The following is a 48,426-nucleotide window of genomic DNA, read 5'->3' on the forward strand; positions in this document are numbered from 1 at the left end:
ACGGGGATTTGAGAAGCCCACACTGACCCGTTAGGGCAGTGTGTGGTAGTTCACTGGTTTTGAGGAGCAGTCTGAACTAGCCCCTTGAAAGACCGACACGTCAAATACTTAATATATCCTGCCGAAACTGACGAAATCTTCTTGACGCTCTCCATCAACCGGAAACGATATAAATCTTAAGTAGGGTGCGTTACGGCTTTGCTATAACGTACCATGTTATGTAACGGTGAGGAAGATGGGATCAAGGTTTCCAACCAGCTAGCAGATTTGGGTAAGCAACTGGCGTTGGAAAAATTTTCTGGAAACTAGATTGACGTTGTTGTGGTGTTTCACCAGTCATATTCCAAAGAGTTTCGTAAAAAAAGAAAGAGACTCCCGCAAAGTTGCGTTCTCGTACTTTCTGTACTTGTGTCTGTATTTGTTGCATAGGTATAGATTTGCCTTTTAATCCAGCCATAATTCCTATACTTACTGGTATATGACTCCGTGCTGCTTTCACTTCTGGAAACTCTAGTTCTTTGACGAAGACATTTAAGTCATCTCGGTATAACTGTATAATAAGTTCTTCAACAAATCCGTTTCGTTCCCATGTTTGCCAGTCTGCTAAGAAGGATTCATAGGAAAAGCGTTGAGGATTAGGTGATACCGAGACAAGACAATTTTTTTTCGTCGCTTTAATTGTCTGGAATACCCGTTTCATGTAGTCAGTTATTTTATTAGCTCTCCAGCGTAGCCATTCTGGGTTTTGAGGATTTGTTGAAGGAGCTCGACCACGATGTTCTTTTTTGTATAAAGCTACTGTGTATGCGTCGTATCCCAATTCAGAAGGCAAGCCAAAATGGTCATCAAATTGAATACCGTCAATATCGTAGTTTTTAACGATTTCAACAATTAAATTTTGTATAAATTGTTGAACTTCTGGGTGAAAGGGATTCAGCCAAACCCGGTTATGGGTACCTTCTTTCCAAATTTTACTACCATCACGACGGCTGGTGAGCCATTGCGGATGATTTTTGGCTAATTGTGAGTCAGCAGGTGCCATAAAGCCAAACTCGAACCAGGGAATGACTGTTAAACCTTTTTGATGCCCAACTGTGATGATTTCTTTGAGTATATCTCGCCCTTGTAGTCCAGGGGCTGGGTCAAGCGATCGCCCAGTCACTTTTTGTGCAACTTTGCTAGGGTACAGTGTCCAGCCCCAGTTCCAAACAGTAGGATATACAGTGTTAAAGTTTAGATTTTTCAGGCTTTGCAAAGAACCTTGGAGACGATTACGCTCAAACAGCACATCGCTGTCTATATTAGTTAGCCACACCCCTCGTAACTCAGAGATTGGCGATCGCAAAGGAGTATTTTTAGCGTATGAAGGAAACGAGAGCAGCACTGTACCTACAATGCTTAAAGCGACTACAAGTGCGAAAAACGCCTGTCTCTTAATTGCTAGAACTTTTACAGATAGAAGTTTATTGCACCATCTCACCAATTTTTTCATCATCTACTTGTTAAAAAAGTTTCATTGTTCATAAGAAAACTATCAAAAATGACTCAGAGCAATGAGCAGAGGTTGCTCTTTTGCCTGTACATTGCATATCACTTAGTGATAGTAATAACATATATTCTAAGTTTTTTTATGTCAAAATCACCCAATCAGGTGATTCATTTGGGTGAAGTATGTTTACAGAGCTTAAATTTACGATAAAGACTAGGGAACAATAGATAATAATTGTAGCGTTTTTTTTGACATCTGCTTCAAAATAAAGACGTTTTAATTATCCTAAATTCTTCTTATCATTAAGAACAATCAATTCTTTTGTTTTGCAGGGAGTTGGTTATCTTTACTGTTAGTTTATTGACTAACATATAGACGTTGAACTTACTACCTCTAGTATGGCTAACTTTATTACATTATCATGAACAACCTTCTCAAGAATTATTGTACTACTAAACAAACTCAAATTATCACAGCTTTTGTTTTATCTGGAATTTTGTCTATTGGTGGCAGTTTAACAGCGATAGAAAGTGCTACAGCTGTTTCGGCAAACTATTTTGCCGAAACAGCTAGCCAAGTTTTAAAAGAAAACATAAAAACAAACAGCTTACCGCGTTCAGTGACTTCTGCAATACTACAAGATTTATCTAACAGAGAACAAATCTCCAACAGAAAACTAGAAATTATTGACTATAGTCAACGGACTTGGCGTGACGGATGCATGAATTTACCTAATCCGGATGAACTTTGCACTCAAGCATTAATTCCTGGTTGGCGAGTTGTCCTCTCGAATGGTGCTCAGACATGGATTTATCATACTAATAACAATGGGCATTCCATTCGTTTGGCAAATCCCTATATTCTGACAAAAAATCTGCCACAAAACTTTCCAAGTTATATTGAGAGTGCGGTCTTGCAAGCTGCATACCAACGCTTGAATATGCCTACATCTGGGCTAACTATTATTCAAGCTCAACAGAAGACTTGGAGCAACGGCTGTTTGAACTTACCAAAATCAGGTGAAAACTGTACCGAAGCTTTAGAAAGCGGTTGGCGAGTTGTTGTCAAAGCAGATGATCAAACATTGGTTTATCACACCAATACAACAGCTTCCAAAATCAGGTTTAATAGAAAAGAAAGCGAATTTAGTGAAAGCAGGTTACCTGGAAGAGTTAGAGATTCTGTGTTGCGTCGGGCAAGCGAAGAGTCGGGTTTACCTGAAAAGTCGCTGAGTGTTGTTGCATCTAAACCGGCTCGATGGAATGGGTGCGAAAATCAGACTTCCAATTATCCTTGTGACTCTGCTGTTTCTGGTTGGCAAGTTATAGTAGGTGCTGGACTAGAACGTTGGGTATTTCTGAGTGATGAGCGTGGTTATCGAATTCAGCTTTCAAAGCAGTATAGTGAAACACCCAATGTCAACTTACCCAAGGATATTGCTGAGAGAGTTTTGGTACGAGCCTCTAAGCGTTTAGGAACAGCTATTTCGGAATTACGAATCACTCAAGTAGAACGAAGAGAATGGCCCGATAGCTGTTTAGGTATAGCAGATCCGCTGACTTCATGTGCAGCTGTTATTGTACCAGGTTGGAAGGTGAGTGTGAGCGATGGACAACAACGCTTAGTTTATCGTGTTGGCGAATCAGGTACTGTCATTCTTGATGAAAAAGCGAGCGCAATTGCTGATCATAATAGATTGCTCACGCCAATTTCCATTCCTAGAAGTGAGTTACCACAACCTTTAGATAGCGGCGTCATTTTTCGGCAAATCTCCAGTGGTGGTTTTGCTGGAAGAACATACGAAACTATTTTGCTCGACGATGGACGCTTGATTCGTGTTCGGATGGGCGTGAGTAATGATTCTGAACATAGCGATCGCCGCATTCCTCTCGAACAAGTGCAAAGATTTCAGCAACTGCTGGAACAGGAGAGTGATGAATTCAATAATATGAGTTATCCTGCACCCCAAGGCGCTGCTGATTACATCACGTATACTCTTACCAGCCGCAATGGTACTGTTAAATACAACGATATTTCTCAAAATAGCTTACCTGAAAATTTGCGGCTCATACTCAACAGTTGGAAGCGGATAAGCAGTAGCTCTTAACTTGTCGCCTTATATCCCCGCGCTAAGTGGTACTCCACTTAGCGCGGGGATATAAGGCGGGAGGCGACGAATCGCCTCTAAACGCCAACAACCTCCGGTTGTTCAGTGCAAGGGGTTGAACGTATCACCCACCAATTCCCAAACGCCCAGCTAAACCAGGAGTGAGTGGAAGCAGAGTCACAACCATCAAGAACAAAGCCAAAAGACCTAAAGCAGCGCGTGCATCATCGGGTTCGCTAATTTCATTTAAGCTGGGACGTTCTAAATCTCGTTGTAAAAACAAAATCACAATTGCCCAGTACATTGCTAAAGGAGTACCGAGAGACACTAACGCCAGTACAATTAAAGTAGCTACTGTTGCTCGTCCTGCAGTTTTTCGTCCATAAATCGCTTGGACAATACGACCACCATCCAGTTGACCTGCTGGCATCAAGTTTAAAGCAGTCACGACTAACCCCAACCAACCAATGATGACAAGTGGATGTATATCCACCAAAGGTGACTGTAAAGCAGAACCGAGTATAACCCGTGCCAAAGTTCCTACCAGGATAGAACCAGAGAAAAACTGATTTGGCAATTGAAACAGACTCCCTTTGTGAGAAAGAAGCAATCCAGCCACCAACATTAATAAGGATACAATTCCCCCAGCCGCTGGTCCTGCTAAAGAAATATCGAATAGTACCTTGCGGTTAGGTAATAATGATTCAAAACGGGTAATCGCACCGAAAGAACCAATTTGTACAGCGGGAAGAAAGTAAGGCAAACTGAGGCGAATCTGATGACGGCGGGCGAGTAACCAATGACCGATTTCATGAACTATCAAAACAGTTAAAATCCCAGCAGCAATCGGAATAACTTCTTGGAAGCGTTCTGGGTTGTTAAAGAAATCAAAATTCAGCAGTAACCCCCCAGTTTCTAAGCTTGTAGCAATTGTTCCCACCAGCAAGACTACAGCAAAAACTTTCTGCGGTAATGTCATCGGACGCGGATCATTGCGACTCGGAAGCACTATGAAGACTGGTCGCTCATCTGTATTTTCAACTAAAAACAGACGATATTTATCACCTAGACGTTCTTGTAAACTCTCAGTGAGACGGTTGTGAACTGCTTCTGGTTCTCCTCTGAGATTTCCTTTAAAGATTGCTCCTTCTTGGTAGGCAATAGTTTCTGTGGTAAAAAAGGTATCAATGCCGAAAATACCTTTAATGATGTTCAAGTCTTCTTCAGGAATCGGTATGACTTCAAGTTTTAACTGTTCAGTTCCTTCAGGAAGATTGGAATTTTTTGTAGGACTCGCTTTTTCGGAAGCCTCAGCTTCAATCCTTTGAGTTGCCCGTTGCCTGAGTATGGCATCCTGTCCAGCTGCTCGCAACTGTCTTCCTAAAAAAATGTACACCCCAGCGGATGCCACCAACAAGAACAAAATTCCTACTATATTGATGTAAATCCCTGCTGCAAACAAACCAAAAAACAGCAACCAAGGAGTCATCAATACCACCGACTGTAACCAGGCTAAGATTCCCAGCTTGCCATAAGGTCTGGCGCGATAAAAGCCCCAACCTAAAATTCCGAAAACGACCAGCACAAGAGTGGCAACAATAGGCGTTTCTGAAGAAGTTAACATCTTTTAACCTTTTTAAACTTTCGCTTCTCAAACCAAGCTTGAGTAAATCAGTGGTTCATGGATATTAATAATTTATAACGAGGTTGTCACAGAATTATAGCGATTCTTGTTTGAATCAAATACACACCTGATGTGTAGAGAGCATCGATTCTTACTTGGTGACTTCTGACTTGGCTTATTCAATAGCAGGACTTACGAAAACAAACCCGGTTTCTATCAAAAATCGTCTGTTTTGCAACCAAATACGAACGAAGAAAGCGGGTTTCTAGCAGATGGTGCGTAAGTCCTAAATAGTAAAAAAACAGAGGTAGATAACTCTACCTCTATGATTAGGGGATAAATAAATGATTTACAGTTGTCTGACAACTAATTCCAACTTATGAGCTTTAGTATCTGCTGCTATTGGGCTTGTGAACAATAAAGCTAAGAACTTGGCATTGCTTGATGTTGTCAAAACCCACCACGCGGATAAAGTTATTGCCGTACTGAGAACGGCAAGCTTGAACTTCGTTTAGTACTTCTTGAGTAGATTTAGCACCAAACAGAGGCAGTTTCCACAGAGTCCAGTAATATACTGTCGGCTCCGAATTCTCGTTAAACTCAATAGCCGGAATGTAACCTTGATTGAGAATGTACTGAATTTGCTTCGCAATCTGAGCATCAGAGAGGGGAGGCAAATAGGAAAGGGTTTCGTAGCGACGCTCTTTTGGTAAGGTTTGCATAAGTAATGATAATGAGTTGCGGTTGATATGAGTTATCAGTTATCAGCTATCAGTTGTTAACTGTTCACTGTTTACTGTTCACTGTTCATTGTTTGGATCTGATGTTGGTTGGGTTTCTGCTTCAGGACTGGGAACTGATGTATCTATTTGCGTGATTCGCTCAAGATGCTGGCGACGGTGTTTCATATTGGCTTGCTGAATGCCGGTGCGAACCATTTCGGGTAAGTATTCAGTAACTTGTTCCGCTATGTGTTCTCTAACAGTCATGATCCGCAAAGCCAAGTCGGGCTTTTCTTGAAACAGTTCCTTAATATATGCTTCTCCATCCTGAATTTTGTCAGCGGAAAAGCGTTGTAGCCACAGTGCTAAGGGAGGATTTGTTTCGTTGATTTGAGCCAACACCGTTCTCAGTGCCTGATAAGTCAGGTAACTTTGCAGCGTCTTGGCTGTGTCTTTCGCAATTTGCTTGATATCCATGCTTGACCCCAGCCCTAGAATAAGTAAAAAGTCAAAAGTCAAAAGTCAAAAGAAAAAAATTATTTTCTTTTACTTTTTAACTTTTCACTCTTGCATCAGACGGTATCGACTGCTTCAAACTCGAACTTAATTTCCTTCCACAGTTCGCAAGCAGCAGCCAGTTCAGGAGACCACTTAGCAGCTTCGCGGATAATGTCGTTACCTTCACGAGCCAAGTTGCGACCTTCGTTACGAGCTTGGATACAAGCTTCTAGAGCGACGCGGTTAGCGGTAGCACCAGGAGCGTTACCCCAGGGGTGACCAAGTGTACCACCACCAAATTGCAGCACGGAGTCATCACCGAAGATTTCTACCAATGCTGGCATATGCCAAATGTGGATACCACCGGAAGCTACAGCCATTACACCTGGCATAGAAGCCCAGTCTTGGGTGAAGTAGATACCGCGAGATCTGTCTTGCTCAACGTAGTTTTCACGCAGTAGATCAACAAAGCCCATTGTGATACCGCGCTCACCTTCCAATTTACCGACGACGGTTCCGGTGTGGATGTGGTCACCACCAGACATCCGCAGGGTTTTAGCCAAAACGCGGAAGTGGATACCGTGGTTCTTTTGACGGTCGATAACGGCGTGCATCGCGCGGTGGATGTGCAGCAACAGACCGTTGTCACGACACCAGCGAGCCAATGTGGTGTTAGCGGTGAAGCCTGCTGTTAGGTAGTCATGCATGATGATAGGCATGTTGAGTTCTTTAGCGAACTGTGCCCGCTTCAGCATTTCTTCACAGGTAGGAGCGGTCACGTTCAAGTAGTGACCTTTGATTTCACCTGTTTCTGCTTGTGATTTGTGGATAGCATCTGCCACAAACAAGAAGCGATCGCGCCACCGTTGGAATGGTGCAGAGTTGATGTTTTCGTCGTCTTTGGTGAAGTCCAAACCACCGCGCAAGCACTCATAGACAGCGCGTCCATAGTTCTTAGCAGACAGACCCAACTTGGGCTTAATCGTACAACCCAACAGAGGACGACCGTACTTGTTCAGTTTGTCACGCTCAACCTGGATACCATGTGGAGGTCCTTGGAATGTCTTGAGGTAAGCAACAGGAATCCGCAAATCTTCCAGACGCAGTGCTTTCAGGGCTTTGAAACCAAACACGTTTCCTACGATAGAGGTCAACATGTTGGTAACAGAGCCTTCTTCAAACAGATCCAAAGGATAAGCAATGTAGGCAATAAATTGATTATCTTCACCGGGAACTGGTTCGATGTCGTAACAACGACCTTTGTAGCGATCTAGGTCGGTGAGCAAGTCTGTCCATACTGTCGTCCAAGTACCAGTGGAAGACTCAGCCGCCACAGCCGCACCTGCTTCTTCATAGGGAACTCCGGGCTGAGGTGTAACCCGGAAAGCCGCCAGAATATCTGTATCTTTAGGTGTGTAATCCGGTGTGTAATAAGTTAGCCTGTAATCTTTTACCCCAGCTTGATAGCCTGATTTCGTCTGAGTCTTCGTTTGCGCGTAAGACATGTTTACCCTTCCAAGAAGTCACTCTTTTACTACTTAAAACAAATCACGTTACGTACGTCTTCTTTCACCTCACACCTATCCCCTGTCATCGGGGGATAGAATAGGAAACATTTTGTGTTCGGGGTTGCTCATTGCGGAGAATTGTAGTTTCACTGCAATTATTCTTGACAGAAACCCCAAGATATGTTTTGTGAAAGAGCAACGTTGCACATCACATAATCTGTAGCTTGTTTCACAATATATCAAGAATGTAATAAGTTATTCTTTGAATATTTTTAACTTTTATATTTAAATTTGTTATTAAATAAAAATTTAAACATTTTGTTAAGAATACTTTACAAAATGGTTGTCACATCATAGTATTCTGTTCCATTAGAAGTGTAGGGTGTAAGAGCAAACAAGCCTATGCAAATTCCTCAACTTGAAACCCAACGTCTTATCCTACGAGGATTTCGTGAGGAAGACCTTGATGCTTACACCGAGATGTGTAGCGACCCCGAAGTTATGCGCTACATTGGTGAAGGGAAACCTTTATCCCGTTGGGAGTCTTGGCGAAATATGGCAATGATGCTTGGTCATTGGCAACTACGGGGATATGGTATCTGGGCTGTTGAGGAACGTTCTAGCGGTGAAATGATTGGGCGGATAGGCTGCTGGAAACCTGAAGGTTGGCCTGGATTTGAAATTGGTTGGACGTTGCGGCGAACTTATTGGGGACACGGTTTTGCAACAGAAGCAGCAACGACAGCAATGGATTATGCTTTTGGTGAGTTACAGCAATCCCACGTGATTAGTTTGATTCGTCCGCAGAATGCTGCTTCAATAAGAGTGGCCGAGAGATTAGGGGAAAAACTGGAAGGAAAGACACAAATGTTTGGAAGTGAGGCGGTTATCTACGGCATTCATCGAGAAGATTGGTTCGCAACAATGCAGAATCTTTAGCTTCTTTGTTTCCTTGCCCATTCTCTCACTGCTCGTCGAATTGCTAGCCTTCCAGCAGCACGATTTTGCTCAATCACTTTCGGCAGTTCACGAATTGCTAAATTAGGAAACACTAAACTTTTTTGTGCTTCGATATATTCACCATCTTGTAAGTGATAAATCTTCAGTTCACCTGAGTCATAACACCATAGTTCTGGTACTCCCAAACGGGCATATATCGGAAAGCGATTTAAGGACTTACTTGTGAGATCTATTTCCAGTGCTAAATCAGGTGGTGGATCTTGAGTCAAATCCAAATCCAGCCTACCTCGAATTGCATCCACATTTTGGAAGTAAAAGCAGTTATCAGGTTCAACCCCTGCCATCCGGCTTTCTCTCCTCCAAGTAGTTGAACCCAGACATTCGTATTCCAGATTCAATTCCTCAGCAATGTCATCTATTGCGATACCAATAGTGACTTTATAATATTCGTGTTCAGGCAAAGGAGTCATAATTTCTAACGTCCCATTATTATAAGCAATACGTGCCGCTCGTTGCTCTCCCAAGTCGTGGAGGAGATTTTCAAACTGTTGCCAACTGATGTTGTAAAGTATCACCCGATCAGCCCGGTTGGTGCTGGTTGTCATTCAAATGACCTCCTGTTACCTACTAAAAAAAATTGGTATTGGTGCGTTACACTGCGTTAGCACACTCTACACTCAAATTTTACTATCAAAGTCTTTGTATAAGTCTTGTAATGCTTCTTCCAAGGAGACAGGTTGATAGCCTAAAGAAAAAGCCTTGGAACTATCTAAAGAAACATCAGATGGTCTAGGTGCTGCCATCTTTACATCTTGTTGTCTGCTGGCTTTTAATCCATTGTCCGGAAGTTGAAAAATCTCTACTAATAAACGACCAAAATCATAGCGTGAAATTCTTTGTTTTCCCCCTAGGTGAATGAGTCCGCTGACTTTTTCTAATGCTAATAATAGTCCTGGCGCTGCAGTTTTTCCGCTGACTGGTGTCCGGAATTCATCTGTGAATAAATTTAACTGTTTTCCTTGTTGAAGAGTTTGAATAAACGATTGTATAAAGCTTGTAGCTGTCGGTGTTTCCATCCCAAAGATTAATGGCATACGGCAAACAGCAGTTTTGGGATAACGCTCCAGCATACCTTGCTCAGCCATGACTTTTTGCTCACCATAAATATTAATAGGACAGACAGGATCGGTTTCGCGATAAGGAGCATTGAAACCATCAAAAACTAAGTCTGTTGATGTAAAAGCACAAGGAATAGAATAATCTGCACAAAGCCCAGCAATATTAGAAGATGCTGTGACATTGATTGCATATGATTCCTCTGGATGAGTTTGACAAAAGTTTGGTTGAGATAGTGCTGCAGTGTGAATAACTGCTGCTGGTTGAAAATCACTAAATATTTGTTTTAGTTTTTGAAAATCAGTCAAATCAACTTTCAGCATTTTGATGTCTGGAATTTCCAAAGAATGAGAAAAGTAAGTTCCAGAAACTTCCCATTCTTGTTTTGCAATCTGGCAAAGATGATATCCTAGAAAACCACTAGCACCAGTAATCAATAGTTTTTTCATATTTGAAATGTATACTCTAACGCAAATAAGCTATGTTAAAAATATCACGGCATTGTGTGTATTTGAGAGCAAACTGGAATACTCAGAAACGATGCGATATGGTCGCCCGTCTGTCCGTATGTCTTTGGCTGAGGCTTGTTTAGTGCGGATGGCGCAACAATATGCGGTAGTTACACTTAGTCTCAAGTAAGCCCAATCCTCAGCTATATTGAGGTTCGGTGAACAAAGCGATCGCTTTGTGTTGTTACCTGCGGCTGTTGCTTAACCCCACCCTGTGGCAGATACTATAAAGCAGCTGTTGAACAGCAAGCGTGCTGGTGTCACAATATAATCATGCCGATTGAATCCAACTCCAACTCATCCAAGTCTTATAAACAAGAACCTGTTCCTGAAGACAACTTACAACCAGATGATTTCGAGGATGTAGGTGAAAATTGCCCAATACCAGATGAACTCACAACTCAACAAGCCCTTTCTGCAATTTCAGCCCTGCAATCTCCGCGAAATACAGCAGCCCTTCAACAAGCGCGTTTCACCTTCCAAGGGCGTACTCAACCTGTAGCAGTAAAACCTAGGGCATTGTTGCTAATTTTAGCGGCGATCGCCATCACCTTTATCGGAATTGCTATAAATAACTGGTTCATTGGTATGTTGGGAACACTGCTAGCTTGGCTCATCTCCTTAGCGGTGTTGTTACCCGCAGTCATAAATGCAATACAACAGTGGTTTTCAGCTCAAGAACGATCGCTGTTTATTGCTTTTTTAGGACTCGTAGCAAGTGTCATTGGCTTTGTGAAGTTTAGCGGTTTAGGCGATCGCATCTTAGCTGTTGGACGCCAAATCAACTGGGAAGCTTCTGGAACACTCGCAGAATGGTTTGGCGCTTTAGGACAAATTCTGATCGCCATCATAGCCGTCTATGTTGCTTGGCGACAGTATATCATTTCCAAAGACTTGACTATTCAGCAAAATATGCTGACTGTTCAGCAAAATATCATTACCCAGCAACAGACAATTGATTCTTATTTCCAAGGCATTTCTGATTTAGTATTGGATGAAGAAGGATTATTAGAAGATTGGCCTCAAGAGAGGATGATTGCTGAAGGACGCACAGCAGCAATTTTGAGTAGCGTTGATGGAAGTGGTAAAGCGAAAATTCTCCGCTTTCTCTCACGTTCTAGATTGCTGACACCTCTAAAGCGCGATCGCCACCTTGGTCGAGCTATTCTTGATGGTAATGGTGGTTATGCAGAAGATCGAGAGGCGGGTTTACGTGTCATTGATTTAGGTGTCATGCTTGCAGGAGCAGATCTTGCTGGTACTGATTTGCGTTGGACTGATCTTTCGGAAGCAAATCTTGTCCGCGCTAACCTCACTAGCTGTGACTTGGTAAAAGCCAACTTCTCCCGAACTATCTTATATGAAGCAAAACTTGACTGTGCTGATTTGAACGGAACCCGCTTATTCTATGGTTCGGCTGAAACCGCCTCGCCTCGCAGCCGTACTCAACCGCCAAATTATCAAACTGGCGAACACACAGGCGCTGTTGTAGAAAATGCCGATTTTAGTGATGCTCAGCGAATGTCTGAGTCTATGCGTTACTATTGTTGCGCTTGGGGAGGTGAAAAAACTAGAGGTACTATCCCCGGTGGTTGTGAAAGAATTCCGAATAAGTTGGCTAGATGACGGTGCATTTACTTTATCATTTGTCAACTGTATTGATGAAAAAACATTATTACCATGAGCCAGGGATTTTTCATCCCTGGCGATCACATTCTTGCCTTTGAGCTTAAGTTGATATTATTCTTGGCATTAGCAAACTATGTGACTACCATTTGTGTCGGATATGGTCGTAAATCTCCACATATTCTGCTCCTGGATTATTCCAAGAATAATCATACTCCATACCTTGAATGGCAAGTTTGCGAAACTCTTCTGGATTGTTATACCACAACTTCAAAGCACGTTCTAACGCAGATTCAAGAGCATGATAATCTGACTGGTAGAACACATATCCATTGCGTTCTTCTGGAGGTTTGGTTTGGTCGTAGTCTTTATCAAACACGGTATTAACTAGCCCACCAACTCCTCTAACAATTGGCACAGTACCGTACTTCAAGCCAATCATTTGAGTCAGTCCACACGGTTCATAATTACTAGGGACAATAATCATATCTGCCCCCGCATAAATAAGGTGGGATAATTCTTCGTTAAAGCCAAGTTCTAAATGAACATCAGGATTACTGTTCAAAAAGTTTTTCTCATGACGGAAATGATTATTAATCCCTGACTCTGTTGCTGAACCCAATAGCACAAATTGTGCTGCATTCTGGAGGGCGTAATAAATTGTATGATGGACAAGATGAACACCTTTTTGTTCATCTAAACGACCAATGTAGGCAATAATTGGCTTATCAACATCCTGCAATAACAGCCGCTCTCGTAAAGCTTTTTTATTCTTAGCTTTTTCTTCAAAATTGTCTTTGGTGTAGTGAGAGGGAATGTATCGGTCTATTTTAGGATTCCAAAAATCACAATCAATGCCATTGAGAACACCAGTGAATTTATCTTGGTGTAGGTGCAAAGTATGACCCAATCCGTAACCAATATCAGTGTAACGAGCTTCCCAAGCATGATGTGGTGAAACTGTCGTTACAGCATTGGAGTAAGTAATGCCCCCTTTCATAAAGTTCAGGGCAAAAGGATTAAAGTTGTCCTGCAGCTTATCAGACTGGAAGTAATACGACTCTCGGTTTAAACCTGTTGCCCAAAGAGTATCGACTCCAGCAAATCCCTGATGTTTGAAGTTGTGAATGGTGTAGCAAACCCGTTGGTACTCCATCCCATGATATTTGTACATTTCATACAGCATGACCGGAACTAAGCCCGTCTGCCAGTCATGACAATGGATAACATCAGGTCGTTTGTTACTCTGGAGCAGAAATTCCAAAGCAGCTTTGCTGAAGAACGCAAAGCGCATATTGTCATCGTTGCAACCATAATAGCAGCCCCGATTGAAGAAATTATCCCCAGAGTGAGGTTCAATAAAGAAACACAACCGTCCGTGTACCCAGCCACAATAGACTGAACAGTGAATTGCACCGCCATACCAGGGCACCCACAAGTTCATGAAGGCGTCATGGAGTCCCCAAATGTGGTCATAACGCATGCAATCGTACTTCGGCAGAATGAGTTCGACGCAATGTCCCCGGTTTTCAAGTTCCCTACTGAGTCCGTAAACGACATCGCCTAAGCCTCCGGCTTTGATAACTGGAGCACATTCTGAGGCAATTTGTACGATGTACATCTCTACCCTCGCTTAACAAAAATTTACTTTTATTATCCCTTTCATCATGACAGAAAAGATGTATCTATTGGCAAGTCACTTACCCAGTCATTAGGTACAAATTCTTCATCATAACGTGATTTGTATCATTTGCTGCCAAATTATTTTGACAAGCAGCTTTTCAAAATCAAAAAATCATGCAAAAATATATCTTAAGTTAGGTTTACAAATATTGTTAAGCATATTAAAGCAGTTCAAAATTAAATCAAACTTGCATGGAGAGTAAACTTAGAGAACTCATTGGTCAGTCGAATGTCTGGCTCTTTGTCAAAAGTAGTAACGGCTGGTTAAAGAACGTGGAAATTTTAGATGTGAGTTGTGACACCGTAACATTTCGTTACGAACATGAATCTGAGGTAGAAAAAAGGATTTGGGAGAAGACTACTCGGATTGACAACATTGCAGAGATTGAAGTTCGTTTATTAACACTACCAAAGGGTGATAAACAAGTCCAAGAGATGAAAAGTAGACTTTCCAAGCTGCTTGAACAAGAAGAAAAATAAGGTTTTTGACACTCCCACGGCTTGAAGTCGTGGGATTCTTGGCTCAATAAACGCTCTTAGCCAAACTTGTTTCCAACTTGCACTACCTCTCGACAGGTGTAAGCCACTGTTTAATACTTGCTGGTAACTCAGAAGTAAGACGCAATGGTAATTCAGGTGTAGAGAGAGATTGTGCGTACGCTGGTGTGAGAAAAGGTTGGTAAATTTTGGCTTCTGGTGTTAATTGCTTAATAAATGCTAAGCTCACACCTTTGGTTAATTGACGAAGAGATTTAGTTTCTTCACCTCGCCGTTCTTTGACTATAGTCGTCGCTGCACTTTCTGGATGTATTGGATCGCTAATACTCAAGTGAGTTCCACCAATAGCAGTCAGCAGATACTTCTCACCTCCAAGTTGGGTAAAAGGTTCTATTTGATGTTTCAGCGCTGGAGTCAGGGCGTCTTCTGTTCCGCTTAAGACTAAAACTGGTTTTGTGACTTGTGTTAGACCTTTTTTGCCAAAAAGTTTACCAACTAGGGGGTTAAGAGCGATCGCACTTCTAACTCGCTCATCTTTTACTTTCAGTTTTCGCTCTCGTAAAGAAGTCGCCGAACACTGTAACCAATCACCAGGCGCTTCGCCGATATTTAAAGAATCTTTACAAAATTGACGTAACTGTTCCAAGTTTATTTCTGCTCCAACCAAAGCTAAAGCAGTGTAACCTCCCAACGAGTGACCGATGACAGTGACTTTTTCAGTGTTTAATTTACCCTGAAGCTGACCAAGTTGAGTATTTAGTTTTGCCAATTCATCGAGCACAAAGCTAATATCTTTTGGTCGATCAATAAATTCTGTAGCGCTGAGTAGCTTTGCCAAGTTCTGTGTATCTGAAGCTTTACTGACAGCATCAACGTTGCTTCCAGGATGTTCAACCGCAGCAACAGTTATGCCATGAGAAGCTAAATGACGCGCTAAATAGCTCAAAAATCGTCGGTTTGCTCCAAAACCGTGAGAGAGGACAACGAGTGGGTTAAGAGTGTTTCCCTGACTCGAATAAATATCTACAGGAATTATACGGTTGCGCTGTCGGTCATTCAGGACAATTGTCTGCTCTTGTACTGCTTGATTTCCCAACGCAGCTGGATCAAATGCTGCTTTGAAAGGTATGCTACTTTCAGCAGACAACTCTCGTTCCAGTAACAAACCAAAAGCTTGACTCTGTAAATTATTTGGATTAAATTCGACCGCCAAACCGACAGCTTTTGTCGCGTCTACTGTAATATTCTCTCCTGGGTAAGCTCGCAAGAAACTCAATGCGTTAAAACCGTTTGCTTGTCGCAGTGCAAAATTTAGGGTTGCTTTGATACTTTCTGCTGTACTACCTGGTATGACTCCGCCCAAGGATGATATGAACTGTCTCCCTGCAGGCGATCGCACCAAGTTATCAATAAATCTGTCTGCAACAGCAGGATTGATTTCTAATCGCTTGGTGAGTAATTCTCGCACTTGTGAAGTCAGGACTGGTGAGAGAATTTCTAACCCTTCTGGTAATCTCCCAGTTTTGGCAAACTTCTCTAAGTCTACAAGTGCGACTGACTGCTGAAATGGACCTAGGCGAATAGTAACTGTTTGGGCGGCCATTGTAGAAGGCATTCCCGCACCCCATCCCAAAGCAAGCATCAAAGGAAATAGTAATTTTTGTGTCCAGGATGCCTTACGCCAATGTTTGCCAAGTTGAAACTGCATCATTGTCATTAGTCATTTCATATCATGAGTTATCAGTAGCCCATAATTTATGACTTTGTGAGTTGAAATGCAGTTTCCTGCAAGTCTGGAAACAGGGAGGATTGAACAATCAATTATCAATTATCAATTGTCAATTATCAGTGATCAGTGATCAGTGATCAGTTATCAGTTATCAAGGAAGCGCAGTATCAGTTGTCAGTTGTCAGTTGTCAGTTGTCAGTTGTCAAGCAGATTTTTTGTTCTTTGTTTACTGTTCACTAGTCACTGGTCACTGGTCACTGGTCACTGTTCACTGTTTACTGATAATTGTTCATTGTTCATTGATTCTTGACAAACCTCCCCAGTTTGGGATTTTTTTAGTATCCGAATAGAGCTCTGAAAACACCTAAAACAGCACTGAAAGGATTTATGATTGTACTAATAGTATCACTCGTCTTGGCTATGCCAGAACGGTAGACTACCACAACATCATTGTTGCGAAGTATAGGATTTGTTTGCTCGTTAATTCCTGCTGCCAAATCGACTTTTACATTGCGCTTGGTGACAGAACCATCCGGATTAAGACGAACTAAATCAACTCTACCCCTGCTGGCTCTCCCATCATTAAACCCACCTGCTGAAAGCAGTGCTTGGTTTAACGTACTATTCGGCTGAACTTCTTTTATCCCTGGAGTTTTCACTTCACCGACGACATTGACTTGAATCCGTGAAGGAGCCAAAGTCGTAGTTGCTAATTGAGTCGCTTCTGCTCGGCTGACTTCTGTGGCTCTTGGAAAGGAAATCGTATCTCCGTCTTGCAAAATCACGTCCTGATTGATGTCACCACTATTCAGTAGTTTCCACAGGTCAGCTTTGATTAATTGTTCACCGCCTGTTCTCGTGGGTCGGCGTATTGTGATATTACGAACATCAGCTTCTGGCGTAATTCCTCCAGCTAGCTGTAGTGCTCGCGTCAGAGTTGGTAACCCAGTTATACTTGGCGCACCAGTTGTGTTGTTTGCGTTTCCTCCTTCTGCAGTACCTTGGGTGATCAGATAGGTTCCCTGACGGAGAACTTCACCAATCACTACTACTGTACGAGGAGTGGTGGGATCTGCTGCAAAGCTTGCAGCAGATGCATTTCGTGCATCTGCCAAGGTTACAGCGTTTGCCATAGGCACATAGATAGTATCTCCATCTCGCAAGGTAATATCTTGTGGTAATTTACCTGTTCGTAACAGCTCCTTCAAATCGATGACGAGTACTTGCTCTGAACCGCGTCCTTGCTTACGTCGTAATTCCACTCTTGTCAAATCCGCACTTTGTCTCGTTCCCTGAGCTGTTGTCAACGCCGATAGTACAGTTGGGAATTGCACACCAGGATCATTTCCTCCGCTTCCTTGTAAGCTGAGAGTATAAGCACCTGGACGTGTCACATCTCCAGCAACGAAAATGTTAATCGGACGAGGTGCTAAAAGATTAATTGTAATGATGGGTTGTTTGAGATAGCGCTTATACCTCTGAGTAATTAAGTCAGCTGCTTGTTCTGTTGTGAGTCCTAGCACAGATACATTGCCAATCAAAGGCAAGTTCAACCCTCCACCCGGAGGAACTTGATACTCTCCTGAATATTCGGGAACTTCAAATACGCTGACTCTGATGCGATCGCCACCTCCCAAAGTATAGTTTACATCTACCTGTGGTTGTGCTGGTACGCTTTGTTTTTGTGTATAGTCTATATTTATTTTTCTTGTAGGTACGCCTTGTCTTTGTGTATACTTTGTATTTATCTGTGACGGTGCTGATAAAGGTTGTCTAGAAGTATTTGTATTTATTTGTGTTGTTTGTTTGGCTGGATTCTGAGCTAAGCCAGTCAGCGGAAAAACGATATTAACAGCAGTTAACAGTAGCACGCCTCCAAATGGTTGGCTAATAAACCTTAACTTTGTTTTATGCATATTTACCTGAAGCTACTATTTATAGAGTACTGTCTAAACATTTTAAGCTTGACTATTGTCTTTTATTCAAGTTCCCTAACACTTTTATTTTCTTCAAAAATCTTATTTTTTAGGGGCACAATTATTGATTGAATTTGAATTTTTAATGAAGTTCATTTAAAGATAGAGAGTTTATCATATTTAATTTTCAATATATTGTGGTTATGATTACATTTTATCTGATGAGTTTTCTGTTTGTACAAGAGTAAAAACAAAAATATTTTTCACAATCAAATAACACGTATACTCCCTGATTGCCCAAAACAGACCTCATTTGACGAATGCTCATGCTGAGCGCCTTTGCATACTGTAAAGACGCTAAGTACAACATTGCACAAGTTCGTCGTCTTATAGTTCAGGCGTTGCGCTGATGAGCGCGAGCGCAGCTACAAGCCCGGTATTGCGATACAAATTTATGAAATGCAATACTAAGGATACACAGACAGAGTTGATAGACAAAATTAGAGTTGAGTTGTCAAACATGAAATTTAACAGTGTGGGAGTACGTCACTGTTGCGACTGATTGTGTTTTTGGATCTGTCCTACAAAAAAATCTTCCAAAGAGGGACGAGATAAATTCATTGCAATAAGTTTTCCCCCCATGAGACGAAAACTGGCAAGAAAATCATAAACATCGCCTTGGACTTCACCTTGCCAAGAACCATCAGATTGATACTCTAGATTGGGAACCCATTTTTTTAGAACTTCCCACTCTCCCCCATAACCTTTGATATGATACGCGTGAGTTGTTCCTAATAGTTCATCAAGCGGACCTGAGGAAATTAATTCTCCTTGAGCAAGAATAGCGACGCGATCGCAAATTTGCTCAACCTCACTCAGAATATGGCTGTTGAAAAAAATCGTTTGACCTGCGGCTTTCAGCGCTAGGATCATTTCCCGCATTTGGCGACGTCCCACAGGATCCAGACCTGACATTGGTTCATCAAGAAACACCAATTCTGGGTCGTTAATGAGTGCCTGTGCCATACCGATACGTTGTAGCATTCCTTTAGAATAACAACGAAGCAGCTTTTTGCGTGCATCAGCTTGCGATAACCCCACCAATTCCAAGAGTTGAGGAATGCGTTGACGTTGTACCTTTTTAGGAAGTTGAAATAACCCAGCACACAGTTGCAAAAATTCCCAACCAGTGAGGTGATCATAAAAATAGGGATTTTCGCTGAGGTAGCCGATGCGTTCTTTCACACTGCGATCGCCCAATGGTCTACCTAAAATCAATCCCCGCCCTGAGGTTGGACGAATAATTCCCAGCAATAATTTTAACAACGTTGTTTTTCCAGCACCATTTGGTCCGAGTAATCCAAAAGTTTCTCCCTTATAAACTTTTAAAGAACAGCTTTTGAGGGAGACGATTTTTGAATTTAAAAAAAAGCCTGTGCGATAGACTTTTTGCAACTCAGAAGTTAAGACAACTGGCGGAATACCTGTGGTATCGAGTTGAGAGTCAGAGGCGTCTGCGACAGACATCATGTTGTGCTTAATGCAACAGAGAAAATAAGAGGTGAGAACGAATGATCCAGTTGACTGATAATAATAACACCATTATGACCAATGTGTTCTCAATAGATAAGTAAACAATTCCAGTTTGCTTTGCAGTTGTGAGTATCATTTCCTGATTTTTTGAGTACGCGCCAGTTGGTCAAAATGGGGTCAATACGGTTTTGGCGACAATAATGACTCTAGAACTAGTAAGCTGTTCCACATTTAATTTGCATATTTTGGATTGTCTCTTAAAAAGCTTAATTCCTCCCATCTCCCCAATACTCGCGCTTACCCTTCAGGGGCGCTACGCATTCGCCTAGCGTGCGCTTGCGCTTACGCTCTCTACCCCATCTCTTTAGGGATGAGACATGAACTGACCAATACGCTTAAGAACACTCAAAACTTGCTCTAATTCATTTTCTCTTTCCATTGATAAAGCATAGGAACGGCTATACAAAGGTTTATTTTCTCGTGTGAGTTTAACGAACACAAATTCTCGACCATTCACCAGAAAACCAAATGTAGCTTTGTTGCTCCTAGGATTATCCAGCATATAGGCTAAAGCTTGGGGTAGCGCCTCCATGACATCGAATTTAGTACTTTTGGATTCAATTACCAATACCCAAAGTTGTTGCTGGATAACTAAGACATCAATATTTCCTCTAACAATAACTCCTTCATCTTCAGCAGTTATTTCGATAGAACTTTCAGTTTTAATAGCAAAAGGTGGTTGATAAAATCCTGCGAAATCTAATAGAGGAGATAGCACAACCATTTTTACGACTTCTTCTAGGAGATAACGACCGTTAAACAAGTTGAAATAGTTACTTTTCACTCGGTCTAAAGCTCGTTTTTCCTCATCTGTGAGAACAGGTAAGTTTTCTTGCCATTCGGGGAAAAATTTCGGATTTGTTGTCAGTTGAAGTCCGAAATGTTCTTGGAGTTCTTCTAGACTGATATCTTTCGCTTGAATGGTTTGAATCATAACATTCCTTTAGAACTAGGAATTGTACCAGCACGACGCTTATCAATTTCCACTGCCATCCGCGTTGCTCTGGCAAACGCCTTGAATGTTGCTTCAATTATGTGATGGGAATTTATACCATCTAATTGGCGGATATGAAGCGTCATTTGGGTATGGTTCACCAAAGCTACGAAGAATTCGCGCACTAATTGGGTGTCATAAGTTCCGACTCGCTGGGTAGGAATTTGCAAACCGTAGCTTAGGTGAGGGCGTCCAGAAAAATCCAACGCGACTTGAATGAGTGCTTCATCAAGAGGCGCAACGAAATGCCCAAAGCGGACAATACCTTTTTTATCGCCAAGTGCCTTGCTAATAGCTTGACCTAGGGTAATACCAACATCTTCGTTGGTGTGGTGATCGTCAATATGCAAATCTCCTGTCGCCTTAACCTCCAGATCGATAAGCCCGTGCGAGGAAATTTGATGCAGCATATGATCCAAAAAGGGAATGCCAGTTGCTGCATTGCAAACTCCTGTACCATCCAAGTTGATTTTGACAGACACATCCGTTTCGCTTGTCGTGCGGCTAATTGTGGCAATACGAGAGTCACAGTTTTGTTGTTCGTTCTGTGAAGGGATAATTTGGCGTAGAATAGAGTCTTTGCTGGAGGAATCGCTGATTTGCATACACAACCTGGCTTATGCTTAGTATGGAATAATGGGTCAGAGCCATTTGCTAATAGTCAATCGCTAATGGTAAATACACAAATAGCACTTATTTATTAGCAAATAGCAATGTAAACGTTACATACCCATGATTTCATATCCTGCATCCACATACAGGACTTGTCCTGTTATTCCACTTGCCAACTCACTACACAAAAAAGCTGCGGCATTGCCCACTTCTAGCTGAGTGACAGTGCGTCGTAGAGGAGCAATTTGCTCCACATGGTGAATCATATCCAAAATACCTCCTACCGCACTAGAGGCTAAAGTCCGAATGGGACCAGCAGAGATGGCATTCACTCTGATATTTTGTGGACCCATTTCAGCAGCTAAATATCGCACACTTGCTTCTAGCCCTGCTTTAGCAACTCCCATCACATTATAGTTGGGAATTGCCCGCATACCTCCTAGATAGGTAAGAGTGACGATACTTCCTCCTTGTGTCATCAAAGGTTTAGCATATCCAGCGAGTAGCGCTAGGGAGTAAGTACTGACCTCTAAAGCCAGATTGAAGCCAGAACGGGAGGTTTGACTAAAATCTCCACTCAGGTCTTCTTTATTGGCATAGGCAAGGCAATGGATGAGAATATCTAATTTGCCCCACTGATCGCGAATCGTATTGAAGGTAGACTTAACCTCTTCGTCGTTTTGGACATTACAAGGAAGAAACAAGCTGGGGTTTAGAGGTTCTACCAGTTCTGCGACTTTTTTCTCCATTTTGCCTTTTTCATCTGGCAAATAGGTAATACCTAGGTTAGCTCCTGCTGCGTTCAGTTGTTGGGCAATCCCCCAGGCGATTGAGCGGTTGTTTGCAATTCCAGTTACCAAGGCATTTCTTCCGGTCAAATCTAGCATATAAATTCTTAATGTGAACACTCCTGCTTGAGCATACTAGAATCTGACACCGATTTGTCTTTGTTTTAAATACTATTTGCAAACAGGATTATTCCGTCAGCTTTTGATACCAAAAAATTCTCCTTAATTTTTGTTCATTTATGCTCAAAACGTAGTATATGAAAACGATTTCTTAGCAGACAGTAGGTGGTAGATAGTCAGTAGTAGATAGTCGGTATTAGGTAGTCAATGGAATTTCTTTCCTATCTACCATATATCACATACTCGCAACTATTTTACACCTTCAACAGGATTACTGTGTCTATTTTTTTTACTTAAGAAAAGTTTGGAAAAAACTTTTGTAATTAACTGTTAAAAAGGACTAGATCTAAACAGTAAAAATTATGTATCATGATGAACAAATGAAGATGAGCAAAAGAGGTTAAGTATAGGAAAGTACAAAAAGGTTAACAATGTGTTCTTGATTTTTCAGGTGTATTCTTAGGAAATCAATTTTAGTTTTTCCGGCATTGGGTAGGGGAAGGTAAATGCTCGTGACACAAGATAAAGCCCTAGCAAATGTTTTTCGTCAGATGGCGACTGGAGCGTTTCCGCCGGTTGTAGAAACGTTTGAACGCAGTAAAACAATCTTTTTCCCTGGCGATCCTGCCGAACGAGTGTATTTTCTATTAAAAGGTGCCGTTAAACTCTCCAGGGTGTATGAAGCCGGAGAAGAAATAACCGTAGCACTGCTGCGGGAAAATAGTGTTTTCGGCGTCTTGTCCTTGCTGACAGGAAACAAGTCAGATAGGTTTTACCATGCGGTTGCTTTCACATCTGTAGAATTGCTCTCAGCACCAATTGAACAGGTGGAGCAAGCGCTCAAAGAAAACCCAGAACTGTCTATGCTAATGCTGCGAGGACTGTCTTCGCGGATTTTGCAGACAGAGATGATGATAGAAACACTCGCTCACAGAGATATGGGTTCTAGATTGGTGAGTTTTTTGTTAATTCTCTGTCGTGATTTTGGCGTTCCTTGTGCGGATGGAATCACAATTGATCTGAAGCTATCTCATCAAGCGATCGCTGAAGCAATTGGTTCGACTCGCGTAACTGTCACCAGGTTACTGGGTGATTTGCGCGAGAAAAGAATGATTTCAATACACAAGAAAAAGATTACTGTTCATAAGCCTGTGACTTTAAGTCGGCAATTTACCTAAACAAAGTGTACTAGCTAATGAGTAACGAGTTCTGATTAGGCAGAAAAAAGCCCGAAAAAACAACTCCACAAATGCTAGTCCGCTCAACAGAACGGCACTTTGCAGACTCGGAGACTTCAAGACTCGTAGCACTCTGTTAACTTTGAATTGACGAGTTTAGGTAGGACGACTTGGCTGACAAGGAAAGCTGGCAATAGCGCAAGTGTCTGGCGTGGACAAGGAAAAATTATTAAAAATTTACCCCTTAAGTCAACCTTGACGCTCTGCTAAGAAGGAACCTGCGCCACAAGCATTGCTCCTCCGTAGGAAGCATGACAAATGTCCCTCTTGCAAAGTGTATGCTTGAGCTAGAGGGCGCAGGAAAACAACACTCACCAGACTGTAAGCTCTGTCCACAGCAGTCTGTATCCACAAAGCAGTCGTTAGGCATACGCTGAGCACAAGTCCAGGGCATAGTTCAGCCGCTGCTCACCCGAAGCGTAGACAAGGTAACACACAGACAGCGCACTGCAACCGAAAACTGCTGTGCGTCTACAGATAACTCAAGGCATTCGAGTTCTTTTGAAATGAGGAATAAAGACTGCTTGCTCATCACTAATTTTCCACAGATAATGATTGGAAGTAGTAGGCTGTATCTGGAAGGATTTCGTCGGTAGCTGAAGATGATCACCGGGTATATCCTAGTAGCAGCAATTTTAATTTTGGGAGGCTTCATTGCCACCGTGGGCGATCGCATTGGCACGCGGGTTGGCAAGGCTCGTCTCTCTTTGTTCAACCTGCGTCCCAAAAACACGGCGGTACTGATAACTATTCTGACAGGTACTTTGGTCTCGGCATCAACCCTAGGAATTTTATTCGCTGCTGACGACGGATTACGCACAGGAGTGTTCGAGTTAGAGAAGATTCAAAAAGACCTCAGGCGCAAGCGCGAACAGCTCAGCACAACAGCCAAGCAACTCGAAGACACTAAAGGAGAATTAGAACAAGCTCGAAAAGAACAAAAGGCTCAAGAAGAACGCTTGCAACAAACAAATCAGTCCTTGCGGGAAGCAAATGCTAAACAACAGGCAACTCAAGTTCAATTGAATCGTACCATTAGCCAACAAGCTCAGACTCAAGCTCGACTTCAAAACACCCAAAGTCAGCTCAGTCAAGCAGTCACTCAATATAAACAAGCCATAGCAGAACTTCAAAGTGTTGACGACGAGAAAAAAAAGCTATTGGTGGAAATTGAACAAAGAAAAGCAGAACGTCAACGACTGTATCAAGAAGCAAAAAAAGCGATTTTGCAAGCCAAAACAGCCATTGAGAAACGCGATCGCGAACTCGCCAATCGACAGCAAGCCATTAAACAGAGGGATCAAAAAATTGGCCAACTAGATCAACTCATTCAAAAGCGAAATCTAGAAATTGCAGGGCGAGAACAAGTGATTGCTCAACGGGAATCTCGCCTCAAAGAATTAGAAACACAACAAGATTATTTGGAACAGGAAGTGACAAGGCTGGAAAAGTCCTATCGTGATCTCCGCGTGGGTAAACTGGCATTAGCTCGCGGTCAAGTTCTTGCAGCAGCCGTAGTTCATGTTCAACAACCTGTTGCAGCGCGTCAGTTAATCATTCAACTTTTGCAGGAAGCTGACCGAAACGCTAGCATTGAATTAACTGAACCAGGCACGAATTCAAAGAATCTACAGGTCCTGCAAGTGACAAATGAGCAGGTTGAGCAATTAAGCAAGCAGATAAATGATGGTCGAGAATACGTAGTGCGAATTTTTTCTGCTGGCAATTACGTCAGGGGAGAGAAGCAGATTGCATTTTTTGCTGATGCAACGCGCAATGAAGTTGTTTTTAGCCGAGGAGAAACTATAGCAACAACGCCCGCAGATCCCAGAACAATGACATCTTATCAACTGGGGCAGCGACTGGAACAGTTGATTTCAGCTTCGCAGTTTCGAGCTCGTAATGCTGGTATTTTAGAAACTATTCAAATAGATGGGACTTTTATTCGGTTTATCGCCCAGGTGAAACAGTACAACCAGCCAATAGATATTAAAGTTATTGCTGTAGAGGATACATACACAGCTGGACCGCTGAAAGTAAAACTTGTGGCAATCCAGAACGGACAAATTATTTTTAGCACTTGAAAAATTAAGGAGTAAGCCCTAGGAAAACATTTTCCCCAACTTTGCGCACGAACCCTGAACAATACTGTACAATCGGATTTTGTTCAGCGTTATTCAGGTAAATGTTTAAAACACCAAAGGAAGCATCTTCTCATTTTGGAGTCTGCTTACACACACTCAGACGCTGGGAAAAAGCAGGAATCATTAAAGCAATTAGGACGCCATCAGGTCAGCGACGATATGACATCACGAGCTACACGGGCATATCAACAAACGGAGGAAGCAGGGCAATTATCATTTATGCCCGTGTTTCAAGCCGTGGACAAAAAGCAGACCTTGATAGACAGATTGCTGTCCTTAAAAACCTCTACCCAGACTCAGAACTTATCACAGACGTTGCCTCCGGACTCAACTTTAAAAGACCGGGACTTAAAGCCCTTTTGGGACGAGTGCGTGAAGGCGATGTCGGACTTGTTGTGGTTGCCCACCGTGACCGACTCGCCCGTTTTGGGTTTGACCTCATTAAGTGGTTTATCGAACAAGACAACGCAAAACTCCTGGTTCTCAACCAAGACAACTTTTCTCCAGAGCGAGAGATGGTTGAGGACATTCTTGCCATTGTCCACGTCTTTTCGTGTCGATTGTACGGATTGCGAAAATACAAGGCTGCAATCAAAGAAGATCAGGATTTATCCAGAGCCTGAGTTGCATAAAGTCTGGAAGAAATGGTTGGCAGCGTGCAGGTATTGTTTCAACCAAGCAATATCAATACAGCGTAACTCAAAGACAAAAATAGGAAAGCTTAAGCTGAGAAACATGGTGATGCAATCTGACTTACCCGATTGGGTTAAACAAGTGCCATGCCATATTAAACAAAACGCTGTCTTTGACGCTCATCAAGCTTATTCTGCTAGCCGAGATGCCAGGTTCCGCTCTGTTCGCAACCCACAACAAACTATTAAGTTCAATAACTCAAACTTTGCTAATGGAAAGTGGTATTACAACAAAACAAAGAAACTAAACTTTGTCGCGAGTGAACCAATACCAACAAGTTGTGAGCATGGGACTCAACTAATCTATAAGCGTGGTGCGTGGTTTGCAGTGTTTCCAGAACCCATGCAAAGAAACGATTCTGGGTCTAACAAATTAATCGCACTAGATCCAGGTGTAAGAAGTTTTTTGACTGGGTATGACGGGGACAAGGTAATAGAGATAGGCAGTCGAGATATGGGAGGAATCTCCCGATTATGTCAACACCTAGATAATTTGATTAGTCGCTCAAGTAAAGTTAATTCAAAACGTCGTCGAGTCATGCGACGTGCGGCTAATAGACTGCGGAGCAAGATACAGAATTTAGTTAATGAAGTTCACAAAAAGACAGCATATTATCTAACTAGTGAATATCGTGTCATATTCCTTCCTTATTTCGAGTCTTCCCAAATGGTAGCCAAATCTGGAAGAAAGATACGGTCAAAAACAGTTAGAAGTATGTTAAGTTGGGCGCATTACCAATTCAAATTAACCATAAAACATCAAGCATCAAAGCGTGGTAGCGTGGTGATTGATGTGAGCGAAGCGCATACATCCAAGACCTGTGGTGTATGTGGTCATCGACATGCAAAACTTGGTGGAAATAAAATTCACAAATGTCCAAATTGTGGAACCCAAACACTAAGAGATGCAAACGGCGCACGTAATATTATGTTACGTGCTTTGAGGGATACCTCCTTTACTGTCAATCAAGATGGTATTGCTATCGTTTCATTTGGTTCATTGTTAAACAATGTTCAAAAATGTTCAGCGTAAATGTATCAGAATATGAAAAATACTTAACTCTCAAAGCTGTCCAATCATATGACTAATTGTTAATTTTTAAGAATCTATAGTCAAAAGTCTGTAGTCCAAAACCTATTGACTTTTGACTTTTGCTTCTTCGGGTATGTCCTGAACTGACGGCTAAATTTTTATTATGACTCTCCGTGAATTCTTGCCAACTCAACCAGCTATCTTGGGTTTCGACCCAGGTCGTGATAAATGTGGTTTAGCCGTGATGGGAGTTGATAGGCAACTATATCATCACCAAGTTGTCTTGGCAACTGAGGCGATCGCCACTATCATGTCGTTACGTCAACAGTTCCCCATTTCTTTACTCGTCATGGGTGACCAAACTACGGCAAAACGCTGGAAACAGCAACTACAGGCTAAATTAGCTGATCCATTGAACATTATTTTAGTGGATGAGCGTTACACCAGTTTAGAAGCACGCGATCGCTACTGGCTAATGTATCCTCCCAAAGGACTTGCTAAGCTTATACCACAAGGCTTGCGACAACCACCACGACCAGTAGACGACATTGTAGCCATCCTGCTTATTGAAAGATATCTTAATCGTTTAACCGAATCAGTCGTCAACAATAAAGAGTAAAGAAGGAAGAACATAGCAAGTCTTAATTCTATGAAATATAGTTCTATTTTCCAAGGCGTACTTCATCCATTAAAGAACTGCTATGGTTCTATCTTCCTTTTTCTTTTTTACAATTGAGCTCGAATAGTGAAAGCATAGTCTCCTCCTGGTTCGAGCTGGTAATCTCGTTGCTCTAAAAAGCGACCGAGGGGTTCTTTGATTAAAGCACGTCCTTTATAAGGCGTAACAGAAAGTTCTCCTCGACGGAAATGCCATTGGAACTGCCATTCAAAGTCACCTGCTGTGACTTCACCTTCAAGAAAACCGTGTTGCCAGGATTGACGGGTAATCCTAACATGGGCAGTAGTTTCTGGTAAACGTTTAGCACTCACAATGCTGTGTGTCAAGTGAAAAATGAAAGCCATTTTGTTATAGCTTTACATTTATTTAAAATACCTCAAATACACTAATGAGAGTGCCCATCCTACGTTGGATTCGCCAGCACTATCGTTTGAGGTTGGGGAGTGTCAACACAGTCCTAGTGATTTTAAACAAGTCAAACGACTTCAGTCGTGCAGTTCTCTAGATATTGGGATGGTAATGCAGCCGCTATTTCGCTTGTGCGGCTGTTTTGATTTTAGATTTGTGATGTAGCTGTTGAGTGTACTCGTTGAACTGTCCTAGATTTTGGATCTGTGATTCATCCACAACCCAAAATCTAAAATCCAGTTAGAAATTACCGATTGACTGCTGCTGCTTCTCGCGCTGCTGCTGCTTGCTCTGGGTGAATACCTAGGCGGGTAAGATTAATTCTGCCTTTGTTATCGATTTCCCGGACTTTCACAATCACTTCATCGCCAACTGCGACTTCATCCTCAACTTTGCCAACACGGTAGTCAGCCAGCTGCGAAATGTGGATCATTCCTTCTTTACCAGGAAGAAATTCTACAAATGCACCTATCGGTATAATTCTTGTTACACGACCTACGTAAACATCACCTTCATTGAGCTTCCTTGTCATGCCTTGGATAATATTCCGTGCCTTTTTCGCCTTGTTTTCATCCACAGCGGAAATCGTCACGGTGCCATCATCTTCAATGTCAATTTTAGCACCTGTTTCTTCAGTGATACCCTTAATCGTTTTGCCTCCAGGTCCGATAACTAGACCAATCATGTCTGGATCAATCCGGATAGTCAACAGACGTGGGGCATAAGGTGACATTTCGGCGCGTGGTTGATCAATTGTCTGAAGCATTTTCTCCAGAATGTGCAACCGTGCGGCTTTGGCCTGGTTGATGGCTTGGGAAATAACATTTAAGGACAGACCGGAAATTTTCATATCCATTTGCAGGGCGGTAATGCCTTTATCCGTCCCAGCAACTTTAAAGTCCATATCGCCCAAAAAGTCTTCTATACCCTGAATATCAGTCAGGACTCTGATTTCGTCGCCTTCTTTAATCAGACCCATTGCAGCACCACTGACGGGTTTGGAAATGGGTACGCCTGCATCCATCAATGCCAGTGTCGAACCACATACTGAACCCATTGAGGTGGAACCGTTAGAAGAAAGCACTTCCGATACCACCCGAATCACGTAGGGGAATACTTCTTTGGGCGGAAGCACAGGTAAGAGTGCTCTTTCTGCTAGTGCCCCGTGACCGATTTCCCGACGTCCTGGGGCACGTAAGGGTTTTGTTTCCCCAACAGAGAACGGAGGGAAATTGTAATGGTGCAGGTAGCGCTTTGCCTGATCCGTTTGCAGATCATCAGCGAGTGATTGAGCATCTCCTGGTGTACCCAGAGTACAAGCGGATAAGACCTGAGTTAATCCCCGGTTGAATAAACCACTACCGTGGACTCGTTTTGGTAAAATGCTCACGTCACAAGACACAGGACGTACTTCATCAAGCTTGCGACCGTCAACGCGAACGTTATCTTCAATGATTTGACGGCGCATGAGCTTTTTGGTAAGCTCTTTGAAGGTATTATCTACAGCTTTACTGTTTTGTGAAGCAGCAACGCGAATAGGGTCTTCTTCTGAGAGTTCGGCGATCGCAACTTCAACTGATTCCTTGACTGCATCTAAAGCCGTATCACGCTGTGTTTTGTCGAAATCAAATTGTGACAGAATCTTCTTAATTTCAACAGCCGCGCGATCGCTTATGTAATTTTCCAGCGTCGAGTCTACCTCTGGTGCCTCCTGTACTGGAATTTCCAGACCAATTTCAGCAATGAAATCTTGCTGCGCCCTAATTAAGTCCTGTACAGCTTCGTAGCCAAATTCAATTGCTTCGATAATGTCTCTCTCTGACAGTTGATTTGCTCCTGCTTCCACCATGATCACACCTTCTGGTGAACCGGCAACTATCAAATCCAGATCTCCAGCTTCAATTTCTGCGTAGGTGGGGTTAATGATAAAGTCATCTCCCACCAGACCAACACGAACTGCGGCCATCGGTCCGTTAAATGGTATCTTAGCCATAATGGTAGCTATCGAAGCACCTGTGACTGCTAGCACATCAGGTGGTACCAACTCATCCATTGAGAGTGTGAAGGCAACAATTTGCAGGTCGTCTCGCAACCAAGACGGGAACAAAGGACGTAATGGACGGTCAATTAAACGGCTAGTCAGAGTTGCTTTTTCTGGAGGACGACCTTCTCGCCGCAATAACCCTCCGGGAATTCTACCTGCCGCATATAGTCTTTCTTCGTAATCTACTGTCAAAGGAAGAAAATCGATGCCTTCTCTGGCTTGTGAACGCGTAGCCGTCACCAAAACTGCTGTGTCCCCAGATTCTATCAACACTGAACCACCAGCCTGGGGAGCTAGATGGCCAACCTTCAGTCGAATATCCCGTCCGTCAAAGGATATTGACTTCTCAAATTCTCCCATTCAGTTTTTTTTCCTTCTATGCACGCTATTCTCTCTCTGTGGCAATCCTAACATTTATGCCCTATGGCTGGCGTCAGTGACGGAAAAGAACTCACCAAGTCAGTTGTCAGAATATGCCTTACGTATACGCTATGCAAACAGAATGTATCTAAATTCTATATGATTTGTGAATGAGTCAGCCGGTTCGGTGTCCCCTGTTTTTATTTAGATCCCGTTTTTAAGGACGGGGTCTAAATAAGAAGAACACAGAACGCAGAACGCAGAACACAGAATATGCCCAAAGGATAAATTTGGGAATTTCATAAACAAAGAATTTTTTTGGTCTCCATAATGAAGTCCCTGTCCTTAAGGACGGGGTCTAAATTAGGGGCTTGTGCTTTCTAACTGTGTAACCCAGTTGCACGGAGTTTGGCTGGCTATCAATTGGTGCTTATAGTTAATTCTAAGTTCTGCAAATATGCTGCGCAAACAGAAGAAAAAACGGTATAATGAGAAGCTATTAAGAATAAGAAAAAAATCTGTACAATTGGGTGGAGAGTAAAAGGTAACAGTCCCTCCACCAAAATACGAAGCTTTGGTGAATCAGCACTGTAGTCCTTGTTTCCCGCGCTAGATGGCTTTTTGTGAAATGGTCAACAATTAGATGGTGGTTTGAATCCCTACCAAATTGCACTCTGAGTTGCTGAGTTGGTGAATTCTTCTTCAAGAACATGAAAAAATAAAATAATCTAAGTTAGTTCCGAAATGAGAAAATAAACCTTTAAAAACTTAAATTTCACAAAGCTCTGAGTAGTTATTAAATGGCAATTTTACACGGTAGTTGGTTAATAGAAAGTCAAGACTGTTTATTTGTTTGGGGAGAGACCTGGCGAACTCTTGGAACAAATTCTAGTAAAAGTTCATTGAACGATGTGTCAATACATCCTCTAGCAATGACACCATTAGAATTAGTCAAGTGGTTGCATTCACGTAACATTACAATTGCGAGAATGCCACAAACAAAACATGTAGAGACATTGCATATAACCTCAAGACAAAATGGGAAAATGCGCAAAACAGCCACCGCTGCCGATGTGAGTTTGCCAACCCACTCCCAAATTGTTGCTCTACCAACTCATATTTTGGAAAATACTGACGAGGGAGCAGTTAAAAATTTTCCAGCCCATTCTGCCACATTTGATTCACTAAATCAAACTCCGCAGTATTTGCAACCGTGGGTTGTCGAAGGTTTTTGCCTCAATCCCGAACAGGCAATACAATTCTTGACTTCGTTACCTCTAAATGTGACTAATGAAGAAGATAGTTTTTTGGGAGGAGATTTACGCTTTTGGGTGCAGGTTGCCCGCTGGAGTTTAGATTTAATATCGCGCAGTAAGTTTTTGCCTATTATTCAAAGGCAACCAGATTATTCCGTAGTCGCCAAATGGCAAGCACTTCTTGATAGCGCCCAAGATGGGACTCGTTTAGAAAAATTTTCTCAATTGATGCCATTAGCTTGTCGAACTTATCAAGGCAATGGGGGAAGTGAGAAAGATAAGGGAGATGAGGGAGAAAACAATTCAAAATCGCGTAGCGTCCTGAGTGTTTGCGCAGCGCCTCCAAAGGGGCTAGCGAAGGATCTAATTCAAAATTCAAAATTAGGAGTTTCTTCCTCATCCTCCTCATATCCTCACATAAACTTACCGCTCGAACCTCAAGAATTACTGCTGGGATTTCTTAACAGTACGATAGATGCCCAAATACGAGCAATGGTGGGTTCCAAACCTGTGCTGGAAACCAGAGTGATGACGTCTTTACCAGCGACGGTGCGCCAGTGGTTGCATTCTCTGACGGCTACCTCTAACACAGTCAATACCGACGATCCGTTTGGAGTAGAACGATTAGAGGCGGTGCTGAAAGCTTGGACTATGCCTTTGCAATACCAAATAGGAACGAAAAACCAGTTTCGTACTTGTTTTGTGTTGCGTTCAAAAGAATCAGCAGGGGAAACTAATTGGACTTTAGCTTATTTCCTCCAAGCAGCTGATGACCCAAATTTTATAGTGGATGCGACAACGATTTGGAACCATCCTTTAGAAAAATTTGTTTATCAAAATCGAACAATTGAACAACCGCAAGAGACTTTTTTACGAGGTTTGGGATTGGCTTCACGATTGTATCCACCAATCGCAGCCAGTTTAGAAACTCCATATCCTCAATCTTGCCATCTCAACCCAATTCAGGCTTATGAATTTATCAAGTCTGTGGCGTGGCGGTTTGAAGATAATGGTTTGGGTATTGTTTTACCTCCTAGTTTGGCAAACCGCGACGGCTGGGCGAATCGTTTGGGTTTGAAAATTACTGCCCAAACCTCAAACAAAAAGCAGGAACGCTTGGGTTTACAAAGTCTGTTGAATTTTAAGTGGGAATTGGCGATTGGTGGACAGACTATTTCCAAAGCAGAATTTGATCGGCTGGTGGCGCTTAATAGTCCATTGGTAGAAATTAATGGCGAATGGGTGGAATTGCGATCGCAAGACATCAAGACAGCACAAACCTTTTTTGCTTCTCGCAAAGAACAAATGGCGCTGTCTTTGGAAGATGCTTTGCGTATCAGTACAGGAGACACCCAGACTGTTGAAAAATTACCAGTGGTTAGCTTTGAGGCGTCTGGGGCTTTACAAGAATTAATATCTGCCCTGACGAATAACAAAGCAGTCGAACCCTTGCCCATACCCACTAGTTTCCAGGGAAAATTGCGACCTTATCAAGAACGTGGGATGGCGTGGCTTTCGTTTTTGGAACGTTGGGGCTTGGGTGCATGTCTGGCGGACGATATGGGTCTCGGTAAGTGCCTAGTAAATGATACATTAGTATACGTAAACGGAGGACTACGCACAGCAGAAGAAATTTGGCAGACCTATGCCGGAGAAACAGAGTTTGATGGCGAGGGATTCTGGGCTGACCCCACTGAGAAATTACTCGCGAATTCTATAGATGAGGAAACTGGTAAAATTGTACAAGCCCCGATTCGGCAATTGTATCGACAACAAGTTTGCGAGAAATTGCGAAAGGTCACGCTACAAGACGGTAGCAGTATCACCATCACTCGTCGTCACAAACTGCTGACAAGCAAGGGTTGGACAAATGAGCTAAAGGTGGGTGATTATGTCTGTGTGCCTGCCAAAATGCTTTGGGAAGGTCAACCAGAAGACCCTGATTTGGTCAAGTTTCTTGCTTGGCAGATTGCTGAGGGAAATGAACCACTTGAGCATTTGGGGTCTGTTCGCATATCTCAGAAAGACAAACAAAGGTTGCAAGACTTGCTAGAAACGTTCCAGCGTATAGGTGAACGGTATAATCTTAAGCTCAATCGACCTGTTGTCTGTCCTTATAGTAAAAGAGATTACTATCAGCTTGTGGCACATAGCAAAGCCTACCGACTTTTCTTGGAAGCTAAAGGGTATAAATGGGGCAAACTGTCAGCAGAAAAATCTATTCCGCCCTTTATTATGCAGGCAGACTTGGATACTGTACGGATATTTTTACAGAACTACTTCGATGCTGAGTCTGCTGTCGTTTCTAGTATGCGGAGTATCGAGATTGCCACAGCTTCACCGCAATTGATTCAGCAACTTTCTACATTACTGCGACGCTTTGGTATTTGGTTACGAATATCGCCCAAGCAGAAGTGTGCTACTAATGGAACTCGTACTTTACGCACTTATTATATCGGTGTAATTGGAGGAAATTCTGCCCGGAGATTTTTGCAAGAAATTGGGTATGGCATTCCAGAAAAACAGGGGAAGTTAGAAGAAATTTGTCAACGGGAGAGCAATACAAATGTTGAGGGAATTCCTGCTTCTGATATTGTTGCCCAAACAGTCACAGCAACGGGGTTACCTTTGCGGCATTTTGGAATGCACAACACGGTTTACATTAATGGTTCACAGCAATTTTCTAGGAATAGCTTGCAGCAAGTTATAGCTGGGATGAACCGTATTATAGGGATAAACCCCGTCCTTAAGGACGGGGTATTCGTTATAGGGATAAACCCCGTCCTTAAGGACGGGGTATTCGTTATAGGGATAAACCCCGTCCTTAAGGACGGGGTATTCGTTATTAGTGGAGAAGCCCAACAGGAGTATCAGTTACTAAAAGCTTCTAAATGGACAACTCAAACACTTGAAGCTTATGCTCGCTTAGATGTAGAACAGTTAAGCTTAACACGGCAATCTGTGCAACATCTTCTCGACCAGGAAGTTTTCTATTGCAAAATTGAAAGCATAGAGGATGTCGAGTATGAAGGTTGGGTTTATGACTTTGAAGTGAGTGAGCATCATAATTTTGTTGCTAACAATATTATTTGCCATAACACCATCCAATTCATCGCCTTCCTCTTACACCTAAAAGAACAGGAAACACTAGAAAAACCAACACTGCTTGTTTGTCCAACTTCAGTTTTAGGAAACTGGGAAAGGGAAGTCAAGAAATTTGCCCCAACACTGAAAGTTCTCCAATATCACGGTGACAAGCGCCCTAAAGGTAAAGCGTTTGTAGAAGCAGCAAACAAGCATGATATCGTCATCACTAGCTACTCGCTCATTCACCGCGATGTCAAAACCTTGCAGGGCGTTTCTTGGCAAATTGTTGTTTTAGATGAAGCACAGAATGTCAAAAATTCAGAAGCCAAACAGTCACAGGCTGTCAGGCAAATAGAATCTACATTTCGGATTGCCCTCACAGGAACACCCGTAGAAAATAGACTGCAAGAACTCTGGTCGATTTTAGATTTTCTCAATCCTGGGTATTTAGGAAATCGGCAATTTTTCCAGAGACGTTTTGCGATACCAATTGAAAAGTATGGTGATGCTGCTTCGTTGAATCAATTGCGTTCCTTAGTTCAACCTTTTATTCTGCGTCGCCTGAAAACTGACCGTGAAATAATTCAAGACTTGCCAGAAAAGCAAGAGATGACTGTATTTTGTGGTCTGAGTGCTCAACAAGCTCAACTGTATCAAAGAGTGGTGGAAGAATCTCTGGCTGAGATTGAAGAAGCTGAGGGATTGCAACGCAGAGGAATGATTTTAGCTTTACTTGTGAAACTAAAACAAATCTGCAATCACCCATCGCACTATTTGAAGCAAGACACATTGGAACAACATCATTCTGGAAAACTTCAGCGTTTACAGGAAATGTTGGAAATGGTGATAGATGGTGGCGATCGCGCTCTAATTTTCACTCAGTTTGCAGAGTGGGGTAAGTTACTCAAACCATATCTGGAAAAACAAATAGGTCGAGAAACATTGTTCTTATACGGTAGTACTCAGAAAAAACAACGTGAGGAAATGGTAGACCGTTTCCAACACGACCCCCAAGGACCACCAATTATGATTTTGTCGCTGAAAGCAGGTGGCGTAGGATTGAATCTCACACGGGCAAATCATGTTTTTCACTTTGACAGATGGTGGAACCCAGCAGTAGAAAATCAGGCAACAGACAGAGTATTTCGTATTGGTCAAACGCGCAATGTGCAAGTCCATAAATTTGTTTGTACTGGGACTTTAGAAGAGAAAATTAACGACATGATTGAAAGTAAGAAACAACTTGCTGAACAAGTCGTTGGTGCGGGTGAAGATTGGCTAACTGAAATGGATACAGACCAACTCCGCAACTTATTAATACTTGACCGTAGTGCAGTTATAGAAGAGGAAACAGAATGACAAATGATACCCTTCAAGCAAGTCGAGAATGGTGGTCACAACGGTGGCTGGATTTGTTGGATTCCTATCGTTTTAAAAAACGTTTGGAACGTGGAAGAATTTATGCGCGTCAGGGAAATGTTCTTAGCATTGAGTTTCAAGGTGCAAAGGTATTAGCCAGGGTGCAAGGTTCTGATACCGAACCATACAAAGTTTCGTTGTCTATTGACCCCTTTAGCGAGGAAGAGTGGGGTTATGTGGTTGAAACTATGTCCCAAAAGTCAATGTTTGCTGCAAAACTGCTTGCAGGAGAAATGCCTCAAAATATGGAAGACGTTTTCACGGCTAATGGTCTTTCCCTATTTCCTTTTACCTTGTCTGATGTCCATAGTAAATGCTCTTGTCCTGATAAAGCGAATCCCTGTAAACACGTTGCTGCAGTTTACTATCAGTTAGGTGATCGCTTTAGTGAAGACCCATTTGTTCTTTTTCAATTACGCGGATACACAAAGGAACAAATTATCAGTGATTTACGTCACTTACGAACCAAAAAGACTGAAACTTCTGAAACTGCACTTGCTGAAGTTCAAGAGTCAACTCCACAGAAACAATTCTTTGTAGAGATAGAATCATTTTGGCAATATAATGAGCCTTTAGAATCTTCATTAGTTGTGATTGCACCATCAACAAGCGAAACAGTTTTAGATGTGTTAGGTTCTATTCCCTTGGCAAAAGAAGAAGAAAATTTAACAAAATTAACTGCTGCTGATGTCGTTATGAAGTATTTAGAGACAGTCTACAAAGATGTTAGCCAAAGAGCTGTTTTAATAGCAATGAATGTTGGAGAAAGTTAAACAGAGGAGAAGATAGGGAATTGATCCTAAGCTTCTCAAAAAATCAAAATAAATTTTGAATGAGCGAATGAGCGAAGGCGTAAATTTTGAATTGTAGTTGTGGAACACTTTCCCCGACACTCACAGTAGGATGTAGCTTTTGGGTACTGGTTGCGGAACTTCTGTTTGTATAATTTGTCTGCTTTTTGTATGCTTTGATAATTTTGTTTATAAAGAATGGAATGCTATAAAAACAGAGTAATCCAGTCGAACACACATGGAACTTCAAACCAAAATAATTACAGTAGAACTGACTGATGGTACAAGTGTTAGAGTTGAAGCGACACAGATAGGCGATCGCAAAATCAATTTTCAAGCCCGACCTTTTGAGGAAGTCACCATTGCAATTGAATCTCTTACCAAAGAAATTGCAGAAGCATTACATAAGGTTAAGCCAGATCGAGCAAGTGTAAAGTTTGGTGTAGATATTGCCGTTGAATCAGGTAAACTCACTGCTTTACTGGTAAAAGGTTCCAATACAGCCAATATAGAGATTACCTTAGAATGGGGTCAATAATTGCTAGCTAGAAGATGTAAGGAAGCCTGTAAGCCTTCTATGGATATGACAATTAACTCAACTAACCTAAATTATTTTAAGTCTCTCAAAGTTTCTTGAACCATTAAAACTGACTTCACTGATCGCCTTACCAGATTTCCCTCCAAATCCACTTTTCCATAAAAGGTCTTGCCGTCGTAATAAAGCGAAGACGAGCTTCCGCCATCCAAATTCATTGCTTTCTCAACACCAAGAGTTTTCATAAAATTAGTTAACTCTGGTAATGACATTCCGGAGCTAGTGGGAGCTTTTTGCTTTTGAGCGACCATCACCAAGACAATTGTACCATCACCAGTCATACCAATAGCACTTCGAGCATTAGGTTTAGTGCTGCCAAGAGCATCTCGTCTCTTGGGGATATCTACAAATCCCTCTTGCACGGAGGTTGATTCTGGCAATAGTTGCGGACCACCACCAAGAGCATCAACTAATTGACAACCTGTTGGTGTAGACTCATTGTGAAGATCAATAGAGTAGCGAACAGTTTGCTCGCACAAATATCGCCGAAATTCTGCACGATTGAAAATCTTATTGAGGTAAGGTTTGAGATCAGGATTGTTTACTAATCGTTCATTGTCTTTAGGATTAGCGATTAGCTTGCCTTGTTGAAAAATAATGGACGTTGTTTTTTGGTTTACTGGGTCAAAAAAACCTGCATTGATGATAGCAACTGCTCGGTACTGATTGGCAAATTCCACTACTGTATTTAGACGTGACGACAATGCAGGAGTTACCATAAATTGCCTACCAGATGGAATTCTCAAAACATGAACGACGCTGTTTGGTAAATTACGCTGCTCATATTTAATGGTTTTGTTTATTAAGTTTGTTTCTTTTGATGTCGCAGTACGAAAAGAGAAAAGCAGCACAGTTGCACTGACAAATACTCCTGCTAGTATCCACATTTTTTTCATGCACTTTCGCCTCGACTTTGCCCAATAGATTATACCCTTTGAGCTTAGGCGATCAATCGCATGACTGATAATGGTTTGCTACGATAAAATCCATAGACTAGAGCTTTATTCCTAAACCACCATATATTTATGACGACTACAGGAACACTCGAAACCCTGTTAAAATCTTTTCCAGACCATACACAACTGCCAGAGTTAGACGGCACATTTGTTAAGAATTTTCAGGAACACCCACAGAGTCTTCTTTTAACCGACGGGGTAATTTCCGTCGCTATAAGCCGGGATAGCAAGACTCTGGTGAGTGTGGGTTGGGACAAAACTATCAAGATTTGGAATCTGCAAACCGGAGAGTTGAAATCTACCTTCACCGGGCATACTGAAGCGGTTAGTTCCGTCACCATAAGCCCGGATGGCAAGACTTTGGTGAGTGGGAGTTGGGACAAGACTATCAAGGTTTGGCGAATCCCGCAGGGATTTGAGGATTTTAGATTTGAGGTTGCTGCACTTGGTTGGCAATGCTTGGCAATTTTGGATGACTGATGGTGCGAATGAAAACCCGCACTCGTTTTCTCTACTCTTAACTAGTGAGGATCTTTTTTGTTTATTGGCGGATTCGCTGGGCGATAGCTTAGCTTGCCTTACTTTGCAAAGCACACGCTACGCGAACCGCAGATCGCCTCCTCTACAATACGAAGTCGCTCGAACCTAAGAAAATTTCATAATTATATAGGTTTTGGATATAGGTTTTGACACTGTGAATGGTTTATATTTACCGAGTAAGTGGCATTAGATATGGGAGGAAGCGCTGCATAATTGTGAACAACTGACCCTCTAGTATCATCATCAATAGACGTGAATGTCACTTACTGGCATATAAGAAGTCATCATTTCTGCTAAATTGCAAGCGTTACAGTCTAAACTGAAAATCCGTCTTCCGGAATACCTCTAGCTTTAAAATAAGCAATCATGTCTAAGGTTCTTGTCTCCGATCCAATTGACCAGGCTGGGATTGACATTCTTTCCCAAGTTGCCACTGTAGATGTGAAAACAGGATTAAAACCAGAGGAACTCGTAGAAATCATTGGTGAGTACGACGCGCTAATGATTCGCTCTGGTACCCGCGTTACCAAAGAAATTATTGAAGCTGGGACGCAATTAAAAATTATCGGTCGTGCTGGCGTAGGTGTGGATAATGTCGATGTTCCAGCCGCTACCCGCAAAGGAATTGTAGTCGTCAATTCTCCAGAAGGAAACACAATTGCTGCGGCAGAACACGCGCTGGCAATGATGCTGTCTTTGTCTCGCTACATCCCTGATGCCAATGCTTCAGTCAAACGTGGTGAGTGGGATCGTAAAAGCTTCATCGGAGCCGAAGTCTACAAAAAGACTTTGGGTATTGTCGGCTTAGGTAAAATTGGCTCTCATGTTGCTGCTGTTGCTAAAGCAATGGGAATGAAACTGTTAGCTTTCGATCCCTTCATCTCCACTGAAAGAGCAGAACAAATTGGCTGTCAATTAGTGGATTTGGAGCTATTGATACAGCAAGCAGACTACATCACGCTCCATATTCCCAAAACTCCAGAAACGACTCACTTAATTAACAGCGAAAGATTAGCAAAAATGAAACCCAACGCCCGCATTATCAATTGCGCTCGCGGTGGGATTATTGACGAAGAAGCATTAGCAGTTGCTCTCCGGGATGGTAAAATCGCCGGTGCGGCCCTGGATGTGTATGAGGCAGAACCATTGGGCGAGTCCTCATTAAAGTCACTCGGACAACAAGCTGTTCTCACTCCACATTTGGGTGCTTCAACAACAGAAGCACAAGTTAATGTGGCAATTGATGTTGCCGAACAAATTCGGGATGTGTTGTTAGGACTTCCCGCGCGTTCAGCAGTGAATATTCCCGGATTGAGTCCCGACGTGATGGAAGAACTCAAACCCTATATGCAGCTAGCAGAAACTTTGGGTAAGCTGGTGGGACAGTTGGCTGGTGGACGAGTAGAGTTGCTCAACGTCCGACTACAAGGTGAACTGGCAACAAACAAGAGTCAGCCTTTGGTGGTAGCATCATTGAAAGGTCTACTTTACCAAGCTCTGCGGGAACGGGTTAACTATGTTAATGCCAGCATTGAGGCAAAAGAGCGCGGAATTCGTGTGATTGAAACGCGGGATGCTTCGATTAAAGACTATGCTGGTTCCCTGCATCTAGAAGCAACAGGTTCTTTGGGAACTCATTCTGTGATAGGTGCTTTGTTGGGTGATGGTGAAATCCGGCTCACCAACTTGGACGGTTTCCCGATTAATGTTCCTCCTAGCCAACATATGTTATTCACCCTGCACCGTGATATGCCGGGAATTATTGGAAAACTGGGTTCCCTACTTGGCAGCTTTAATGTCAATATTGCGAGTATGCAAGTCGGTCGTAAAATTATTCGTGGTGATGCAGTGATGGTTCTCAGCCTTGATGATCCCTTACCTGACGGGATTTTACCAGAGATTACCAAAGTGCCTGGAATTCGTGATGCGTATACAGTAACACTATAGGAGTCAGGAGTCAGAGATCAGAAGTCAGAAGAAATGATTTCTCCTGACTCCTGAATTCTGAGTTCTTTATTATGACAAACACTTGGTGGGAATTACAAATTTTATGTGAGCCAGACCTAGAAGATTCAATCTTTTGGCGGCTGGAAAATTTTGGTTGTCGCGGAACAGCCCGTGAAAAAAAAGGAAAGAACTTTTTGGTTAAGAGTTATTTGCCGCAATTCCAGGCAGAACTTCCAGATTTAACTGCACTCTCGCTCTTGTTGCGTCAAGATGCTCTATCTATGGGGCTTTCTGTACCTGTTGTGCAGTGGGAGGTGATTGATGAGCAAGATTGGGCGAGTAGCTGGAAACAACATTGGGAACCTCAGGAAATAGGCGATCGCCTGCTCATTAACCCTGCATGGCTACCAGTCCCTGAAAATTCTGATCGCCTCATCCTTCGCTTAGACCCAGGTGTTGCATTTGGCACAGGCGCTCATGCGACGACACAATTGTGCCTGGAATCCCTGGAAAGACATTTGAGTCAGGTTTATAAGTCTTCGATAGAGAAGGACAAAGAAAGCCAAGATGTGGTTATTGCAGATATTGGGTGTGGTTCTGGTATTCTTTCCATCGGTTCACTCCTCTTGGGAGCGAAGAAAGCTTATGCAGTAGATGTTGATCCCTTAGCAGTCAAGTCAACCGCAGAAAACCTCGCACTCAATGGTATAAGTTCAGAACGCTTGGTTGTAGCGGAGGGTAGTTTAGACGTTTTGACAAGACTGCTGGAACAACCTGTTGATGGTATTGTCTGCAATATTTTGGCTGATGTCATTATAAATTTGATTCCAGATTTGAGTGCGATAGCGCCAGGTAAGCCTGCCTCTGGGAGGGTCGCCCATGAGGGTACTAACCTTAGTCCAATTACCAAACACAGTACTTGGGCTATCTTTAGCGGCATATTAGTTGACCAATCTAAAGCCGTCACAGATACTTTAGAGAAATATGGTTGGATTGTTGCAACTGTGTTGCATCGCCAAGAGTGGTGTTGTATTAATGTACGGCGTTCCTGCTAGTATCGCATAAAGGTTGGCTTCATCCTAAAATCACTTCTGTTAGATGAAATTGATGGTGGAATTATCATTAATTATTGAATTTTAAAGGCTTGCTTTCCTTATTGGATAGTTCATCATTCGGCGTTGCATAATTGAAATATGGGCGTTGCATAATTGAAGTATGAATTAGAGCGTTAAGCGTAGCTGCGCCTCCGGCAATCGCTATGCAGTGCCGCTACATTTTTCCAAGACTTAACCGGACAACCTATTGCCTAACGGCAACGCTACGAATCGGGCATGCGTAGGCGGGTTTATCTATCAATAAGTACGATAACTCTCGAATCACCGCCTACGCATGCCCAAGGTGTGAATCAACTCATATTCGCAAGAATGAAACAAAAGGTAGTAAGCACGCATCACATATGTGTTAATTGTGGTCGTCAATTTATAGATTCTTATGAACATCAAGGTTACTCAGAAGAATTGAAAAAAGAATGTTTAGAAATGTACCTTAATGGCTCAGGATTCCGTGCAATTGAGCGCGTGAAGAAAGTACATCATACGACCGTAATAAATTGGGTTAGACAGGTGGGAAATCTGTTACCAAAGTCCCCAGAATATAATGAGATACCGGAAATTACTCAGGTTGATGAGCTTGAAACTTTTGTAGGTAAAAAAAAACAAAATTTGGTTGACGCATTTGGGCAAAGACTAGGAGCCAGCCTTTGTAATGTGTATCTCTCTTCGTAGTCGGTTATTCGTTGTAGTACGCTCGTGCTCATTTTCACAAGGAGTAACCCCGCGTGGACAGCAGTCAATAAGCATATTCCGGTAGTTCTAGCTTGGGTTTTAGGTGATCGTAGTTCTGAAACTTTTAAGCTTTTATGGCAGATTATAAGTTGTTGGCATTCTTATTTTTATGTGACAGATGGTGAGACAGCCCTGCAAGAAAGTTTCCTTCTGTAGGGGAGTGCGAACCCGTTAGGCGCAGCCGTGGCGTCAGCCATAGGGTTACCCAGTTTACCCTTGTTTTATCAGTAATGAAGACCATATTGTGAGCCAGCGCGTTGCGGGGGTTCCCCCCGTTGAAGCGACTGGCGAACCCGTAAGGGTCAGCAAAACTTATATGACGAGAGTCGAAGGCGAAAATAGCCGTTTTAGGCATTATCTGGCTCGACTACATCGTAAAACTTTTTGTTACTCTAAGTCCGAAGAAATGCTGGAACTATCTATTCGATTAGTAATATATTATCTCAAGCACGGTTCAGTGGCGCTGCGGGCGCGTAGCGCCCGCAAGCTTGAGGCGATTGCCGGAGGCGCAGCTACGCTTAACGCCTAATTCATACTTCAATTATGCAACGCCAAAAATCCGCTTGTGGCATGAGCTACACTTACGTAAAGCTTCAACACATCCAATGTCGCTAGTATTAGTTAAACGCTTAAAAGAGGATGGTACTACACGAGTGGCCAAACCAATGTGGTTGGCTTTTATTGGTGAGTCAATGCCCCCTTGCACTGAAATTTTACGGCTTTACTTGCGACGGTTTGCTGTTAACGCATTGTCCCCTAAAAAATCAGGCAGCCTTATGACAACGAATACCCGACTACGCCGACAGATCAATCAGACGTTCAGCGTTAGCGCAGCGCCCCTTTTGGGGCTAGCCTGCCGTTAGGCATAGGCTGCCTGATTTTTTCACGTGTTAGACCCCGTGACCATTGGTATCGTTTTGCTCCCGCAACGACTGCATTGGACATTACCCAAACTCTCAACTCTAGAACAATCTGACAGGTGGACTAACCTTATGCCATTAATCACTTGGCAATTATGGTTAGCACGGGATATTGTTAAAGATAACCCCCTGCCTTGGCAGAAAACAGACCTTAAGTTGACGCCTGGAAGGGTTGCACAATCTATGGGGGGAATTTTAGCTGTGATTCACACACCTGCTATACCTCCAAAACCACGCGGAAAATCTTCTGGTTGGAAACCAGAACAAACACGCAAACGTAGAATTAACTACCCTATCGTTAAAAATCGTTAAAAAAAGCACAAAAAATCGAACTCAAAAACAACCGTTACCCGCTTAAAAACTTTATTTTTTCAATTTCTATATTACTTCTGCATTACGCGCATCAAATTCTTACTGTTGCGCTGTTTTGTTGTGTCTTAGTCTAAAGTCCAGTATTTCAGATAGCAAATTTGATTTAGTTTATCAATCAAAATTAGCATTTCTTAGCAAGACTTAACTCATTCATTCATGAAAAACAGTAAACATAGATTAAAACTAATAAATTTAATAATCATTCGTTAAGCTCATCGGTGAAAATTAATAGTAAGCTGAAATCAATAAACCCTAGTTAAAACATTAGGTAACTAGGCGTAAATGAACTGAAATGTCATTGTCATTTGTCATTTTTTTCTTGACTTATACTTAATGACTCTTGACTCATGACTAATGGCAAATCCTCCAAGCAACCTGAAGAACAAGACGTGATGATGATAGAAAAAATTTTGCTAGCTGTCTCTGGGTTGGGTCATGCAGAAGAAATGCTCAAAACTTTGACAGATGTGCCTTCAATCCAACGGTCAAAAGTGACAGTTTTGCATGTTGTTCCTGACCGATATTCTGCTGAAGCCATGACAACTAAGTGGGAAGAAGGCGGTAAGATTCTGGCGAATGCAATACAATATTTGAACTTAGATCCGAGCAAAGTTTCTTCAATTTTGCGACAAGGTGACCCGAAACGTGTTGTTTGTGAGGTAGCGAACGAAATCGACGCAGACTTGATTATTATGGGTTCACGTGGACTCAAGCGGCTGCAATCGATTCTAAGTAACTCAGTCAGTCAGTACGTTTTCCAATTATCTTCTCGTCCCATGTTGCTGGTCAAAGATGACATTTATGTCAAAAAAGTTAACCGCATTATGGTAGCAATGGATAACTCTGATGCGGCAAAACATTGCTTGAGTTTGGCTTTATTCCTCCTAAGAGATATTAAAGGAGGTGAACTGCTTCTGGCTAATATTAATACAGATTTACGTGGCAAAGAATCTGAAATCACTGAAATCACTCCAGAACAAAATCCTGTTTTCGCCACAGCTTATGCAGAAGCGAAGAAATATGGCGTGCAAACTCGTTGTATAACTAGCAATGGTAAACCAGGTGAAGAAATTTGTCGCTTAGCAGATGAGTGGAAGGTTGATTTACTATTGCTCGGTTCTCCAGATCGCCGTCCTTCAATAGCTAAAAATTTGGTTGATATAGATCGACTTTTGGGAGCTTCTTTATCTGACTATGTTCGAGTGAATGCAACCTGTCCAGTATTGTTAGCGCGGACGACGGGTTAAAGTTACTGCGGTTGATAAACAAAACACCCCTACACGAAAAGTGTAGGGGTTTTTCATCTTAATTTTAACAAAATCAGCCTTAATCTTTTTTCCCTTCGCGGCTAGCAGTTTGGATGTAAAGAATGATTAAAAAAACAGCAGGAACCAAAACGAACAAAATGCTCGCCACGAACCCCAGGTCATTAACTTCCATGGAAAGAAAGCCTCTCAATGATGTCCAGTCAACAATCTTAGGATACCATTATCCTGGCTTCAAGGAATTATTTGTTACGAGTTAAGAGTCTGAGTTTAATATCTTTTTTGACTCTTGATTTTCAACTCCTGATTACTTACTGTTAAGGCTTTGTAACTACACTCACTGGACCATTAACTAAGGTTTGACAAGCAAGACGGCAGTTTTGAGGCTTTTTCTTCAATAATCGATTTTCCGCATCTGTGCGGGGTGAAAGGTTTTCTATTCCTTCGACGACTTCGATAACACAGCAGCCACACTGACCATACCCCCCACAATTCATCATCTTGCCAAAGACTTTATATATATCTATGTTGTTTTGCAAGGCTTTCTGCCGTAGATTCGCACCATTGGCTGCTACAACCTCTTGATTTTCTTTCACAAATGCAATGTTACCCATGCCTCATACCTCTTTTACTGTAAGCCTAAACTCAGAAGGACGTTTTGACTTATTTTAAGACTAATTTATTACTTATTATCTTAATATATTACTTTTTGTTAAGTATTATAACTTAAGTGAGACAAATGAAAAGGACATAAAAATTGTGGTCTGAAAGTGTCTCAGAAAAACTCTCCACAACTAAAGTGGGATAGGTAATACCCATCCCACTTTAGTTGTCATATTTTCATGATGGTGAAGACGCGATTAATTGCGCCCAGTGACCTTATCTAAAACCAACGGCTGCTTGCCAAACAAAAGCCAGCAATAAGAAAAATAGAGGAATCAGTGGTAGAACATCTACCAAAGGATTGAAGATTTGGTAAGCTTCAGGCAGTTTTGCTAACAACAATGCTGCTTCCATAATTTTTAAAATCCACCTATCAACACAGCTTTCAGAATTGACAAGTATCTTAACACGGTTTAGTCCTCTATGAGTTCTAAGTCTTTATCTACTGGACACTCGGCATTTTCTGGAGTGAGCCACTTGGCAAATTCTGTGGAAAATCGGTTTTCTAGTATTGCCTTGCGTATTCTTTGAGTAAAGCGAATGAGTTCGGTGATGTTGTGAATACTTAACAAGGTGTAAGCCAAGATTTCTTGGGATCGGACTAAATGAGACAAATATGCACGGCTGAAGTTTTGACAAGTGTAGCAAGGGCAAGTTTCATCTAAAGGTGTAAAATCTTCACGAAATTTTGCATTTTTTAAGTTCCACCGTTCGCTTAGCACCATTGCTGTACCATGTCTAGCCCAGCGAGTGGGAATTACGCAGTCAAATAGATCTACACCTGAGGCGATCGCGATCGCCATTTCTCGGAAGGTACCAATACCCATTAAATAACGCGGCTTTTCTGGTGGTAGTAGCGGTGCTGTTGCTTGCACAATTTTTGCAACGAGTTCTGGTGGTTCGCCCACACTCACACCACCAATAGCATATCCGGGCAGATCCAACTTTGTTAAAGCAATAGCTGCAGCAGAGCGCAAATCGAGATGCACACCTCCCTGTACAATGCCAAACAATGCTTGTTCACGACATTGATGAGCCACAATACAACGTTCTAACCAACGATAAGTTCGTTGCGTAGCTGCTTCTACCTGTTCTCGACTGGCTGGGTATGGCGGACACTCATCAAACGCCATGATGACATCCGCTCCCAAAATACTTTGAATCTCAATAGAGCGTTCTGGTGTTAGATTAATAATCTGACCATCATGAGGTGAGCGAAACGTGACACCTTCTTCACTGATTTTGCGCATTTCACTCAAACTAAAGACTTGAAATCCACCTGAATCAGTCAGAACAGGAGCATTCCAGCCCATAAATTTGTGTAGTCCTCCACCTCCAGCTACAATTGCTTCACCTGGTTGGAGATGCAAATGATAAGTATTACACAATATCATCTGTGCTCCTGTATCTTGGAGTTGTGCTGGAGTTAGAGTTTTAACATTTGCAAGAGTTCCCACTGGCATAAATCGTGGGGTTTCTACTGGACCATGAGGAGTAAAAAAAATTCCGGCTCTAGCTTTCGTTTGGTTACAGCTAGCAAGACGTTGAAATGAAAATTTTGCGCTCAAGACACAATTAACCTCTATCAAATAGACATCTCCAAAATAAAACTTTTCTATGGTAAAAGAGTATAAAATAAGCTCTTTACCACAATAAGATGAGTTACGTACTAGGGCGTGTTTTAAAACTATAACCACAAGAGGATAGAAGCTAGAGTCAGCATGGCAAGGTAGTTTTGAGCATTTTTCTCATAACGTGTAGCAACCCGACGGAATTGCTTTAAACGGTTGAAGCAACGCTCAACCCGATTGCGTTGCCGATAAATTGATTTGTCAAACTTACCTCGTCGTGGTTCATTAGATTTACGGGGGATAGTTAGACGAATACCTCGTCGCCGTAAATAGAGTCGGATTTTGCGACTGCTGTAACCCTTATCACCCACGACGAGGTGAGGTCGTAAACGGGGACGACCGGAACTTGGACGTTTGACTACTCCTTGCTCGATCAGTTGCTCAAAAACCACTACTTCATGGTAACTTTTCACTCTCCCCCCCCCCATAGCGCAGCAACTTAAAGAGCAA

Annotated in this window: 39 protein-coding genes and 2 pseudogenes; 19 read left to right on the top strand and 22 right to left on the bottom strand. The window is 42.3% G+C overall.

Annotation, left to right across the window (positions count from 1 at the left end):
* Positions 1 to 241 precede the first annotated feature (241 nt).
* Positions 242 to 1,495, bottom strand: coding sequence for a glycoside hydrolase family 10 protein (locus tag DP117_RS12690; protein ID WP_248277641.1), 1,254 nt, complete (start codon positions 1,493 to 1,495; stop codon positions 242 to 244).
* Between the two features lie 415 nt (positions 1,496 to 1,910).
* Here DP117_RS12690 and DP117_RS12695 point away from each other — a divergent pair, with 415 nt between their 5' ends.
* Positions 1,911 to 3,596, top strand: coding sequence for a hypothetical protein (locus DP117_RS12695; RefSeq protein ID WP_169218667.1), 1,686 nt, complete (start codon positions 1,911 to 1,913; stop codon positions 3,594 to 3,596).
* A 124-nt stretch (positions 3,597 to 3,720) separates the two neighbouring features.
* On the opposite strand, the gene DP117_RS12700 is transcribed toward DP117_RS12695, so the two are convergent.
* From DP117_RS12700 to DP117_RS12715, 4 genes are all read right to left on the bottom strand, one after another.
* Positions 3,721 to 5,220, bottom strand: a complete 1,500-nt coding sequence (locus DP117_RS12700; RefSeq protein ID WP_169218668.1) for a site-2 protease family protein — start codon at positions 5,218 to 5,220, stop codon at positions 3,721 to 3,723.
* A 386-nt stretch (positions 5,221 to 5,606) separates the two neighbouring features.
* On the bottom strand, positions 5,607 to 5,942 hold the full coding sequence (locus DP117_RS12705; protein ID WP_048870441.1) for a ribulose bisphosphate carboxylase small subunit: 336 nt from the start codon (positions 5,940 to 5,942) through the stop codon (positions 5,607 to 5,609).
* 78 nt (positions 5,943 to 6,020) lie between these two features.
* Positions 6,021 to 6,419: a chaperonin family protein RbcX gene (locus DP117_RS12710; protein WP_169218669.1), complete on the bottom strand. Its 399-nt coding sequence runs from the start codon at positions 6,417 to 6,419 to the stop codon at positions 6,021 to 6,023.
* A gap of 95 nt (positions 6,420 to 6,514) precedes the next feature.
* Complete coding sequence (locus tag DP117_RS12715) at positions 6,515 to 7,945, bottom strand: form I ribulose bisphosphate carboxylase large subunit (protein WP_169218670.1); 1,431 nt, start codon at positions 7,943 to 7,945, stop codon at positions 6,515 to 6,517.
* A 405-nt stretch (positions 7,946 to 8,350) separates the two neighbouring features.
* Here DP117_RS12715 and DP117_RS12720 point away from each other — a divergent pair, with 405 nt between their 5' ends.
* A complete protein-coding gene (locus DP117_RS12720; protein ID WP_169218671.1) occupies positions 8,351 to 8,887 on the top strand; it encodes a GNAT family N-acetyltransferase in 537 nt (178 codons plus the stop codon).
* Here DP117_RS12720 and DP117_RS12725 read toward each other — a convergent pair.
* Complete coding sequence (locus DP117_RS12725) at positions 8,884 to 9,513, bottom strand: Uma2 family endonuclease (protein ID WP_169218672.1); 630 nt, start codon at positions 9,511 to 9,513, stop codon at positions 8,884 to 8,886. The two genes, DP117_RS12720 and DP117_RS12725, sit on opposite strands and share 4 nt — an antisense overlap.
* Before the next feature lie 72 nt (positions 9,514 to 9,585).
* On the bottom strand, positions 9,586 to 10,473 hold the full coding sequence (locus DP117_RS12730; protein ID WP_169218673.1) for an NAD(P)-dependent oxidoreductase: 888 nt from the start codon (positions 10,471 to 10,473) through the stop codon (positions 9,586 to 9,588).
* Positions 10,474 to 10,806: 333 nt separating this feature from the next.
* Between DP117_RS12730 and DP117_RS12735 the strand changes: the two genes are divergently transcribed.
* The gene (locus DP117_RS12735) at positions 10,807 to 12,159 is read left to right on the top strand and encodes a pentapeptide repeat-containing protein (protein WP_169218674.1); all 1,353 of its coding nucleotides are present in this window, start codon (positions 10,807 to 10,809) and stop codon (positions 12,157 to 12,159) included.
* Between the two features lie 142 nt (positions 12,160 to 12,301).
* On the opposite strand, the gene glgA is transcribed toward DP117_RS12735, so the two are convergent.
* Positions 12,302 to 13,780 (bottom strand): glycogen synthase GlgA, encoded by a 1,479-nt coding sequence (glgA, locus tag DP117_RS12740; protein WP_169218675.1) that lies wholly within the window; start codon positions 13,778 to 13,780, stop codon positions 12,302 to 12,304.
* A 254-nt stretch (positions 13,781 to 14,034) separates the two neighbouring features.
* Here glgA and DP117_RS12745 point away from each other — a divergent pair, with 254 nt between their 5' ends.
* Positions 14,035 to 14,322: a DUF6679 family protein gene (locus DP117_RS12745; RefSeq protein WP_169218676.1), complete on the top strand. Its 288-nt coding sequence runs from the start codon at positions 14,035 to 14,037 to the stop codon at positions 14,320 to 14,322.
* 82 nt (positions 14,323 to 14,404) lie between these two features.
* Here DP117_RS12745 and DP117_RS12750 read toward each other — a convergent pair whose 3' ends face one another.
* The 6 genes from DP117_RS12750 to fabI form a co-directional block, all read right to left on the bottom strand.
* Positions 14,405 to 16,048: an alpha/beta hydrolase gene (locus DP117_RS12750; protein ID WP_169218700.1), complete on the bottom strand. Its 1,644-nt coding sequence runs from the start codon at positions 16,046 to 16,048 to the stop codon at positions 14,405 to 14,407.
* Positions 16,049 to 16,404: 356 nt separating this feature from the next.
* Positions 16,405 to 17,985: a polysaccharide biosynthesis/export family protein gene (locus tag DP117_RS12755; protein ID WP_169218677.1), complete on the bottom strand. Its 1,581-nt coding sequence runs from the start codon at positions 17,983 to 17,985 to the stop codon at positions 16,405 to 16,407.
* A 546-nt stretch (positions 17,986 to 18,531) separates the two neighbouring features.
* On the bottom strand, positions 18,532 to 19,515 hold the full coding sequence (locus tag DP117_RS12760; RefSeq protein ID WP_169218678.1) for an ABC transporter ATP-binding protein: 984 nt from the start codon (positions 19,513 to 19,515) through the stop codon (positions 18,532 to 18,534).
* Positions 19,516 to 19,882: 367 nt separating this feature from the next.
* On the bottom strand, positions 19,883 to 20,512 hold the full coding sequence (locus DP117_RS12765) for a type I restriction endonuclease (protein WP_169218679.1): 630 nt from the start codon (positions 20,510 to 20,512) through the stop codon (positions 19,883 to 19,885).
* Complete coding sequence (hisB, locus tag DP117_RS12770; protein WP_211176075.1) at positions 20,509 to 21,177, bottom strand: imidazoleglycerol-phosphate dehydratase HisB; 669 nt, start codon at positions 21,175 to 21,177, stop codon at positions 20,509 to 20,511. The genes DP117_RS12765 and hisB overlap by 4 nt, the downstream gene beginning before the upstream one ends.
* A gap of 117 nt (positions 21,178 to 21,294) precedes the next feature.
* On the bottom strand, positions 21,295 to 22,071 hold the full coding sequence (gene fabI / locus DP117_RS12775; protein WP_169218680.1) for an enoyl-ACP reductase FabI: 777 nt from the start codon (positions 22,069 to 22,071) through the stop codon (positions 21,295 to 21,297).
* A gap of 527 nt (positions 22,072 to 22,598) precedes the next feature.
* Between fabI and ntcA the strand changes: the two genes are divergently transcribed.
* From ntcA to DP117_RS12800, 5 genes are all read left to right on the top strand, one after another.
* On the top strand, positions 22,599 to 23,270 hold the full coding sequence (ntcA, locus tag DP117_RS12780) for a global nitrogen regulator NtcA (RefSeq protein ID WP_169218681.1): 672 nt from the start codon (positions 22,599 to 22,601) through the stop codon (positions 23,268 to 23,270).
* A 662-nt stretch (positions 23,271 to 23,932) separates the two neighbouring features.
* A complete protein-coding gene (locus tag DP117_RS12785; protein WP_169218682.1) occupies positions 23,933 to 25,414 on the top strand; it encodes a DUF3084 domain-containing protein in 1,482 nt (493 codons plus the stop codon).
* 101 nt (positions 25,415 to 25,515) lie between these two features.
* Positions 25,516 to 26,097 carry an IS607 family transposase gene (locus tag DP117_RS12790; RefSeq protein ID WP_169218683.1) on the top strand — a complete coding sequence of 194 codons (582 nt, stop codon included), beginning with the start codon at positions 25,516 to 25,518 and terminating at the stop codon, positions 26,095 to 26,097.
* 1 nt (position 26,098) lies between these two features.
* On the top strand, positions 26,099 to 27,199 hold the full coding sequence (locus tag DP117_RS12795) for a transposase (RefSeq protein WP_248277642.1): 1,101 nt from the start codon (positions 26,099 to 26,101) through the stop codon (positions 27,197 to 27,199).
* A gap of 163 nt (positions 27,200 to 27,362) precedes the next feature.
* Positions 27,363 to 27,818, top strand: a complete 456-nt coding sequence (locus tag DP117_RS12800; RefSeq protein WP_169218684.1) for a pre-16S rRNA-processing nuclease YqgF — start codon at positions 27,363 to 27,365, stop codon at positions 27,816 to 27,818.
* A gap of 107 nt (positions 27,819 to 27,925) precedes the next feature.
* On the opposite strand, the gene DP117_RS12805 is transcribed toward DP117_RS12800, so the two are convergent.
* Together DP117_RS12805 and DP117_RS12810 are read right to left on the bottom strand one after the other, a co-directional pair.
* Positions 27,926 to 28,189: a DUF3146 family protein gene (locus tag DP117_RS12805; protein ID WP_169218703.1), complete on the bottom strand. Its 264-nt coding sequence runs from the start codon at positions 28,187 to 28,189 to the stop codon at positions 27,926 to 27,928.
* A 344-nt stretch (positions 28,190 to 28,533) separates the two neighbouring features.
* Complete coding sequence (locus DP117_RS12810; RefSeq protein WP_169218685.1) at positions 28,534 to 30,690, bottom strand: polyribonucleotide nucleotidyltransferase; 2,157 nt, start codon at positions 30,688 to 30,690, stop codon at positions 28,534 to 28,536.
* An 800-nt stretch (positions 30,691 to 31,490) separates the two neighbouring features.
* Here DP117_RS12810 and DP117_RS12815 point away from each other — a divergent pair.
* From DP117_RS12815 to DP117_RS12825, 3 genes are all read left to right on the top strand, one after another.
* Positions 31,491 to 36,392 carry an SNF2-related protein gene (locus DP117_RS12815; protein ID WP_169218686.1) on the top strand — a complete coding sequence of 1,634 codons (4,902 nt, stop codon included), beginning with the start codon at positions 31,491 to 31,493 and terminating at the stop codon, positions 36,390 to 36,392.
* On the top strand, positions 36,389 to 37,225 hold the full coding sequence (locus DP117_RS12820; RefSeq protein WP_169218687.1) for an SWIM zinc finger family protein: 837 nt from the start codon (positions 36,389 to 36,391) through the stop codon (positions 37,223 to 37,225). Before DP117_RS12815 ends, DP117_RS12820 begins: the two co-directional genes overlap by 4 nt.
* Before the next feature lie 256 nt (positions 37,226 to 37,481).
* Entirely contained in the window at positions 37,482 to 37,781 is a 300-nt protein-coding gene (locus DP117_RS12825) for a CU044_2847 family protein (protein ID WP_169218688.1), read from the top strand.
* 71 nt (positions 37,782 to 37,852) lie between these two features.
* Here the strand turns inward: DP117_RS12825 and DP117_RS12830 are convergent, their stop codons facing one another.
* On the bottom strand, positions 37,853 to 38,734 hold the full coding sequence (locus DP117_RS12830) for a phosphodiester glycosidase family protein (RefSeq protein ID WP_169218689.1): 882 nt from the start codon (positions 38,732 to 38,734) through the stop codon (positions 37,853 to 37,855).
* A 129-nt stretch (positions 38,735 to 38,863) separates the two neighbouring features.
* Between DP117_RS12830 and DP117_RS12835 the strand changes: the two genes are divergently transcribed.
* The 7 genes and pseudogenes from DP117_RS12835 (at position 38,864) to DP117_RS12865 (ending at position 45,664) form a co-directional block, all read left to right on the top strand.
* Positions 38,864 to 39,274, top strand: coding sequence for a hypothetical protein (locus DP117_RS12835; RefSeq protein ID WP_169218690.1), 411 nt, complete (start codon positions 38,864 to 38,866; stop codon positions 39,272 to 39,274).
* 426 nt (positions 39,275 to 39,700) lie between these two features.
* Positions 39,701 to 41,281 (top strand): phosphoglycerate dehydrogenase, encoded by a 1,581-nt coding sequence (serA, locus tag DP117_RS12840; protein ID WP_169218691.1) that lies wholly within the window; start codon positions 39,701 to 39,703, stop codon positions 41,279 to 41,281.
* 71 nt (positions 41,282 to 41,352) lie between these two features.
* Entirely contained in the window at positions 41,353 to 42,336 is a 984-nt protein-coding gene (prmA, locus tag DP117_RS12845) for a 50S ribosomal protein L11 methyltransferase (protein WP_169218692.1), read from the top strand.
* Between the two features lie 320 nt (positions 42,337 to 42,656).
* A pseudogene (locus DP117_RS36185) lies at positions 42,657 to 43,248 on the top strand (IS1 family transposase); the annotation flags it as partial.
* A 178-nt stretch (positions 43,249 to 43,426) separates the two neighbouring features.
* Positions 43,427 to 43,654 (top strand): annotated as a pseudogene (locus DP117_RS36190) (IS1 family transposase); the annotation flags it as partial.
* 463 nt (positions 43,655 to 44,117) lie between these two features.
* On the top strand, positions 44,118 to 44,357 hold the full coding sequence (locus DP117_RS12860) for a hypothetical protein (protein ID WP_211176077.1): 240 nt from the start codon (positions 44,118 to 44,120) through the stop codon (positions 44,355 to 44,357).
* Between the two features lie 455 nt (positions 44,358 to 44,812).
* On the top strand, positions 44,813 to 45,664 hold the full coding sequence (locus DP117_RS12865; protein ID WP_169218704.1) for a universal stress protein: 852 nt from the start codon (positions 44,813 to 44,815) through the stop codon (positions 45,662 to 45,664).
* Between the two features lie 79 nt (positions 45,665 to 45,743).
* Here DP117_RS12865 and psbM read toward each other — a convergent pair whose 3' ends face one another.
* From psbM to DP117_RS12890, 5 genes are all read right to left on the bottom strand, one after another.
* A complete protein-coding gene (gene psbM / locus DP117_RS12870) occupies positions 45,744 to 45,857 on the bottom strand; it encodes a photosystem II reaction center protein PsbM (protein ID WP_169218694.1) in 114 nt (37 codons plus the stop codon).
* A gap of 142 nt (positions 45,858 to 45,999) precedes the next feature.
* On the bottom strand, positions 46,000 to 46,296 hold the full coding sequence (locus tag DP117_RS12875; protein ID WP_169218695.1) for a 2Fe-2S iron-sulfur cluster-binding protein: 297 nt from the start codon (positions 46,294 to 46,296) through the stop codon (positions 46,000 to 46,002).
* Positions 46,297 to 46,561: 265 nt separating this feature from the next.
* The gene (locus tag DP117_RS12880; protein ID WP_169218696.1) at positions 46,562 to 46,699 is read right to left on the bottom strand and encodes a photosystem II reaction center protein K; all 138 of its coding nucleotides are present in this window, start codon (positions 46,697 to 46,699) and stop codon (positions 46,562 to 46,564) included.
* 59 nt (positions 46,700 to 46,758) lie between these two features.
* Positions 46,759 to 47,913, bottom strand: a complete 1,155-nt coding sequence (gene tgt / locus DP117_RS12885; protein WP_169218697.1) for a tRNA guanosine(34) transglycosylase Tgt — start codon at positions 47,911 to 47,913, stop codon at positions 46,759 to 46,761.
* Positions 47,914 to 48,032: 119 nt separating this feature from the next.
* A partial coding sequence (locus DP117_RS12890) for an IS5 family transposase (protein ID WP_211176078.1) occupies positions 48,033 to 48,426 on the bottom strand: 394 nt, incomplete at its 5' end.

The organism is Brasilonema sp. UFV-L1 (assembly GCF_012912105.1).
Lineage (GTDB): Bacteria > Cyanobacteriota > Cyanobacteriia > Cyanobacteriales > Nostocaceae > Brasilonema.

Coding starts and splice junctions, on each gene's coding strand:
- DP117_RS12865 (WP_169218704.1), top strand. CDS start 44,813: ATGATAGAAAAAATTTTGCTAGCTGTCTCTGGGTTGGGTCATGCAGAA.
- hisB (WP_211176075.1), bottom strand. CDS start 21,177: ATGCAAATCAGCGATTCCTCCAGCAAAGACTCTATTCTACGCCAAATT.
- DP117_RS12800 (WP_169218684.1), top strand. CDS start 27,363: ATGACTCTCCGTGAATTCTTGCCAACTCAACCAGCTATCTTGGGTTTC.
- DP117_RS12820 (WP_169218687.1), top strand. CDS start 36,389: ATGACAAATGATACCCTTCAAGCAAGTCGAGAATGGTGGTCACAACGG.
- DP117_RS12690 (WP_248277641.1), bottom strand. CDS start 1,495: ATGATGAAAAAATTGGTGAGATGGTGCAATAAACTTCTATCTGTAAAA.
- DP117_RS12760 (WP_169218678.1), bottom strand. CDS start 19,515: ATGATGTCTGTCGCAGACGCCTCTGACTCTCAACTCGATACCACAGGT.
- fabI (WP_169218680.1), bottom strand. CDS start 22,071: ATGCTAGATTTGACCGGAAGAAATGCCTTGGTAACTGGAATTGCAAAC.
- DP117_RS12875 (WP_169218695.1), bottom strand. CDS start 46,296: ATGGGTAACATTGCATTTGTGAAAGAAAATCAAGAGGTTGTAGCAGCC.
- DP117_RS12710 (WP_169218669.1), bottom strand. CDS start 6,419: ATGGATATCAAGCAAATTGCGAAAGACACAGCCAAGACGCTGCAAAGT.
- DP117_RS12730 (WP_169218673.1), bottom strand. CDS start 10,473: ATGAAAAAACTATTGATTACTGGTGCTAGTGGTTTTCTAGGATATCAT.
- DP117_RS12785 (WP_169218682.1), top strand. CDS start 23,933: ATGATCACCGGGTATATCCTAGTAGCAGCAATTTTAATTTTGGGAGGC.
- DP117_RS12835 (WP_169218690.1), top strand. CDS start 38,864: ATGACGACTACAGGAACACTCGAAACCCTGTTAAAATCTTTTCCAGAC.
- DP117_RS12745 (WP_169218676.1), top strand. CDS start 14,035: ATGGAGAGTAAACTTAGAGAACTCATTGGTCAGTCGAATGTCTGGCTC.
- DP117_RS12765 (WP_169218679.1), bottom strand. CDS start 20,512: ATGATTCAAACCATTCAAGCGAAAGATATCAGTCTAGAAGAACTCCAA.
- glgA (WP_169218675.1), bottom strand. CDS start 13,780: ATGTACATCGTACAAATTGCCTCAGAATGTGCTCCAGTTATCAAAGCC.
- DP117_RS12880 (WP_169218696.1), bottom strand. CDS start 46,699: ATGGAAGCAGCATTGTTGTTAGCAAAACTGCCTGAAGCTTACCAAATC.
- DP117_RS12825 (WP_169218688.1), top strand. CDS start 37,482: ATGGAACTTCAAACCAAAATAATTACAGTAGAACTGACTGATGGTACA.
- ntcA (WP_169218681.1), top strand. CDS start 22,599: ATGCTCGTGACACAAGATAAAGCCCTAGCAAATGTTTTTCGTCAGATG.
- DP117_RS12725 (WP_169218672.1), bottom strand. CDS start 9,513: ATGACAACCAGCACCAACCGGGCTGATCGGGTGATACTTTACAACATC.
- DP117_RS12755 (WP_169218677.1), bottom strand. CDS start 17,985: ATGCATAAAACAAAGTTAAGGTTTATTAGCCAACCATTTGGAGGCGTG.
- DP117_RS12860 (WP_211176077.1), top strand. CDS start 44,118: ATGCCATTAATCACTTGGCAATTATGGTTAGCACGGGATATTGTTAAA.
- DP117_RS12810 (WP_169218685.1), bottom strand. CDS start 30,690: ATGGGAGAATTTGAGAAGTCAATATCCTTTGACGGACGGGATATTCGA.
- DP117_RS12720 (WP_169218671.1), top strand. CDS start 8,351: ATGCAAATTCCTCAACTTGAAACCCAACGTCTTATCCTACGAGGATTT.
- DP117_RS12700 (WP_169218668.1), bottom strand. CDS start 5,220: ATGTTAACTTCTTCAGAAACGCCTATTGTTGCCACTCTTGTGCTGGTC.
- DP117_RS12705 (WP_048870441.1), bottom strand. CDS start 5,942: ATGCAAACCTTACCAAAAGAGCGTCGCTACGAAACCCTTTCCTATTTG.
- DP117_RS12815 (WP_169218686.1), top strand. CDS start 31,491: ATGGCAATTTTACACGGTAGTTGGTTAATAGAAAGTCAAGACTGTTTA.
- DP117_RS12695 (WP_169218667.1), top strand. CDS start 1,911: ATGAACAACCTTCTCAAGAATTATTGTACTACTAAACAAACTCAAATT.
- DP117_RS12790 (WP_169218683.1), top strand. CDS start 25,516: ATGTTTAAAACACCAAAGGAAGCATCTTCTCATTTTGGAGTCTGCTTA.
- psbM (WP_169218694.1), bottom strand. CDS start 45,857: ATGGAAGTTAATGACCTGGGGTTCGTGGCGAGCATTTTGTTCGTTTTG.
- DP117_RS12750 (WP_169218700.1), bottom strand. CDS start 16,048: ATGCAGTTTCAACTTGGCAAACATTGGCGTAAGGCATCCTGGACACAA.
- serA (WP_169218691.1), top strand. CDS start 39,701: ATGTCTAAGGTTCTTGTCTCCGATCCAATTGACCAGGCTGGGATTGAC.
- prmA (WP_169218692.1), top strand. CDS start 41,353: ATGACAAACACTTGGTGGGAATTACAAATTTTATGTGAGCCAGACCTA.
- DP117_RS12715 (WP_169218670.1), bottom strand. CDS start 7,945: ATGTCTTACGCGCAAACGAAGACTCAGACGAAATCAGGCTATCAAGCT.
- DP117_RS12830 (WP_169218689.1), bottom strand. CDS start 38,734: ATGAAAAAAATGTGGATACTAGCAGGAGTATTTGTCAGTGCAACTGTG.
- DP117_RS12735 (WP_169218674.1), top strand. CDS start 10,807: ATGCCGATTGAATCCAACTCCAACTCATCCAAGTCTTATAAACAAGAA.